A 57,076-nucleotide genomic window follows, 5' to 3' on the forward strand; every position below is an offset into this window, starting at 1 on the left:
GAGTCTTACGCGATGCCCGAAGACCACAGCCCACTCATCCGGACCGACATTCCCCATTCCGCGCGAATCTGGAACTACTGGATGGGCGGTAAGGACTACTACGAAATCGACAGGATCGCCGGCGACGCGGGCATCGAGGTCGATCCCGACATCACCACCATGGCCGTGCAGTCGCGGCAGTTCCTCATCCGCGCGGTCCGCTTCCTGGCCGGCGAGGTCGGCATCCGTCAGTTCCTCGACATCGGCACCGGCCTGCCGACCATGCAGAACACCCACGAGGTCGCGCAGAGCGTGGCGCCGGACTCGAAAATCGTTTACGTGGACAACGATCCGCTGGTGCTGACGCACGCGCGGGCGCTGCTGACCAGCACGACGCCGGAGGGCGTTACGACGTACGTGGATTGCGATTTCCACGACACCGAGCAGATCGTCGCCGACGCGCGCAACGTGCTCAACTTCAACAAGCCGATCGGCGTCATGTTCATGGGCGTGCTCGGCCACGCCAAGTCCTACGACGAGCTGCTGCGCATCGTCCACACGGTGCTCGACGCCGTCCCGTCGGGCAGCTACCTGGTGATGTGGGACGGCACCGACGACAGCAAGGAATACGTAACCCTCTGCGAGAACTACACCGGGACCGGTGGCGTTCCGTACGTGCCGCGGCCGCAGGCGCAGATCAAGGCCGTCTTCGACGGATTGGAGATGGTGGAGCCCGGCTTCACCTCCATCACCCAGTGGCGCGCCCAGAATGCCGAGGTCGGCGAGATCCGGCCCATTTCCGCGTACGGCGCCGTCGCACGGAAACCCTGACGCCACACAACGCGAATATCGACGCGTCCGCGAAAAGTCCGGCGGCACCGGAAATAGCGTGACGCGTCATCGAGAACGTGTGCCGCGCCGAATAATTCCTGACACGTCAGGAAAAGGATCGGGCACGTCTGGAAAGAGGCTGTGCCGCAACGGCGGCCGCCGATCGGTTCGGCGGCCGCCGTTTTACATACCTGGTGGTCGTTCGTGCAAATGTACTTGCATCTGCAAGGTACGCGGTTCTAAACTCGGGCAGTAGATAGCGGGGAGGCGCCAAGGGAGTTCGCGCCGGCGTCGCCAGACAATCGCCTCCCCATTGCCAGACGCGAGGGGCGGTCGACATGAGTCAGCCATTTCGAACTCCCCACCGGGACTTCCTTCTCGGAGGCACCGGTGTCGAGACCTTGCGGCCACGCGCCGTGAGCGAAGTGTCCACCGCCGATTGCGGCGCCGAACCCGGTGGCCTCACCTACCGCAGAGCGCGCGAGATCTTGCACGTCCACGAGGTGCACGGCCCGCAGTGCAGGCAATGGCTCGCGGCCGCGGCGTACCTGTCCGCCGGTCTCGACGACGAGTAGTCGCACCCCGATATTCTTCCGGCGCAGCTCTTTTCGCGCAGCGTTCACGCCTCGGGCGCGTCACCGTAGACGACCAGCCAGATGGCCCGCCCCAAGGACTCGGCAAGCGCGGCGTCGGTGACGACCGAGTTCGCGGCGAAGGCGGCGGTGATCGATCGCTCGACCATGGCGGTCAGCACCAACGCCGTCGCGGTCGAATCGACGGCCGGATCGATCCGGCCCGCGGCGCGATCCGCCTCGAGCCGAGTACGCACCACGTCCACGAAGGCCGCAACCCGACCGCTCCAGTACCGCCCAACATCCCGGTCGTAGGCGGCGACTTCGCTCAGCGCCAGCAGCAGATACCGATGTTCCCGGAAGCCCGCGATCATGCTGCCGATCGCGCCCACCACCCCCGCCCGGTGGTCGCCGTGGTCGCCGCGCCACCACGTCTCCGCCGCGTCGAACAGGTCCGCGGTGGCCAGCTCGGCCATTCTGATCAGTAGCCGACTCTTGTCCGGAAAGTAGCGGTAGAAGGTCGATCTCGCCGCGCCCGAGGCGGCCGCGATCTCGCGCACCGCGATCTCGGTGTAGGGCGTCCCGTCGGCGAGCAGTTCCTCGACGGCGCGCAGGACGCGCCGCTCGAACTCCGTTCGCCGGTCGTCGACCGGCTTGCGCGCGTGCTTCGGGGCTCTCGTCAGCGACGGCATCCGCCACCCGGGCGCCGCCGCGATCGTTCGCTGGAGGGATTCACGAATTCCATTCTGCCGTGCGGGCGTTGACACCGGGGCGCGCCGAGCCGCACCATCGATCGGACACTGTGTCCGAGACGTTGTGACCGAGGTGGTTCGAAAATGCCTGGCGCTCCTGCCATCCCGGTCGAGGACACCGAGGTCGTCGTGGTGGGCGCCCGCTGCGCCGGCTCGGCGACGGCCGCCGCGTTCGCACGGGCCGGCGTGCGGGTCGTGCTGTTGGAGGCCTCGCGATTTCCCTCGGACACGCTCTCCACGCACCTGTTGTGGCCCGGCGGTGTCGCGGAATTGGCCCGTCTCGGCGCGCTCGATCGCGTCACCGCCCTGGGCGCGCCGCCGCTGCGTACCGCCTACGCGGCGGGCGCGGGTCACACCATCCGCTCGCCGTTCGCGCCGGTCGACGGCATCGACTACGCGCTGTGCGTGCGCCGCACCGGGCTGGACGCCGCGCTCGCCGCCACCGCGGTGGAAGCGGGCGCGGACTTGCGTGAGGGTGCGCGTGTCGGCGAATTGCTCTGGCGCGGAGAACGATGCGCGGGTGTCAGGTACGCCGACGCCTCCGGTACCCGCGAACTGCGCGCCGCCCTCGTGGTCGGCGCCGACGGACGGCGCAGCACCGTGGCCCGGCTGGCAGGGGCGGCCCGTCCCCGGTTGTCCGCGCCGAGCGGCCGCGACTGCTACTTCGCCTACTGGCGCGACACCTCGGGCGGATGGCGCGAGGTGGCCGCGCAGTGGCGCGACGGACCCGATCTCGGCACCGCCTTTCCCTGCGACAACGGACTGCTGCTCGCCCTGGTGCAACCTCCGTCGAGCGCGGAACGTCCTGGTCGCAGCGGCGCCGAACGACGCTATCGCGAAGCGATCGAACGGATTCCGGGGCTGGCGGACCGGCTCGCGGGGTGCGAGCGGGTCGGGCGCGTCCGCTCCGCGACCGGATTGGTCTCCTACTTCCGCCGATCCAGCGGCCCGGGCTGGGCGTTGCCCGGCGACGCGGGACATTTCAAGGATCCGGTGACGGCTCAGGGCATTCGCGACGCGCTGCACTACGGCCGACGGCTCGGCGAACTCGCCGCCCCGATGCTGCACGACCCGGACCGGCTGGACGCGACGCTGCGCGCCTGGGAGTCCCAGCGCCTCGCCGACTGTCTCGACATCTATCAGTGGACCAACCGGCTGGCTCGCGCGGCGGCCATGAGTCCCTTGGAGATTCAGCTCTACCGCCGCGCCACGAGCGACCCGGAGCTGGCGCGGGCGGTCACCGCGATCTTCTCGCGAACGAGGGATCCGAAGGACGTCTTCACCCCCGCGCTCGCGGCCGCGCTCGCCCTCGGCGCGCTGCGCGACGCCTGGCCATCGGTCGGTCCGGTGCTGACCCATCTCCTGCACGAGGCACGCGACACCGCCGCCGACTGGTGGCAGTCGCGCGCGCACGACGCTCTCGCTCCCGCCACCGCCGCCTGCTCAGGAGATCGACATGCGTGACACACGACCGCCTTCCGGCCTTCCGCTCACTCGCCGCGAGGTACTGCGCGGCGCCGTGGCCGCGGGTGTCGGCCTTGCCGCGACCGCTTCGACAGCCACCGCCGCTCCGGGAACGAAGCGGACGCCCGCGCCAGGCCGATCGGTGGCGATCTTCGGCGGTGGCGTCGCAGGCTTGTCCGCGGCCCACGAGCTCGCCGAACGCGGATACCAGGTCACCGTGTACGAACCCGCGTTTCTCGGCGGCAAGGCGCGCAGCATGGGCGTGCCGGGCACGGGCAAGGGCGGACGCTTGGATCTGCCCGGCGAGCACGGCTTTCGCTTCTTTCCCGGCTGCTACCAGAACATCCCGGACACCATGCGGCGCATTCCGTTTCCCGGGAACCACGACGGCGTCGCGGGCAACCTGATCCGAGTGGAGGGCACGGTCGCCGGGTTTCGCGGGCGCCCACCGATTTTCGTACCCGTCGAGCTCGGGGCGATCGATCAGTTGACGCCGCAGCGCTTGCAGAACACGATCGTCGGCGCGTTCGGCTTCGTCCCCGAACTGCCGCCCTGGGAGCTGGCGTTCTTCGCCAAGCAGATGACCGTGTGGTTCACCTCCTGCGCCGAGCGGCGCTACGGGCAGTGGGAGTACGTCACCTGGGAACAGATCCTGCACGCGGAGGGCAAGTCGCCCGCCTATCGCGACTACCTGGTCAACGCGCTCACCCGGATCACCGTCGCCGCCAAACCGCACGTCAGCTCGGCGCGCACCATCGGAACGATCGGCGAGGCGCTGGTGCTTGCCGCGACAGGGGCGATTCCGCAATACGCCGCGGGCATCGACCGCATCCTGAACCGGCCGAGCAACGAGGCGTGGATCGATCCGTGGGTCGGCTATTTGCGCTCGCTCGGCGTCCGTTTCGTCATGAACCGGGGCGCGAGTGCGCTGGAACTGCGTGGCGGGCGCATTGTTTCGGCGACCGTACGCGGTGTGAACGGCGCCGCCGAGACCGTCACAGCGGACTGGTACGTCTGCGCCATGCCGGTGGAGCGTACCCTTCCGCTGCTCAGTGATCGGATCCTCGAGGCCGATCCGCGACTGGCGGGCATGCACCAGCTGCACACCGACTGGATGGTCGGCATCCAGTACTACCTCACCCGCCCGACCGAACTGCCGGAAGGCCATATCGCCGCGCTCGGTTCGCCGTGGGCGCTCACCGCGTTGCGCCAAGCGCCCATGTGGGTGGGCGATTTCGCCGCGCGCTACGGCGACGGCGCGGTGCGCGAATGCCTTTCGGTGGACATCTCCGACTGGGACTCCCCCGGCGTGCTCTACGGTCGACCGGCCAAGGAGTGCGGCCGCGAGGAGATCGCCGCGGAAGTGTGGGCGCAACTGAAGGAATGGCTCAACACCGCGACGGGCTGGCTGCGCGACGAGGACGTGCACTCCTGGCACCTCGATCCCGGAATCACCTGGCGCGGTGGCGCGATCGACAATGCGACACCTTTGCTGGTCAACACCGTCGGCTCCTACGACCACCGACCCGACGCGCACTGCGCCGTGCCCAATCTGTTCTTCGGCGGCGACCATGTGCGCAGCAACATCGATCTGGCGACCATGGAGGGCGCCAACGAATCCGGCCGCGCGGCGGCCAACGCCATCATGGACGCCGCCGACGACCCCGGTCCGCGCGCGCCGATCTTCCCGCTGGTCTCGCTGCCGATCTTCGATCAGGCCAAACGCATCGATGCCGAGCGCTACCGCGCGGGCCTGCCTCACGTGCTGGACGGCTGAGGGTCCTCACCGGCGACCCACACCGGGCATTCCGGCGAAGAAGATCTCGAACACCTTCGGCGGGTTCGTGTTCAGGCGGGCGCTGGTCGACGGGACGTATGGCGACCCCTCGGCGGTATCGGTCACGACGTAGTTCGCGTGCGCGCCCGGCATGCGCTGTTCGATGCCGGAACAGTCCGGACCGCCGGTCGCGTTGACCTTCGGCAGGTCCTCCGGATACTGGTACGGCTCCGAGGCAGGCAGGAAGTTGGCGTTGAACACCGCCCCCGGCACCATGCCGCCGAATATCGTCTCGGCCAACGGCATCACCGAGGCGATGCCGACGATCACACAGCGCAGCGCGGCGCGATACTCGTTCAGCAGCGCGCTCCCCGGGCGCAGCAGCCGGACCGCCGTCGCCAGTGGCTGCTCGCTCTCGGTGAGGACCGCGCGGGTGGTCTCAGCCAAACCCACCACGTTGAGCAGCATTTCGTCCAGGTCCGCGGCCCGGTCCACGATCGTCGCGCCGGTCACGGTCGCGTTGTCGATCGTGCGCAGCAACTCCCCCGCGCTGTCGGCGTAGAGGTCGGTGACCTCGGCGGTGGCGGCCATGTCGCGGCCGAGCTGAGGAAGACTCGGATTCAGTTGGCGCAGCGTGACATCCGCGCGTGCCAGCAGATCACCGAGCAGCTCGCCGCGACCCTGCAACGCGGCGCTCAGCGCGGCCAGCGTCGCGTTCAGCTGTCCCGGTTCGACTTTCGCGAGCACCGTGGCGAGCCGCTGGAACAGCGTGTTGAACTCGACGGTGACCGATTCCGCCCTGACCAGCGTCCCCGGCGTCAGCGAGCGCCGCGACGGTGCGGCGGGCGGCACGAAGTGCACGTACTTGGCGCCGAAGACCGTCGTCGAGCGAATGTCGACCATGGCGTTCTCCGGGACCATCCGCAGCAGCTCCGGATCCAGCTCCAGCCGCAGCCGCACCCGGTCGGCGTGCGGTTCCACGGCCGCGACGCGCCCGATCTCGACGCCGCGCATCCGCACCGCGGCGTCCGGATCGAGCACCAGACCCGAGCGTGGCGCGTCGACGAGCACCGTCGCGGTCGACTCGAAGCGGCCCGCGTACATCGACATGGCGAGCAGCGCCACCGCCACGATCACCGAAAGGAACGCCAGCCCGGCGAGTTTGAGCCGCACCATCGCCCAGGTGGCCAACAGGATCGGAAAGCGCCCCCGCGAGGACTGTTGCCGTGCGTCCACTCTTCACCCCTTCGAGAGGGCCCTGCGCGCGATCACGCGACCGCGAATCCCTTGCTCGCGTCCGGTCGACAGTAGTACTGTCCAGACACGTGTCCAGCATATGTCTGGACAGGTATCTGTGGAAGGATTTCCGATGACTCTGGTGAAACCACAGCGCGTCTCCGGCGGCGAGCACGAGCACGGACATCTCGAGGAGTTCCGCTCCGACCCGATCGCGCTGATGCGCCGGGTGCGCGCCGAGTGCGGTGACATCGGCGCCTTCGAACTCGCGGGCAAGCAGGTCATCCTGCTCTCCGGGGCGGAAGCCAACGAATTCTTCTTCCGAGCCGGCGACGAGGATCTCGACCAGGGCGCGGCCTATCCGTTCATGAAGCCGATCTTCGGCGAGGGGGTGGTCTTCGACGCCAGCCCGGAGCGCCGCAAGGAGATGCTGCACAACCAGGCGCTGCGCGCCGAGCACATGCGCGGACACGCGGCAACGATCGCCGCCGAGGTCGAGCGGATGCTGGCGCGCTGGGGCGACGAGGGCGAGGTCGATCTGCTCGACTTCTTCGCCGAGCTGACCATCTACACATCCTCGGCCTGCCTGATCGGCGTGAAGTTCCGCAATGAGCTCGACGGCAGATTCGCGCACCTCTATCACGAACTCGAGCGCGGCACCGACGCCTTGGCCTACGTGGACCCCTACGCGCCGATCGAGAGCTTCCGCCGCAGGGACGAGGCCCGCGTCGCGCTCGTCGAGCTGGTGCAGGGGATCATGGACAAGCGCGCCGCCCGTCCCGCCGCCGACCGCGGCGAACGCGACATGCTCGACGTGCTGGTCTCGGTGCCCGGCGAGAACGGCGCACCGCGCTTCAGCGCCAGCGAGATCACCGGCATCTTCATCTCGATGATGTTCGCCGGTCACCACACCACCTCCGGCACCGCGGCGTGGACGGTCATCGAACTGTTGCGCCACCCCGAACTGCTGGACAGCGTCGTCACCGAGCTCGACGAGCTGTACGCGGACGGCTCGCCGGTGAGTTTCAATGCGCTGCGCCAGATTCCGCGCCTCGAGGCGGTGCTGAAGGAGACACTGCGACTGCATCCGCCGCTGATCATCCTGATGCGCGTCGCCAGGGGGGATTTCGAGGTGTGCGGGTACCACATCGCCGACGGTGACCACGTGGCCGCCACACCCGCCATCTCCAACCGGCTGCCCGAGGACTTCCCCGATCCGGACGCCTTCGACCCCGGCCGCTATCTCGACCCGAACCAAGAGGACATCGTCAACCGCTGGACGTGGATCCCGTTCGGCGCGGGAAGGCACCGCTGTGTCGGGGCCGCGTTCGCGCTCATGCAGCTCAAGGCGATCTTCTCGATCCTGTTGCGGGACTGGGAGTTCGAGATGGCGCAGCCCTCGGACAGCTACCGCAACGACCACTCGAAGATGGTGGTGCAGCTGGAACAGCCCTGCCGGGTCCGCTACCGCAGGCGCCGTCCTCGACAGGGCAGTTGAAAGCCCGGGCCGTTCGGACCGGATCTCCGACGGACACGCTCGAACGGCCGCGACGGCGAGTCGCGGCCGTTCGAGTGCCGCCGTCTCAGTCGTAGCGGACCTGCCAGCTCTTGACGCCGTTGATCCAGCCCGACCGCAACCGCACCGGATCCGAGACCTGGCGCAGGTTCGGCATGGCGTCGGCGATCGCGTTGAACATGAGGTCGATCTCCAGCCGGGCCAGGTTCGCGCCGACGCAATAGTGCGCGCCCGTTCCGCCGAAGCCGACGTGCGGATTCGGATCGCGCAGGATGTCGAACGCGAACGGGTCGGTGAAGCCGTCTTCGTCGAAATTGGCCGAGCTGTAGAACAATCCGAGCCGTTGCCCGGCGCGGATGCGCTGCCCGCCGAGCACCACGTCCTCGGTGGCGGTGCGCTGGAAGGCCGTCACCGGAGTGGCCCATCGGACGATCTCGTCGGGCGCGGTCCGCGGCCGGCTCGCGCGATAGGTCTCCCACTGCTCCGGGTTGTCCACGAAGGCCTTCATGCCGTGCGTGATCGCGTTGCGCGTTGTCTCGTTGCCCGCGACCGCGAGCAGGATGACGAAGAAGCCGAATTCGTCGGAGGCCAGCGCCTCGCCGTCGACGTCGGCGTGCACCAGTTCGGAGACGATGTCGTGTACCGGGCACGCGCGGCGCTGCTCGGCCATGGTCCATGCGTAGCCGAGGATTTCGGCCGACGCGGTAGTCGGGTCGCCGTACTCGGGATCGTCGTAGTTGAGCATCTGGTTCGACCAGTCGAAGACCTTGCGCCGATCGTCCTGTGGCACACCGAGGAGTTCGGCGATCGCCTGCAACGGCAGCTCGCAGGCCACCTGCTGGACGAAATCGCCGCCGCCCGTTCGCTTGGCGGCGTGCACGATGCGCTCGGCGCGTTCGGTCAGCGCGGCGCGCAGGCTCTCGACCGCGCGCGGGGTGAATCCTTTGGAGACGATCCGGCGGATCTTGGAGTGTTTGGGCGGGTCCATGTTGACCAGCAGTGCGCCCGTGAGGTCCATCTGTTCCGCGGTGATGTCACCCGGCAGCCGGATGATGGCGCCTTTGCGCTGGGAGGAGTACAGCTCCGGATGGCGCGAGACCTCCTTGACGTCCGCCAGCTTGCTCACCACCCAGTAGCCGCCGTCGCGGAATCCGCCCGAGGTGTCGTCGGACTGGGCGTTCCACCACACCGGCGCGGTGCGGCGCAGCAGCGCGAATTCCTCGACGGGGCTGCGGTTCTGCCAGAGTGCGGGATCGGTGAAGTCGAAACCCGCGGGCAACGACGGTGCGGTCATGTCTACCTCCTGGAATGGAATGCCCTGCGGTACAGAGCGACCCGGTTCAGCCGGTCGCTCGTCGGCCGTCACACCACGGTGAGCGGCAGCGGTTTCCCGCGGTCGGTGAACGCGAAGTCCGCGCCGGTGCTGAATCGGGTGATGGCCACTTCGGCGGCCTCGCGGAACGGTTCGTCGGCGAGTCCGAAATCCACGGTCAGCGCACCGTCGTCGCCGTCGACGGCCGTGGCGAACCAGCGCGGGTTCACCGCCCGAGCCAGCGCGTCCAGCGGCGCGAGGTGCTCGGGGTCGAGCAGCGCGGGCCACGCGCCGTCGGAACTCGCGCCGCTGTCCTGTGGAATACGCAGGCGCACAGTGTCGTTCGCGCTGTCGATGGTGATGCCCGTGTAGGGCAACGGGTTCAGCGCCGGGTGCGCAGCCAGCACGGTGGCGAGGGCGTCCGCGTCGTCGCCGAGCCGCAGGCAGCGCCGGATGCGGTCCGCGGTGAGTCCGGCGACCCCGGTGAACTGTTTGCGCACGATCGCCGCCGCGGTCGGCCCGTCGGTCTTGGCCCGTACGGCGACCAGGAAGCCGAGGGTCAGCAGGTGGTGCTGGAGGCACACCTCCTCGGCCATCCGCACCAGCGCCGAGTGCGAGAAGTCCGCGAAACGCAGGTCGCTCAGCAGCGGTCCGGCGTAGTCGGATCGGCCGTCCTCCGTGGGATCGATGGGCGCCAATTCGGTTCGCGCGGCGGCGGACTCGGCGACCAAGGCCGCGTCGCGCGGCACCGGCGGCGGTTCGTTGGCCGGGTCGATGGTGACCCGCCAGGCGCAGACCGGCTTGCGGTCGGCGGGCCGCCGCGGCGGGCGGTGCACGGGGCGCACCTGCGCGTGCGGGTTCGTCGCCAGCGCGGTCGCGTCGAAGGTGGGGTCCTCGATGTCGTGGCACATCGACACCACGAAGTCCTCGCCCATCGGCTCGACATCGGCCAGCGCGCCGCAGTGGTCGAGCCAGAATTCGCCGTGCTCGTGGTCGTCCACCCGGAAGCGGAAGTCCATGAACTGCGGCGGCGCGCCGATGTCGAGCTGCAATCCCTTGAAGATCGTCGCCACGCCGTCGCCCGCGAAGCCGAACGCCCGCTGCATCCTGCGCGTGTAGACCGGGCTGGCCAGCCGCCACTCCTCGATGGCTACCTCCGCCATGCCGGTCCTGCCGAACGCGGCGATGGAGTGCGCCATGCCGGAACGGTCGATGAGGTGCCCGCACAACAGCAGTTCGGGCACCAGCGCGGCCAGCGTCGGCCGGTCGAACCGCGTGTAGCGGCTGGGTATCTCGCTCATCGCCGTCACCACAGCGAGGCGGGCGCTTCGCCGACCCCGTACCAGCCGGGCAGCGGCGTGCCGGAGGTCGAGCGGGCGATGCGCTGCTGCATACCGGGGGTCAGCGCGTTGTTCGTGATCATCTCCAGGAACAGCGCCGAGACGTTGCCGAAGTCGAAGAAGTCGCGCTGCCAGGACCATTGGAAGTCGCCGCCGTAGCGGAACCAGCTGCCGCCGATGCCCTCCGGGCTGTACGGGCGACCGTCGGGGCGTCGCGCGTCGGCGACCTGCTTCCAGAAGCCGATCACGGTGCCGCTGCGGTCGTCGACGACGAACTCCTGGTACGGGTAGGTCCAGCCCTCCAGGCCCGACATCTCCTGTCCCAGCGCGATATCCCGGATCTCGTCGCGCCCGACCGCCATGAATTCCTGGGTCGGGCCGTAGTTCCAGCCGTATGTCGCGTCCACGGTGTACATCTGCGCGAGCGGCTTCCAGTCGCCTTTCTCCTCGCAGCGCTGGTTCTCGACGATCCAGCGGCGGACCATCTCGTCGAGCTCGGCGCGGTCGTAAGCGGCCATCAGTGTGCACCTTTCGCGGCGTCGTCGGTCTCGCCGTCGTCGGCGAGAGAAAGAGCCCTTGTCGGGCAGTAGCGGATCGCGCCGGCGACCGCCTCGCGCAGTTCCGGGTCCGGGCTCGGCTCGAGAATCTCCACCTGGCCGCGTTTGGGCACGGCGAAGACGGTGGGCGCCTCGGACTGGCAGACGGCGTGGCCCTGGCACAGGTCGAGGTCGACGGAGATCTTCACGGCGCCCTCCCCTCGCCGGGCGCGGACACCCTGGCTGTCATCACACACCTCGATTTCGAGAACGGGTTCGCCAGGACCGTTTCGACGGATACAACCGTTGAGACAGATACCTGGACACGTGTCTGGACGGTACCACCGCGACCGGCGGCCAACAACGGTTTCCGAACAAGACGACCCGGCGCTGCCACCCGACCCACACGGAAGGTCCCGCCGCCGAAGACACGGTGAGCCCACCGCCGAATCGGATTTCCGCGTGACAGGACTGCCGTCGGGCGCCGGGACGCAGAGCAAGTCTCGGCGGGATCGGATCCCCCGTGACCGCCGACCGAGACAGTTGGCCGCACAAGATCACGACGTGTTGTCAAAACCGTTATCGCACAGCGATGTTCGCGCATCTGTACTTGCATCTGTAGCGAACACGGACCTACACTCGGCGCGAAAACAGAGGAGATTCACCGAGCCCGTGTCAGCGTTGCCACGAGGACTCCTCGCTACCGCCCGAAGGTCTTTCACATGGATCAGTCGCTACATCGTTCCCGCCGACTCGGCGTCGCCGATATCGCCGCCGTCTACGGCACCGAGGCTGTGCACCGACGAATCGCCCAGCTGCGCGCCTGCGGACAGCACTACGCCGCGGTGGCGATAGAACGCGAGATCCACAGTGCCGCAACGGAAGACGGGGCCGAATAGGCTCCGATTCCGGAGCGGACGACGGCACGGGCGGACGACTCGGCCGCCGCACAGGGGTCGGTCGGCGAAGGTATCGCTCCGGCGACGACAGGCTTCCCGTGCCCGCGAGCCCGAGAATCGAAACGTGCCCGCTTCACAGATCCGCCGACACTCTGCGGCGGGACGCGGCGACCCGGGGGGCTCACCCATCGGCGCGATCGCGTGCCGACCGTCTGATACACCGACGCTGCCGCGGGCCCGGTTCGCCCACGGGAGCGCCGATTCCGCGGAACTGCCCGTTCCGAAGCTTGCATTCGGAACTGTGCACAACGGTGCTGCGATGCAACGTATCTCACCGAACACTCGCCCTGCCCATAACCGTTTCGTATAGTGATGCAACGATTCGGGCGCAGTTCTATTTCGTCCGATGTGGCACTGGAGCACTACGTATGACCTTCACCGCGCTGGATCTGTCCGCCGACACGTCCGCCACGGCGCTCGAAATAGGCGGACAGCCGGCGTCGGTGCCACTGCAGAACACCGATGGCGTCGCCTCGCGCATGGTGGGGTACTTCGCGACCTGCGTCGCGCCGTGCCGCACGCTGCCCGGTGAGCAGATGCGCGGCGACGTCACCAAGGTGACGCGCTTCTGCCTCGCGCTCGCGGCCGAGATGTTCGACCGCCGGATGGTGCCCGACGACGCCCAGCTCGGCGAGGTCAGGGAGGCCGCGGCGCAATGGGCGCGCGAGGCGGTCCCGCTCGGCACCATCCTGCGCGCCTACCACGAAGGTCTCCGCATCGCCTTCGGCCTGGTCACCGAGGGCGCCAAGGCAGACGACGTGGACGAGGTGATCGTCGCGACCGATCTGATGCTCGAACTGCTCGAGGTCATCACGGCCGCGGTCTCCGACGCCTACGTCGACGAGCAGCATCTGGTCGCCCGCGAGCACCAGACCGCGGCGCAGACGCTGGCCTCCGCCCTGCTCAGCGGTCGCGGCAGTTCCGCACTCGCGAGGCAGGCGGGCATCCCCATCGCGGAGGCATACCAGGTGGTGGCGCTCTCGGTGCCGGAGCATCCGGACGAGCGCGACCCGCGGGTCGACGCGCGGGTCGCCGCACGGCGCAAGCTACGCCGGCTACAGTCCGCGCTGGCCAGCGCCTTCCGCTCGCGCGCGCTCGCTCTGCTGTCCACCAAGGGCGGCACGCTGCTGGTTCCGCTCGGCGAGGACGTCCCCGCGCTCACCGCCGAGGTGCTCGACACGCTCTCCGAGGGCGCCGAGGTGCCGCTCACCGCCACCGTCGTCGTCGGCGACACCGATCGCATCCCGGATTCCGCCGAGCAGGCCCACGAACTGTTGAACCTGGTCCGGGTCGGCGGCCGCGCGGCAGGGCTCTATCAGATGGCCGACCTGGCCGTGGAGTACCAGCTCACCCGCGGCGGACCGGCCGCCCGGCGGATCGCCACCATCCTGGACCCGCTCGACGCGCACCCCGAGCTGTTCGACACCATGCGCGCGTACCTGGGCAACGACATGAACCGGCAGCTCACCGCGCGCCAGCTGTACGTGCACCCCAACACCGTCGACTACCGCCTGCGCCGCATCGCGCAGCTGACCACCATCGACCTCGCCACCTCGGCGGGCATCTCGCAGGCGGCCATCGCCTTGCTGGCCAGGGACCTCGATCGCAGCGTGGCCCGGCGCTTATAGACGGGAAGTACGCCCGGTAAATCTCGCGGGCGCAACGATGCGGATTCGTGCTGGTCACCCGTTCCGGAACTTGCGATCCTGGAACCCCGTGAGTCTGGATGGTGAAAAGTATGCGAATCGCGGAGATCTTGCGCAGGAAAGGTAGCGACGTCGCCACGGTTCCGCCCGACACGACGGTGCGGAGCCTGCTGGCCACTTTGGCCGAGCACAATATCGGCGCGGTGGTGGTGTCCCCCGACGGCATGCGGATCGCGGGCATCGTCTCCGAGCGCGATGTGGTGCGCCGCCTGCACGAGCTCGGCGCGGACCTGCTGGACACGCCCGTCGCGGACATCATGACCGTCGAGGTCCGCACGTGCGTTCCCGACGACCACGTCGACAGTTTGCGCCGGGTCATGACGGACCACCGGATCCGGCATCTGCCTGTCGTGCGCGACGACCGGCTGATCGGCATCGTCAGCATCGGCGATGTGGTCAAGAGCGCGATCTCCGAGCTCGCGACCGAACGCCAGCACCTGGTCGACTATCTCCAGGGCCGGTACTGAACCCGCGCGTTACAGCGCGGTCAGGTCGCCGAGGTCGGCGGACAGCCACCGCTCGGGTCGCATGTACACCGCGACCTGCTCGCCGTACGCCTCGGCGGCTTTCAGGTAGGCGTCGACCTTGTCCGGCGGCAGATAGCGGGCGACCATCTCGCGGTGCAGTTCGTCGGTCATCGGCGTGACCCGGGTGACGGGCCCTTCCACGCTGACGTAGCGCACCGTCGGCTCGAGCCGCTGCACCATCAGGCTGAAGCGGCCCGCCTTCCTGATGCACCGCATCTTCTCCGACTCCGGGCCGGTCAGCACCCACGCCTCCGCGCCGGGCGCGTACTGGTACCAAATCGGCACGTTCAGCGGACCGCGATCCGGGCCCGCCGCGACGGCCAACGCCGCGATGTGCGGCTCCGCGAGAAATTGCTGACGCTCCTCTTGGCTCAGTGGCATGCGTTTCAGGCTAGCGCGTGAAAGACGTTGTCCACCTGAAACCTTCGATCACCCCGGGGAAAGTGCGTATCGTTGGGTGGTGTCCAGGGCATCGGCGTGAAGGGAGCGTCACGTTGCGGTCACCCGCGCCAGGCTCGCACTTCACCCGCTCCCCGGTCGTACGCCACTCCCCCGCTCACCGGTTCCCCGCTTCGTCACCGCCCCGCACCGACACCGTCCACGACGACACGATCCGCGCGCTGTTTCCCGCGCTGGCGGAATCGTCCGAGGTCTATCTGGACAGCGCGGCGACCACGCAGAAGCCGCTGCCCGTCATCGAGACGATTCACCGCTATCACTCCTCCCGCACCGCCAACGCCGGGCGCGGCGCCTACGCCTGGTCGACCGAACTGACCGCGCAATTGGCCGACGTGCGCGCCCGCGCCGCGGCGTTCCTCGGCGCCGAACATGCCGACGAGGTGGTCTTCACCGCTGGCGCCACCGCCGCGCTCAACGCGGTCGCCCTGTCCTGGGGCTTGGCCGAACTCGCCGACGGCGACGAAATCCTCTACAACCCGCGCGATCACGCCTCCGCCGTGCATCCCTGGCACCACCTGCGCCAAGTGCTCGCCCGGTTCGGCCGCCGCATCGAGCTGGTCCCCTACCGGACCACCGAACTCGGCGAGGCCGACACCGCCGACATCCTCGGCAAGCTCACCCCGCGCACCAGGCTGATCGTCACCAGCCACCTGCACCACGTCTTCGGCGCGGTGACCACGCTGGAAGAACTGCGCGGACGGATCGATCCGTCGGTCCTGCTGTGCTTCGACTGCAGTCAGAGCGGCGGGCACCTGCCGGTCGACGTCACCGAGCTCGGCGCCGATTTCGCGGTGTTCGCCGCGCACAAGATGCTCGGCGCACCCGGAGTCGGAATCCTGTACTGCCACCGGCGAATTCACGATCGGCTGCTACCCTTCCTGCCCGGCGGGAACTCGGGGGTTCGGCTCACCGAGTCGGGGCTGGTCGGCACGGCGATGCCCGACCTGCTCGAGGGCGGCACCCACAACATCCCCGGCATCCTGGCGCTCGGCAGCGCGCTGGACGTGCTCGAGTCCTTCGGCATCGAGGCCATCGCCGCGCACAACCGCGCGCTCACCCTGCGGCTGATCGAGGGATTGCGGGCGGCGCCGGGGCTGGAGTTCCTGCCCGGTCCCGCCCACGCGCCGTGCGCTACGGGCTACGGCATCGTCTCCTTCCGCATCGCCGGAATCAGCGCCGCCGACGTGGGTTTCGTGCTCGGCGAGCTGGGCTTCCTGGTGCGCACCGGCCTGCACTGCACGCCCTCGGCAGGCCAGGGCGACGACGACCTGGACTCGGTGCGGGTCAGCACGCACATCTACAACACCCTCGACGAGATCGACCGGTTCACCGCCTGCGTCACGACGATTGCCGAGGAGGTCACGTGAACACCGACACCCCGCGCTACGACCGCAGGGCGGCGTCCCGGGTCCTCGCCGGACTCGCCCAGCAAGGGCTGTTCGGCGACGTCCCGGTGCCGCCCGATCCGCGCCGCATCGAATTCACCTGTGCCGCACTGCGTCCGGAAGCCAACAGCCACCTCACCTATTCGCAGCGGCTGTACCTGGAGCGGTTCATGCGGCCCTGCCGCCCGAACCAGGTGACCACCGCGACCCACCGCATCGCGTGGACCGACAGCGACGGCATCCCCAACACCGGACACTACCGCGCCGACGGCCTCGGCCCGCTCGTGCCGATCGCGGTGCGCGAGACCGTCCTCGCGCTGTGGCACGCGCTGCGGGCCGATACCGCGCTGGTACGCCGCGTCGAGGAACTCGGCAGCCGGGAGCGCGCCGTGCTGGTTGGCACAACGACCGATCACGAACCACTGGAGATCTTCCGCGTCGGCATCGAGGCGACCGGCCGCGCGCTCGCCCAGCACGCGCTGCTCGCGCGCCAGACGCCGTATCGCGACCCGATCGAATTCGCCACGGGCATGCGGGATTCGGGCCTGTTCGCGGCGGTCGCGACGCGCTGGTTCTGGGAGTTGCAGGCCTCCACCTACCGGCGCGGGATGATCCCGGTGACGCTGGCGACCCAGCCCGACGGCACCGTGCGCTACACCGCCGAATCGGTGGCCACGCTGCGCGCCATGAAGGACGCCACCATCGCCGACGCGCACACCGTGATGCGGCGCGCGACCACGGTCGAGGGTCTGAGCGTCGAGGACGCGATCGCCAAGTACCACGAGGATCTCGACCTCATCTCCCGCCAGTACGCGCTGCTGCCGCCCGGCACCCGCCCGGCCTGCCTCGCCGCGATGCCGCATCAGCTCGACGGCGCGCACTACAGCCTGCTGCCCCTCGTGGTCGACCGTTTCGTCGCGGTGTTCACCGAAATCGTGGCGAGCTGCCGCCCAGTGGAGGTCGCCGCCGCGCTGGACGAGCGCACGGCCGACGATCCGGTGACGGCCGAGGACCGCGTCTTCTATGTACCGGATATGACCTGCAAGCACTGTGTCCGCACGATCACCGGCGTGCTGGAGTCGATGGGGCTCGTGGTCGCCGAGGTGGACCTGATCAGCAAGCGCGTGGTCGCCGAGTTCCGCAGCCCGCGCAATCGGGCGCGCGCCTTCGAGGCGCTGCGCGACGGCGGGTACAACCCGGTCGCCGAGAAGCCGGACCCGGTCGACGCCGAAATCAGCGCGCAGCCTTCGGAATCCGCGGTATGACGGCGCCGCTACCGGCGCTACCCGCGAAGATCCATCCGCTGGTTCGCGCCTTCCTCGACGCCCGCGACGCCTTGGACGAGACGCTGAGCCGATTCGGGTCTCCGGTGCATCTCGTCTTCCCCCAGGTCTTCGCGGAGAACCTGAGCGACTTGCGCGCCGTGCTGGACCGGCAGCTGCCCAGGTATCGAATCTGCTACGCGCACAAGGCCAATCAGTCCCGCGCCTTCGTACGCACGGCCGAGCACGCCGGCATCGCCGTCGACGTGGCCTCGCCGCAGGAACTGGCCAGCGCGATCGGCGCCGGATTCGGGCCGACGCGAATCGAGGTGACCGGCCCGAAGGGTGAGGCGTTCCTGCGCGATCTGATCGACCGCGGCGCGACGATCAACGTGGACAATCTCTGGGAGTTGGGCCGGATCACCGAACTCGCCGGTGATCGCGCCGAAGTGCCGGTGCTGCTTCGCGTCTCCGGCTTTCCGGGGTCGCCACTGAGTCGCTTCGGGGTGCCACTGAGCCACGTCGATCGCGCGCTCGATCTGCTCGGCGCCCAGCGCGGTCGAATCTCGTTCCTCGGCTTCGCTTTCCACATCGACAGTGGTGAGAACGCCGAACGGGTGCGCGCGATCGACGCCTGCTTGACGCTGGTCGAGCAGGCCTACGCGCACGGCTTGTCCCCCAGCGTGCTGGACTTGGGCGGCGGCCTGCGCCAGGTGTTCACCGCCGACGCCGACCGGTTCGACGGCTACGTCCGCGCGCTGCGCGAGTCACTTCTCGGCCGCGGCGAGCCGATGAGCTGGGGTGACAACACCTTCGGCTACCACGTCGAGGGCGGGGCGGTGCACGGCACTCCGGTGTTCCACAAGTACGCCAACACGATTCCGGCCACCGGGATGCTCGCCGACCTGCTGACCTCGCCCCTGGAACGGCAAGGCGGACGCACGGTAGCCCAGGTCGCAGCGGACAATCTGCTCGATCTCTGGCTCGAGCCGGGCAAGGCCCTCGTCGACCACGCCGGGGTGACGGTGGCGCGGGTCGTGTTCGTCAAGGAACTCGGGGACGGCACGCTGCTGGTGAACGTCGACCTCAGCCGCGACGCGGTGACGCCGGCCGATCAGGAGGTGATGGTCGATCCGATCGTGCTGCCCGGCGCGGCGCGCGACGGTGTCCCGCCCCAGTGGTCAGGCGACGGCGCGATCAACCCGCCGCGTTCGGCGGCCGACACTGCCCTCGCGCGCGAAACCGGGCCGGTGGGAGTGTTTTTCGCCGGACGACTGTGCCTCGAGCGCGACCTGATCACCAACCACAAGGTGTGGCTGGCGACTCGTCCGAAGTCGGGGGATCTGGTCGTCTTCCCGAACACCGCCGCCTACCACATGGACCTCTCGGCGGCCTCGGCCTCGATGCAGCCACCGCCGCCGAAACTGGCTGTGGCCCAGCGAGGGAGCGGTTTCGAAGTGTGTCGCGACATCGACTACGAACCGCACGTTCCGGCGGATCCGCTGTCGGCGCGACGGCCCGCGCCGGTGCCGCGGGAAGCCGAGGCGCTCTGATGCGCTACGACCACATCACCGAGCTGATCGGCAATACGCCGCTGCTGCGCCTCGATCCCGCGGTCCACGGGCTCGAGCACGTCGAGCTGTACGCGAAACTGGAGTCGTACAACCCGTTCGGCTCGGTCAAGGACCGGGTCGCCTGGGGCATGATCCGAGACGACCTGGATGCGATCACCGCCGCCGGGCAGACCCTGATCGAGGCGTCCAGCGGCAACACCGCCAAGGCGCTGCGGGTGCTCGGCGGACTCTCGGGCGTCGGGCTGCGCGCGGTGACCAATCGGATCAAGGTCGCCGAGGTGCGCGATCTGCTGCGACTGCTCGGCACCGACATCGTCGAGCTGCCAGGGCTTTCCGAGTGCCCTGACCCGACGACGCCGAACGACGTGTATTCGGTGATCGAGTCGACCATGGCGAAAGAGCCCGGCGCCTACCATCATCCGTCGCAGTACACCAACGAGAAGAACGTCGAGGCACACTGCCTGGGGACCGGACGCGAGATCCACGAAGACCTGGCGGCCGACGGCATCCCCCGGGTGGACTACCTCGTGGGAGGGCTCGGCACCACCGGGTCCACCAGGGGCGCGGCGACCTACCTGCGCAAGCACAATCCCGAATTGCGCACGATCGCCGTGGTTTCCGAGCGCTCGGACTTCATCCCCGGCATTCGCTCGGAGACCGAGATGTGGGACGTCGGGCTGTTCCAGCCGGACTTCTACGACCGCATCGTCACCGTGGCATCCGGCGACGCCGTCGACGCGACGCTGCGGCTGGCCACCGGATACGGCGTGCTGGCCGGGCCGACGAGCGGCGCGGCCTACGCGGCGGCCCTGGAAACCCTTGCCGGGCTTGACCTCTCGGCGCGCGACGCGAGCGATCCGGTGGTCGCGGTCCTCATCGTCTGCGATCGGCTCGAGCCCTACCTCTCCTACATCAAGAAGCGCAGGCCGGACCTGTTCGACCGGCCGGACCGGCGCAGGGAACCGACGGCCGCCGAACTCGATGCCACGCCACGGCTCTCGCCCGCCGAACTCGCGGAACTGGACCGCACCGGACGTCCCACCATCGTCGACACCCGGGGCGCGATGGCCTATCGCATCGGGCACGTCCCCGGGGCGGTGAACATCCGCGACGATCAGCTCGAGGACATGCTCGGCCAAGGGGTCCCGTTCCCCCGCTCGCGGCCGGTGGTGTTCGTGTGCCCGGTCGGCGAGGTCTCGCTGCGCTTCGCCGCGCTCGCCCGGCACGCCGGATACGACGCGGCGAGCCTGGAGGGCGGCATCGTGCGCTGGCGCGACGCGGGGATGACGCTGGAAAGCGGGGCCTGAACGGCCGATGTCCGGTAGGCATTACTGTGAATCGGTGCAGACAGGCCAGGAATCAGACGACGCCGGTCCCCGCATCTGGGGTGGGACGACGCTCACCGAGCGCAGGGAGGCACGCCGCGCCGCGCTGCTCGAGGCCGCGCTGGATCTGATCGGCGAGGCGGGGGCCGCGGGCGTCACGATGCGCGCGGTGTGCCGCCGCGCCAATCTCACCGACCGCTATTTCTACGAGAGTTTCAGCAGCCGCGACGAACTGCTCGACGTGCTGTACCGGCAGGTCGCCGACGAGTTCCTGGAGCCGATGACCGCGTTCGCCTCGGCCGACGACCCGTCGAGGGACCGGGCGCTGGCGGAAGTCCTGGTGGACAAGGTGCTGGAAGATCCGCGCAAGTCGCGCCTGTTTCTGGTCGAGCCGTACTCCAGCACCGGTCTCGGCCAGACCACCATCGCCGTGATGCCCGCCTTCACCCGGCTGATCCAGGACCACCTGTTCGCCCACATCGCGGACCCGGTCCGGCGCAGGCTGGCCGCGGTGAGCATGGCCAGCGGCAATGCCGGCATGTTCTCCGCATGGCTGAACGGGTCACTGCGCGCGTCCCGCGAACAGATCGTGGACCACTGCGTCGCCACCATCACGGCCTACCGCTCGATCTACCACTCCTGACCCGAGAAGTGCCACGGCCCGCGCGCCTCGCCCGAGGCGGCGGGCCGTTGCCATGTCCGGGAAATCCGCGCCAGACAATTGACGGCAGGTGCCTTCACTTCTAAATTGATGGCACACGCCCTCAGATGAAAGGCAGCGCGGCCATGCCCCTGTTCAATCCGAAGACCGACACCTTCGCGGAATTCGACCCGACGACCCGGCGGCTGCTGGCCTCGCTGGTCGACTTCTTCGAGAGCAAGGGCAAGCAGGCGCTCACCGCCGACGCGCACCGCGGCGAGTGGTACGACGACTGGATGGAGTACCTGGCCGAGTCCCGGATCCTCGCCTACATGGCGACCCCGAAGGCGCACGCGGGCGGCGATCCGGACAAGCGCTGGGACACCGCGTTCATCTCCAAGTTCAACGAGATCACCGGGTTCTACGGCGCGCAGTACTGGTACGCGTGGGGCGTGTCGACCCTCGGCCTCGCCACCATCTGGCAGAGCGCCAACGGCAAGGCGCACGCGCGCGCCGCCGAGGAGCTCGACCGCGGCGGGATCGTGGCGTTCGGCCTGTCCGAGAAGGACCACGGCGCCGACATCTACTCCACCGACATGCTGCTCACCCCCGACGGCGCGGGCGGATTCATCGCCAACGGCAGCAAGTACTACATCGGCAACGGCAATGTCGCGCGGCTGGTGCCGACCATCGGCAGGCGCACCGACGTCGAGGGCCCGGACGCCTACGTCTGGTTCCTCGCCGACAGCGGTCACCCCAACTACACCCTGGTCAAGAACGTCATTCACGGGCAGAACTACGTCAGCGCCTACGATCTGGCGGACTACCCGGTCACCGCCGACGACGTGCTGCACACCGGCCGCAAGGCCTTCGACGTCGCGCTGGCCGCGGTGAACTGCGGCAAGTTCAACATCGGCATGGTCACCCTCGGCATCGTGCAGCACTGCTTCTACGAGACCGTCGATCAGGCGGCGAACAAGATCCTGTTCGGACATCCGGTCACCGACTTCGGTCAGGTGCGACAGATCTTGTCCGACAACTACATTCGCATCACGGCCATGAAGCTCTACCACGAGCGCGCCATCGACTACATGCGCGAATCGTCCCCGGCGGACCGGCGTTTCGTCATGTTCAACTCGATCGGCAAGATGAAGGTGACGCGCGAGGGTGAGCGCGCCTTCCGTGAACTGTCGGATGTCATCTCCGCCAAGGGTTTCGAGAAGGACACCTACTTCGCGATGGCGCGCGGCCTTATCGACTCCATGCCGCGGCTGGAGGGCACCGCCCACGTCAACATGGCGCTCACCCTGAAATTCATGCCGAGCTTCCTCTACAACGCCGCCGACCTGCCGCCGGTACAGGTGCGCCGCGACCCCGGCGACGACGAGGCGCTGTTCCGCCAGCCCGGCGCCGCGGGTCTCGGCAAGGTGCGCTTCGCCGACTGGCGGCCCGCGTTCGCCGACTACCGGCACCTGCCGAACGTCGCGCTGTTCCTGGAGCAGGCGGAGCGGTTCGTCCAATTCCCGGTGCAGGCGCCCGCCACCGACGAACAGCTGACCGATCTGGACTACCAGCTGGCGGTCGGCGAGTTGTTCACGCTGCTGCCCTACGGCCAGCTGATCCTGGAGCAGGCGAAGATCGCGGGCACACCCGACGATCATGTCGACGCCATCTTCGAATTGTTCGTCCGCGACTTCTCGGCGTACGCCCTCGGGGTGTTCGGCAAGGCGTCTTCGACTGCCGCGCAACAGGAATGGGCGCTCAGCGTGCTGCGCAAGCCGATCGGCGACGCCGCGCGGGCCAATCGGGTCTACACGGAGGTGCTCGCTCACGCGGGCGCGTACCGGATGAACCCGTAATCCGCGGTGCGCGGCCTGGACACCGCGGGCACGCCGTGGTGTTCGGCCGCGACCGGCGGAGCTGGACCGGTCAGGACGACTCGCGCTCGACGAGTTGGGCCAGCCGGTCGAGATCCCCTTGCAGCGCGCGGGACCGATCGCGGTGCGCGGGCAGGAACCGGTAGATCATCCGGTCGAACCACACCGGAAGGGCGAGAACGCGATACGTCTGCCGGATTCGGGTGCCGTCCGGCGTGGGGCGCAGCAGGAACCGCCACTCGGTGTGATCGCCGAAGATGCCACCGTGGGTGACCCAGACCAGCTCCTTGGGCGCGTCGGCCACCGTGACGGTACAGATGCGCCGCCACCGCAGGAAGCCCGACTTGCTGCGGCCACGGAAGCGGGCGCCGACCTCGACGCGGGTGCTGTCACCGACCCAGTCGGCGCCGCGGCATTCGTGGCTCCATTCGCCGACGCGAGTGATATCGGTGAGCACCGCCCACACCGCCTCCGGCCGCTCGGCGCAGAACGCCTCGTGGCTGCCGCCCAATGGCGTACGCAGCGGGGAGAATTCATCGGTGTGCCAGCGCCGGAACGCGGCCTTGCGGTACCGCTTGATCATGACGCGCAGCATGAGCCAGCGCGGGACGGCGGGGACCAGCTCGCCGATCGCGGCGGCATCACCGGGTGAGGCGCCGTCCACGAGGAACAAACCCTCGTCGAACAGCTCGATCGGGCCGAGGGGTTTGACGTTGTACTCGTCGGCCCAGTGCCGCCACTCGCCTTCGGTCATCGTGGCCGAGACCACCGGCATCATCTCGCGCTCTTCGCGTTCCAGGTGCGGCAACAGCACGGCCTCCAGGTGGTCGAGCGCCGCGAGCACATCGGCGCGAGCCTCGGCGCTCACCCGATAAACCGACGCCGCGCGGACCAGCCGGTCGATGGCGGGCTCGATGGCGCGGTGGTCGGCGTTCATCCGGTCGAGAAGCCGCGCCGCCGCCGGGTCGCGGTCGCGGACCACCGGGTAGAGATGCTCGTCTTCGGACTCGTGGTGATGGTGCAGGAAGCGCATGATCCAGAGCAGATGTTCCGCGATCGCGACCCGCTGCTCGTCGTACGGATAGGGCCAGGCGCTCAAGGCGTTCCTGGCTCTGCGCAGATCACGGCGCATCGCCGAATTCACGATTCCCATCACGCGGGTGTCGGCGGGCCGTTCCAGGTCTGCGGAGGAAGCCATGTCGATTACTCCTCGGCGAGGTCGAGCAGCCGAATCACGGTGTCGGCCGCCCAGTTTCGATACTTGTCCGGCGTCCACGCCGATTCCTCGGTGAGCGCGAGGTAGACCTCGCCCCCGAGGACGGCGCGCAGCGAGTCGGCCTCGGCGTCGGTGACGGGTCGACCCGTCACCGCCTCGAGCCCCGCCCGCATCGACGTCCAGCGATTCGCGCGGTCGCGGGCCGCGAGCGCGGCCAGTTCCGCATCGGCGGCGGCAGCCTGCACCAGCACCCGGTGCAATGCCGCCGATCTCCGGTTCACGGTCTCGAGCAGGCCGGCCAGCTTGGCGGCGCGCTCGCGGACGACGCCCGCCGCGATGGCGTGGAATTCCGGCCGTTCGAGCAGGGGCACCGGCTCGTCGTCCCCGACCACGGCCACGTCGAGCACCACTTTCAGGATCTCGCGTTTGTTGCCGACACTGCTGTACACCGTCTCCACCGCGCAACCAGCGCGACCGGCGATGTCACGCATCGAGGTGCCCGCCCACCCGCGCGCCACGAACAGCTCGGCGGCCGCGGCGAGCACCGCCGCCCTCGTCTCGTCGGCCTTCGCCTGGCGCAGGGTGGAACGGTATCGCCGAGTGCTCGTGGCCATACTCCATTGTCGAACAGGCCTGTATTCAACACAATACTGTTCCAGCGAATTATCGATGCGCTTTCGAACAACGAGGCGGATAATGCGAGCTAAAGTGGCCGGGTAGCGACGGCGGCGAGGAGCGGGTGTTGGTGTCCATCGGGAAATTGGTGTCGTTCGACAGCTCTCGGGGGTTCGGGTTCATTCGACCGGAAGACGGTGGACCGGATGTGTTCGTGCACGTGAACGACATCGGACTGGACGAGGACGAATTGCGCCAGGGGCGGGTCTTCGAATTCGACGTCACCGAGGGCGACCGTGGCCCCAAGGCGGTCAATCTCAGCGCGGTCGGCGGTGCGGCCGCCGCGCCGTCCCGGCACAAGAAGGACAGATCGTCGACCGGTCAGCTCACCGCCGCCGAGCACAAGCGCCTGATCACCGAACTGCTGCTGGACGCGAGCCCCGCGCTCACCGCTGGCGAGATCCTCACCATTCGCGACCGCCTCACCGCCTTCGCCGACCAACACGGCTGGCTGGACTGAGTCGCGCCGGCCGGTAGCCATATTCCTCGAACTCCGACGACGACCAGCTGACGGCGTCTGCCAGAGAATTGCGGGTGAACAGCACGCGCCCGGGCGCCGAAGTTCGTCTGCTTGTCGTACCCGGTGTCTACGATCGACCGGGACGAACCGGTTCGAACCGATGAATTCGCGTCGGCAACGACGTCAGCACGGGTGAGGACCGAACCCGAGGAGGAACGCGTGGACCTACCGGTGATGCCACCCGTCCGGCCGATGCTGGCCAAGACCGCGCCGTCGGTGCCGCGCGAGCCGGGCCTGAGCTTCGAACCCAAATGGGACGGATTCCGTTGCGTGGTGTTCCGCGACGGTGACGAAGTCGAACTCGGTTCCCGCAACGACCGTCCGCTGACCCGGTATTTCCCCGAGGTCGCGGAACTGCTGAAACAGGCGCTGCCCGACAAATGCGTGGTGGACGGCGAGATCGTGGTGGTCACCGAGCACGGCCTGGATTTCGACACCCTGCAGAATCGGCTGCATCCGGCCGCGTCGCGGGTGAACAAGCTGGCGGTGGAGACGCCCGCGAGTTTCGTCGCCTTCGATCTGCTCGCGCTCGGCGACAAGGACCTCACCGGCGAACCGTTCGCCGAACGCAGGCGGCTGCTGGAGACGATCCTGGACACCGCCCTGGCTCGCGTCCACCTGACGCCGCTGACCCGCGACCCGGACGTGGCCGAGGACTGGTTCACCCGGTTCGAGGGCGCCGGCTTCGACGGGGTCATGGTCAAGGCCGACTCCCTGGCGTACCAGCAGGACAAGCGGGTGATGCTGAAGGTCAAGCACGAACGCACGGCCGACTGCGTGGTGGCGGGCTTCCGCTGGCACAAGGACGGCCAGGGCGTCGGTTCGCTGCTGCTCGGCCTGTTCGACGACGAAGGCCACCTGCACCACGTCGGGGTGGCGAGCAGTTTCACGGCGGCCAAACGCAAATCGCTCGTCGAGGAGCTGAAACCGTTGCGGGAGAACGCTTTGGCGAACCATCCGTGGCGGGACTGGGCCGACGCCGCCGCGCAGGCCAAGGCGGAGGGCAAGATGCCGGGCGGGGTGAGCCGCTGGACCGGCGGCAAGGACCTGTCCTGGGAGGCGCTGCGGCCGGAGCTGGTGGCCGAGGTTCGCTACGAGCACGTGCAGTCCGGCCGGCTGCGCCACGGCGGCAGGCTGGTGCGTTTCCGTTCCGATCGCACACCGGAATCGTGTACCTACGCCCAGCTGGACGAGGTGGCGCCCGCCGAGCTGAGCGCCATCTTCACCGAGGCGTCGCGATGACGACGTCGGTGGACATCGAGGTCGACGGCAGAACCGTCACCATCAGCAATCCCGACAAGGTGTACTTCACCAAACGCGGCGAGACCAAGCTCGATCTGGTGCGTTACTACCAGGCGGTGGCCGAGCCGTTCCTCGGCGTGGTGCGCGACCGGCCGCTGCTGCTGGAGCGTTATCCCGATGGGGCGTCGGGCAAGTCGTGGTTCCAGAAGCGGGTGCCCAAGTCGGCGCCGGACTGGCTGCACACCGTGGAGGTGTCGACGCCGAACGGCACCACCAGCGACGCGCTCGTCGCGCACGACCTGGCGCACATTCTGTGGGCGGTGAACCAGGGGTGCCTCGGTTTCCACGTCTGGCCCAACCATGTCGGCGATCTGCGTATCGCCGACGAATTACGGATCGATCTCGACCCCTCCCCCGGCACAAGTTTCGACGACCTGAAGCACGCCGCCGTGCTCACCAGGGATCTGTTCACCGAACTCGGCATCGAATGCCGGATCAAGACCTCCGGCTCGCGCGGACTGCACATTTACGTCGCGCTGCGGGAGAAATGGGACGGATATCAGGTGCGCGCGGCCGCGGTCGCGCTGGCCAGGGAGCTGGAGCGCAGACACCCAGACCTGATCACCGCGCAATGGTGGAAAGAGGAACGCGGCCAACGCGTTTTCATCGACTTCAACCAGAACGCACCGCACAAAACGGTATTCGGCGCCTGGTGCGTGCGCCCGAAAGTGGGTGCGCAGGTCTCGACGCCGATCTCCTGGGACGACCTCGGCACCGTCGCCCCGGACGAACTCACCATCGCGACCGTCCCAGCCCGCCTCGCCGAACGCGGCGACCCCTGGGCCGACCGCGCACCCCAATCCATCGAACCCCTGCTCGAAATGTCCGAGCGCGACATGGCCGCGGGCCTCATGGACGCCCCCTGGCCCCCGCAATACCCGAAAATGCCCAACGAGCCGCCCCGAGTCCAACCGAGCCGCGCGAAGAAGGCCGAATAGCGACCTATTCCGTCCACAGGACCCAGGCGGGGGTGCGGGATTGGGTTTCGCACACCAGCGCGCGGTTGTCGGACGTGCGGCCGGTTTTGGCGACGGAGGAGTCGCATTTGGCGCCCGCCTCGTAGACGCCGGTGCCGACGTTGTACGGACCCGACCACTGGTAGCCGTCGTCGGCAGCGGAATCGGCCAGGCACAGTAGCGTTCCGCCGTCGGACGCGGCGCCGATCAGCCCGGCTTGGACCGCGGTGCAGGCCTCGCCCTTGCGCACCACGGGCACCGTGGAGGTCGGGGGCGCGGTGGTCGGCGGCGGGGCCGCCGGAGTCGGCGCCGAGGTGGTGGCGACCGTCGTGACCTGGGCGGTCGTGGTCGCCGTTGCCTGGTTAGCGCGGGAAACCGTGTCCGGCAACATGTTTCCGGAGAGTACGAAGAACCCGGCCACCGCCGCGACCTCGGCCGCGCCGAGTAGCAGCGCGAAGCACGCCATCACGCGTCCGCGCGGATGACTGAAAGCGATGAACCCGAAGACGATCGCGACGGGAAACAACGCGAGCAACGCGGCGACCAGCGCGACGATCGCGTACGGATTGACGATCGGCCGCGGCTCGTACGGGTACGGATCCTCCGGTTCCCGCTCGTCCGGCCAAGCCTCCGGCCAGCGCTCGCGCTCTTGCCACTGTTGCGTGCGTGCCATCCAGGTCCCTCTCGCATTCACCCATCGCGCGGAAACCCGGGCTGTCCGGCCCCGCCCGATACGCAGACAGAATACGGAGGAAATGGCGCAATAAGACCGAATTGTCCGATCGGATTTACTTGTCCCGGACTTTCGGCCGCTGATTGCCCCGCGGGGCGAAATGCTCAGCGATAACTCCCGGCGCCCGAGCCGACCGATAGGCCGGCTCCGGCGCCCACGTCGATGGCGTGGTGAACAGGGTGGATCTCAGATGCACCAGACGACGCTGCCGAGCGGGAAGCAGAGGATGACGGAACCTCCCGCGGGCGTGACTTCCGCGGCGGAAACCGGAGCTGGTTGCGCCGGAGCCGGATTCGCCGAAGCGGCGGGCGCTGCGAGGAAGCACAGTGGCAGGGCCATGGCGGTCGCGGCGGCGGTCTTGATCATTGTGCTGGACATTGTGCAATCCCTTGATTCGATCGAGTAATTCACAAAGGCCCCGCATCGGCCGCTCGTAGGTATTCGGCCGGTAGGGCGCTGGATCCCTCTCTGTGCCCGGACGCCGACCATCCGTCCGTCACCGGGAGTGTCGACTCGACAGTCACGCGACCAGATCAGCGCCCCGACAGGCAACGGGCCGGCGCCGAATCATCAGGCATCCGCCTTTCGCGGCACCCACCAAACGAGCCGAACTCCGCGGATGTCGACCGCAGCGCGAACGCTCCTTCGATCACTGCTGGAAAGGCGTCCAGATCAGCTTACTCCTGGCAATCAAGCCCCTCCGCCAAAATTGGGGTAGCCGTACCGAACCGGAGGGCGGATCAGCGCCGCCGGTCGACCTTCGGCATCGTCTCGGTGACCAGCGTCAGCAGCAGATCGGCGAGCAGCTCGTGCACCTGTTCCCTGGTGAGATTGCCGCGGGTGATCCACTCCCGGCCCGCCACCTTGACCAGCCCGCCGTAGGCCCGCACCATCGCCCGCAATTCGGCGCTGTGGGTGGAATCGGCAAGACCGACCATCACCAGCGTGCGCTCGGCGGCGGCGTCGTCGGCCTCGTCGAGGATCTGCTGCACCTCGGGGTCGTCGCCGACACCCTCGTGGCTGGTGACCTTCACCCAGGTGCTGCCGTGCTCGCCGATGGTGTCCAGCAGCCAGTGCACGCTGGCGTCGACACGCTCACGATCGGTCCCCGCGGGCACCACCATGGCGTCGAGCTTGGGCAGCGTGACCATCCGGCGCACCACCGCGAGATACAGATCCCGCTTGTTGCCGAAGTAGTGGTTGATCAGCCCGCGGGCCACCCCGGCACGCTGTGCGAGTTCCGCGGTGGACACCGCCGCGTACGGACGTTCGCCGAACATGTCGATCGCGCACGCGAGGATCTGCGCGCGCCGCTCGTCGGGTTCGAGCCTGCGGCGGCGCGGCGATTCCTCGGCGGCGCTTTTCGGCCCCGCCGAATCCGCGCCGCCGCTTCGGGTTTCAGAGAGACCGCGCAATGAGATCCTTCATCACTTCGTTGCTGCCCGCCAGGATGCGCAGGACGCGGGCGCCGGTGTAGAGCTGGGAAATCGGATACTCCGTCATGTAGCCGTAGCCGCCGAACAGTTGCAGGCAGCGATCGACCACGATACCGAGTTGGTCGGTGATCCAGTATTTCGACATGGCCGCGGTCGGGATGTCGAGGTCGCCGCGCAGATGCTTGACGATCGCGTCGTCGAGGAAGGTGCGGCACACCCTGGCCAGCGTCGCGCACTCGGCCAGTTCGAACTTGGTGTTCTGCATCGCGAACAGCGGCTTGCCGAACGCCTCGCGGCCCTTGGTGTAGTCGACGGTCAACTCGACCGCCTTCTCAATCATGGCGGTGGCGAGGATCGCGGTGACGAGCCGCTCCTGCGCAAGCAGCTGCATCATCTGGTAGAAGCCCTGGCCCTCGGCCTCGCCGAGCAGGTTGGTGGCGGGCACCCGGAGTCCGTCGAAGAACAGCTCGGCGGTGTCCTGAGCCTTGCCGCCGATCTTGTTCAGGATGCGGCCGCGGGTGAAGCCAGGGGTGTCGTCGCCGACCTCGGCGAAGATGAGCGAGACGCCCGCCGCGCCCTTCGTCGGGTCCGTCTTCGCGGCGATGATGATGCCGTCGCAGAGCCAGCCGTTGGTGATGAAGATCTTCGAGCCGGTGATGACGTACTCGTCGCCTTCGCGCACCGCGCGGGTCTTGATGTTCTGCAGGTCCGATCCGGTGCTCGGTTCGGTCATGCCGATGGAGAGCACCATCTCGCCGCTGGCCGCCTTGGGCAGCACCCGCCGCTTGAGTTCCTCGGAACCGAACTCCATGAGGTACGGGGCGATGATCGAGCTGTGCACCGCCATGCCGAGCGAGCCGTCGCCAGCGAAGGCCTGCTCCTCGATGATCGCCGCCTCGTGCGCGAAAGTGCCACCGCCGCCGCCGTATTCGGCGGGAATGGCGGTGCACAGCAGGCCGAGTTCGCCCGCCCGGTTGTACAGGTTGCGGTCGGGGTGGCCCTGCGCGACGAACTTCTCCTCGTGCGGGACGACTTCCTTCTCGAAGAACGTCCGTGCGAGGTCGCGTACGGCTTCTACTTCGTCGTCACTCCACGCGGCGCGTGCCATGGTTCGATCCTTTGCTCGCCTCGGACCGGCCTCGGCGCCGGTCCGTCGTCATCAGGTTCCAGCACTATTGGCGGATTGTCAACAACTGTGGTCACCGGAGGGCGCACGGCAGATCACCATTGCTTCGACCGCCGTCGTACTGCCACTATCGGTGGAACGTACCGCCAGTACGTTCGGGTGCCGCGCGCCCGCCAGTGACGGACAGCGACCGAGGCGAGCAGATGACCGAATCGTCCGACAGGATCGGATCGGGCGGAACCCACCGCCCGCGACGCGAGCGCACGGCACGCGGCGCCGACGGTGAACTCGCGGTCTTCGAGTGGGGCGACCCGCGCGGCGTTCCGCTTGTCCTGATGCACGGACTCAGCGACACCCATCTGGTCTGGCGCGAGGTCGCCGTGTTGCTCGCCGACGACTTCCGTGTCGTCGCCTACGACGCCCGCGGGCACGGCGAGTCCGAAACACCCTCCGGCCCGGGCGCTTTCCGGCTCGACAGACTGGCCGACGATCTCTACGCGGTGCTCGACGCCGTCAGCCCGAACCAGCCCGCGCACGTCTGCGGACACGGGTGGGGCGCGATCCAGGGGTGGGAGGCGGTCTGCGATCCGCGCGCCAACACCAGGATCGCCTCGTTCACCGCCATCTCCGGACCCAATCTCGATCACCTCGGCGTCCAGCTGCGCGAGCTGGCCGTCCGGCCGCACCGGATCCAGCGGCTGCTGGCCGACCGCAAATTCTGGCGGCACGGCGCGGGCTCGGCGCGCACCGCGGCCGTCCGCGTCACCTATCCGCCGCGGATGCGCACCTGGCTGATCGAACTCCTCGGCGGCATCCCCGCCGCGTACGCGCCGATCGCGCCGACGTGGCGTTCGGACCTGATCGCGGGCACGCGCATCGCGCACGCCAACCTGGCGCCCCGCCTGCTGCGCCCGCGCCCCCGGCCGACCCCGGTGCCGGTGCAGATGGTGGTCGACACCACCGACGTGCTGGTGCCGCCGTTCCTCTACTACGGCAGCGCCCGGTGGGTGGACCGGCTGTGGCGCTGTTCGATCCCCGCCGACCATTGGCTGCCGAGCACCGAACCGCTACTGGTCGCCGAGGCGCTCGGCAATTTCGTCGAAGACCTGACCGCGGCCGACACCAGCCTGCCCCGCGGCTGAGTTCGTCTCAGGCCTCGTGTCCCGGAGACAAATCGAGGACCGCGGCGAGGCGCAGCGCGGGACGCGCCGAATCGGCGGCGCGCCCCGCGGTCGGTTCCAGGACGACGCCGACGTGATCGCCGAAGTCGTACCTGGCCACGATGCGGCCCGTGAACCAGTGCGTCGCCGCGCTCAGGATCGGCAGCCCGTGCGGCCCCTCGGTCCACGCGCAGCGGGCGAATTTGTCCGTGCTGTCGCCTGTTTCGGCGCCGAACAACCGCGCGAGTTCCCGGTCCTGCTCGGTCAGCAGGTGCACGGCGAGGTGGTCGGCGTCCGCGGCGACACGGAAGGTGTGGTTGTTCTCGGACAACCCGACCACGAAGCGCGGCGGGTCGATGCTCAGCTGCGTGCCGAAGCCGACGAGACATCCCGCGCGGGTTCCGCACGCGACCGTGGTGACCACCCAGATCGGATAGTCCGCCGCGGCGAGTACCGCGTCGAAAGCGTCGCGCACCTCCGAGTCGTTCGGCACAGCTGACCTCTCCTTCGCTCACGCATCGGCCGCGGGCGCCGCCGAGGGGGTGCTCCGGCCTCGACGACACCGTAGCGCGCCCGGTCACCACCGATCGGGATCGCGCGGCTCGTCGCCGCCCTTGGCGACCTCGTCGCCGAACAGGGTCATCTCGCGCTCGTCGTCGCCGCGCGCCGACGACGGGTCGGCGATGGGCTCGCGAACCGGACGCGCTTCGTCGTGCTTCGTCGGCACGGCCACCGTCTCTTCGTCCTCGACCACGTACTTGCGCACGCGCGCGGGGCCCGCTGTCTCATTGTCGCCGCCGATGTTCAGCCGCTCCTCGGAACGGATCGGCTCGACGTCCTCGGTCCGCCCCATGCCGGTCCGCCTGTCGCGATCGATCGCCCGGTCCGCGGCCGTCGGCTGGTTGCCCATCTGGTTCTCGCCGTAGGGCCTGCCGTAGGTCTTCCACGCCGAGAGGGCCGGGTCGATGTGGTAGTGGTCGAACAGTTCTCGCTCGCTGCGCTGGCTGATGTTGCCGTCCTCTTCCAGGTACGGCGCGGACTTGACCTCGTCCTTGCCGACTCGCACCTGCAGCGCCGAGCGATCGCGCCGGTGTTCGGCGCCCGCCAGCGGAACCAGCGAGTCGTGTCCGAACAAGCCCGTGGAGACGGCGATCCAGGTCGGGAAGCCGCTCGCGTTGTCCACGTAGATCTTCTTGACCCTGCCGACCTTGTCCCCGTCGCGGTCGTAGACGGTGCTGCCGAGTACCGAATCCAGCAAGTTGGTCATGGTCTCCTCCTCGATCCTTCCTCCGGACGATCGCGGCGACCAGCCGAGCGAACGATTAGCAGGACACCGCGGACCTGCATGATCATCAGTTACACAGCGGCAACTACCCGCTCCCTTCCTGCACAAACAGCGGCCGGTCGAGCCTCGGAATCCGAGTCCCGAGCAGCCGGACCGCGACCCGCCATCGGCGTTTGCGACAATGGTGGCTTCGATTGCCCAGCTCACGAAGGACCCCCGCAGACCCGATGGCCGACAGCAGTATCGATCCCGACGAGCTCGCCACCTGTCTTCGGGTACTCGACCAGGCCGGACAGCTGGACAAGGAACACCCCGACTCGATCGCGGTGCAGCGCGCCGTCGGGCACATGTTCAAGAAGCTCAAGCAGCGCCGCCGCGTCGAGGCGCGCGACAAGGTCTCGACCGCGGATCGCGCGGTGGTCGCCGCCACCGCCACCGGCTCGCCGAATCGTATCGACGACGAGACCGCGGGCATCCCCTTGACCTCCACGGCCAGGGGCGCGAGCGCGGGCACCTTGATGCGCGCGCGGCCCTGCTACATCTGCAAACAGCGCTACACCCGCGTCGACGCCTTCTACCACCAGCTGTGCCCTGAGTGCGCCGAGAGCAGCCACGCCAAGCGCGACGCGCGCACCGATCTGTCCGGCCGCCGCGCGCTGCTCACCGGCGGCCGCGCCAAGATCGGCATGTACATCGCGCTGCGGCTGCTGCGCGACGGCGCGCACACCACCATCACCACCCGTTTCCCCAACGACGCCATCCGCCGCTTCGCCGCTATGGACGACAGCGCCGACTGGCTGCACCGGCTGCGCATCGTCGGCATCGACCTGCGCGATCCGGCGCAGGTGGTGGCGCTCGCCGACGACGTCGCCGCGCAGGGTCCGCTGGACATCCTGATCAACAACGCGGCCCAGACCGTGCGCCGCTCCCCCGGCGCCTACAGCGCGCTGGTGGAGGCCGAGTCCGGTCCGCTGCCCGCGGGCGCGCTGCCCGACGTAGTGAGCTTCGGCAAGACCATGCAGGCGCACCCGACCGCGCTCACCGCCTCGCTGGCGCCCACGCTCACCGCCGCGGACGTCGCGGAGCTCGCCTTGGTCGCGGGATCCGCCACCCCGGAACGGATTTCGCGCGGCGTGGCGATCGACGCGGGCGGGCTGGTGCCCGATCTGGCGCACACCAACAGCTGGGTGCAGACCGTCGGCGAGGTCGATCCCACCGAGCTGCTCGAAGTGCAGCTGTGCAATTCGGTGGCGCCGTTCATCCTGGTGTCGCGCCTGCGCCCGGCGATGGCGGCCGCGTCGGCGCGCCGCAAGTACATCGTGAACGTCTCCGCCATGGAGGGTCAGTTCAGCCGCGGGTACAAGGGCCCGGGACATCCGCACACCAATATGGCCAAGGCGGCGCTGAACATGCTGACCCGCACCAGCGCCAAGGAGATGTTCGAGTCGGACTCGATCCTGATGACGGCCGTGGACACCGGCTGGATCACCGACGAGCGCCCGCACTACACCAAGATCCGCCTGGCCGAGGAAGGCTTCCACGCGCCGCTCGACCTGGTGGACGGCGCCGCCCGCGTCTACGACCCGATCGTGCGGGGCGAGGACGGCGTCGACCTCTACGGCTGCTTCCTCAAGGACTATCAGCCCTCGCCGTGGTGAGCCTCCTTCACCGTGCCGGGTCGATCGCGCAGAATCGCGGGTGACACCGGCTACCACGATCGGAGGGCGCATGGCGGATCAGGGTGGAGCGCGGCGCACCGGACTCGGGGCTCTGCTGCGCGACAAGGCGCCGTTCCTGCGCTGGTCGACGATCCGTTTCGCGCTCGGCGGACGATCCGTGCTGCGCACCGGGCAGGTCGGCGACGGCCGCGAGGAGGCCGTCCGGCAGCACGTGCTGCACACCGCGACGGCGGGCGACCCGGACAGTGTGCTCGCCGCTTTCGACGATTTCGCGCGCAACCGCAGCATCCTGATGAACGTCGGCGACGAGAAGGGCTTGCTGTTGGACGCCGCGGTGGTGCGGGCGAAGCCGCTGCTCGCGCTGGAGCTCGGCGCCTACTGCGGATACAGCGCGGTGCGGACGGGACGGCTGCTGCCGCCGAAAGGGCGGCTCGTCTCGGTGGAGGCCAGTGCCGCCAACGCGGCGATCGCGACCGAGGTGATCGCGCACGCCGGACTCGGCGATCGGGTCGAGGTGGTGGTCGGCAAGATCGGCGACGGCGGCACGACCATGCGCACGCTCGCCGTCGATCACGGATTCGCTTCGGGCGCGCTCGATTTCGTCTTCCTCGACCACCTGAAGACCGCGTATCTGCCCGACCTGCTCGCGCTGCTCGAGGTGCACTGGCTGCATCCGGGCAGCCTCGTCGTCGCCGACAACGTGAAGATCCCCGGCGCGCCGGACTACCTGCGCTACATGCGCGAGAACCAGGGTCTGTCCTGGCGCACCGTGGAGCACCGCACGCACGTCGAATACCAATCGCTGCTGCACGATCTCGTCCTCGAGTCGGAATACCTCGGCTGATCGGTTTCCGCTCGGTCCTACGGTATTCGGTGCCACCGAGTTCGATTCGCGTGCGTGCGTTTCCGGACGGTTCAGCCGCGATCGCGCAGGTGCCGGGTGACGAATTCCGCCAGCGCGCCGACGTGTTCGTCGAGGTAGAAGTGGCCGCCGGGGAAGGTCGCGCGCTCGAACCCGCCCGAAGTGAACGCCCGCCATTCGTCGGCCTGCTCCGGCGTGGTGGTCGGGTCCTCGGTGCCGACCAGCGCGGCGAGATCGCAGGCCAGCGGCGCGCTCTTCCGGTGCGCGTAGGTCTCCACGGCTCGATAGTCGCTGCGCACCGCGGGCAGCACCAGGTCGGCGAGGCCGGGTTCGGTGCGCAGCAGCGCGATCGGCGCTGGGTCGGCCGCGAGGCGCTCCAGGTCCGCGATGAGCGCCTCGTCGGACTCCAGATGCAAGCGGGCGGGTTCGGCGAAAGACGGTGTGGGACGGCCCGAGACGAACAGCGCGGTCAGTTCCTGTCCACCGTCCTCTAGCCTGCGGGCGGTCTCGTAGGCGAGGGTGGCGCCCATGCTGTGCCCGAACAGCGCGAGACCGGACCGAGGACCGCGTGCCAGCAACTCCCCGGCGATCAGGTCGGCCAGCGCGTGCAGATCCGGGACCGCCTGCTCGGCAAGTCGATCTTGTCGACCCGGATATTGCACGGCCAGTACCGCCACGCCGGAACCGATTTCGCGGGCCAGCTCACGGTAGGCGGTTGCCGAACCGCCGCCCGGCGGGAAACACACCAGGTAATGACGCGGCGCCGGTTCGGTGCGCAGCACGCGCAGCCAGTCGGTGGCGGTGATCGTCTCGTCCACGTCGGTCTCCTTCTCCTCCGGTGCGGCTAGTCTCGATCTGGTGAACGCGCACGCACGGCTGGTCCACGACTACGAAGCCGGAATCGGAGTCCCCGCTTCCGAAATTACGCACTCCCCCGATCCTGGCAGCAATCTCGCTGCGACACTGCCGGTATGGTCACTGGCCGCGGGATCGGTGGCCGCCGTGGCTGCCGCGGCCAACCGGTTGCGCGACGCGCACGGGCTGGCTCCGGTGCCGCACCGGATCGATCCGGAACGGATCACCGCCGCGTTCTCGAGCGACAGCCTGCTGCGGGCGAACGGCCGCCCGGTATCGATGTTCGCCGATCTGTCCGGATTCTTCCCCACCTTCGACGGGTGGGTGCGCACCCACGCCAACTACCCCCACCACCGAACCCGCCTGCTCGCCGCGCTCGGCCTACCGGAGGACGCGCCCCTCGATCTCGCGGTCGCCCACATCGCCATGAGCCGCGCCTCCGACATCGAGGACAACGCCGCGGCGGCGGGAGCGATCGCGGTGCAGGTGCGCACCGAGGACGAGTGGGCCGCGAGTCCGCAGGCGCATGCCGCCGCGTCCGGCCCGGTGGTCGCCATGGAACCGCGCCAGGATCGAGCGGGCGCGCAGTTCCGTTCCGACGCAACGCCGTTCCAGCCCTTGCGCGGCGTGCGCGTGCTCGACATGACGCGGGTGATCGCCGGGCCGGTCGCCACGAGGACGCTGGCGCTGCTGGGGGCCGAGGTGCTGCGGGTGGATCCGCCGTGGTTGCCCGAGATCCCGTGGCAGTACGCCGACACCTGCCAGGGCAAGCACTCCGCGGTCGTCGACTTGCGCGCCCAGTCGGCGGTGTTTCACGATCTGCTCGCCTCGGCCGACGTGCTCGTCAGCGGGTATCGTCCCGGCGCGCTCGAGCACGCGGGGCTCATCACGGCCGTGCGCCCCGGCCTGGTGCACGGCCGGGTCAGCGCGTGGGGCGAGTCCGGTCCGTGGGGCGCGCGCCGCGGCTTCGACAGCATCGTGCAGGCCGCCACCGGCATCTCCATCCTGGAGGGCGCGCCCTCGGTGCCCGGCGCACTGCCCGCGCAGGCACTCGACCACGCCTCCGGTTATCTGCTGGCCGCGGGCGTGATCGACGCGCTGGCCGCCCGCACCTACGACGGCATCGGCCGCGACGTACGAGTCTCCTTGGCGCGCACGGCCTCCTGGCTGCTCACCCACCCGGCCCGCACCCTCCAGCACAGCCCCGCAACGGCCCCCAACCCCGAACTGACCGTGCGCCACGGCGCCCTCGTGACGGCCGCGCCAGCCCTGGCGGAGTACCCGGATTACGCCTGGCCCGCCCCGCAATTCGGCGCGGGCTCGCCCGCTTGGCCGGTCCGTACCCGGTAGGGCGCTGCGTCCTTCGCGCGGTGGTGGGCGCTACCGCGTGGAGGGTGAGCAGCGACGGGTGTCGGCCGAATGGTGTGAGCGCCCGGATGGCAACGGCCCGCGCTCCGCTGGCAGCGCCAGACGCGGTGAGCCACCCCCAGGTTGGGCCGCGCAAGTGCGGTGCGCGCCGCCGCAGAACTACTTCGGGTCCACGGCTCCGAGATCCGGCGTTGTGACCGCCGGCGGACTCTAAGCCGCGTCGGCGGGCACTCCACGTCTCGGACGAACCTGAGCATGCGGGCGAGACCCGTCGAGCGGCGATGTGCAGGTCGCACCTGGAGTGGACTTCGGCCTGCAATGCCGTGGCGGCGTTGCGGGCCGAAGATCCGTGGGTGCGCACCGGCTTGCGCGGCGTCCTGTCAGTCGTCGCGGGCGAAGTCCGCGAGCAGGGTCGGGACCGCAGCGTCGAAGCCCGCGATGTCGAGCATTCCGGCGTCCGACGGGTCCGCGATGCTGAAGTTGGTGGCGGTCATGCCGACCACGACCAGCTTCGCGTGCGGGTTGACCTCGCGGCGGTAGCGCTGCAAGGCCTGGTGCGGGTGGATGCGGCCCGCCCAGGTCTCGGAGTCGGTGAAGATCGAGAACACGTCCACCTCGAGTCCCTGCTCCAGCGCGTAGGTCATCGGCAGGGAGCAGTCGGTGCCGCCGAACGGCAGCGCGGACACGGCGCGCACCGCGTCGTCCAGCCGCTGGCGCGGGCTGATCGCGAGCGGTGTCAGTTCCGCCTGGCCGGCCCACGCACCGCTCGCGGACGTGAAACCGACGATGGAGTGCGCGTTTTCGGTACTGGCGGTCACCAATGCCAGGGCGGCACTGGCCTCCCGTGCCGTCAGCGGTGTTCCGCCGATCTGCACGGCCATGGACCCGGACACGTCGAGGGCGAGCAGGTGCCGCTTGCCGGTCGGTCGCACCGCCTCGAACGCCGCGTAGAACGCGGCGTCCAGCGCGTCCACGATCGGCGCTGACGGCTCCCACCGGCCATCGCCGCGCACGGATCGGCCCGCGGCGTAGGTGCGCAGCGCGACGAGGACGTTCACCGGGTGCACCCGCGCCTTGCGCAGGCGCGCCGGATCGGCGAGCTGACGCGCGACCGCGGCGGCCCGCTCCCCCAGCGGGGCGAGCAACCCCAGCCGGGTCAGTCGCGGCAGCTGGCGCATCAGCGCCGTCTGCGGAATCCCGTTGTCCAGCAGCGCCTCCCACACGGCGGGCCGGTCGAGCGCGGCGTCGGGCAGCATCTCCCAGGACAACCGGTACGCACGCACCAGATCGGGGATCTCGCCGACAGGCGCCGCCTGCGCCCGGTGGTAGCCCTCGACGAGCCGCAGCCCGTCCAGGGACGCTTCGCGACCACAGATCCAGTCGAACAGGCGCTTGCGGTCCGCCTCTGCGGTGTCCGGGTGCGCGAGCCGCAGCAGGTCGCGGTGCGTCCACCCTTCCCGCTGGCGGTACTTCACCACCTGGAAGGCGAGATCGTCGACGGTCTTCTCGACGTACCAGTGCGCGACGGCGCGGCGCAGCCCACGGCCCCAGCCGCGGAACTGCTCGACGTAGCGCGCGAACAGGAACAGGTGGGTTCCGGTGCGCGCCACCAACGGCAGCGCGTCGAGCGCGGTCCGGCGGCCGTCGACATCGCCGAGCGAGGCCGCGGCGGCGAGCGCGAACAGCGCGGGGTTCTGCCTGGGCGCGCGGCCCGCCGTGGAGATCGCGACGACCTCGGCGACCAGCTCGGCGGTACGGTCGCGCGCGAAATCCAGGACGACCTCGGCGTTCTCCTTGGTCAGCTCCGCGGCGCGCGCGTAGTAGGTGCCGCCGTCGGTGCCCAGCGTCAGGAACCGGCGCAGCCGTACCTCGGGGGTGACCTCGAAGCCGAAGCCGCCCGCGTTGTTGCGCACCTGTCGTGCGTCCGCCCGCTCCGTCTGCGGCGTGGAGCGGGTGTTGATCCCGGCCAGCGCGTCCATGTTTCCTCGTTTCCGGCCTCGCGAGAGGCGTGTCGGGAACGGGGCACGGACGAGTCGTGCGCCAACAGGCTTCCGCCGCCCCCGTTCGACGAGACGCGAAGAACGGTCGTGGTGTGCCGACCGGACCACGCCCCATGCGGAGCGCGTCAGGAGTTGAACCCGATAAACCAGATAACCGATCGACTCCGGCCCGTTCTTCGCGTCCTGGCAATCCGGCGGGGCGGTCGTGGTGTGCCGACCGATAGTAGTGCTCTACCTGATTGAGCTACGGCAACATGCGCTGCCGGCGGGATTCGAACCCGCAACCGCTCCAGTGGAAGTGGTAACCGACCGACTCCGGCCCGCCCCTTCGGATTGCCAACGCACCGAACTGTAGGACCCCGGCCCGACCGCACGCCACCGAATTAAATCTCCGCACACACCGCCCAGCGACGCACGCGGTCGATCCGCGAAAAATCCTTTGCACTCGGCCGGGTATCGGCGATGAAATGTGAGTTCACACGTCGTCTGCACTCACATGACAGCCATCGACATCGGCACGCCGGAAGGAACTCGCACCGTGGACATCGTCGACGAGAGCGTGCACGACGGGGCCCCCGCGCTCGCCGGACGGACCGAGTGGGTCGGGCTCCTCGTGCTCGCGCTCGCCTGCCTCGTCTACGCGATGGACCTCACGGTGCTGCACCTCGCGGTCCCGATGATCAGCGCAGACCTGCATCCGACCAGCTCGCAGCTGCTCTGGATCATCGACGTCTACGGCTTCATGGTGGCCGGTCTGCTGATCACCATGGGGACCCTCGGCGACCGGATCGGCCGCCGCCGCATGCTGATGATCGGCGCGGCGTCGTTCGCGGTGGCCTCGGTGGTGGCGGCGTTCGCGCCCACCGCCGAGGCGCTGATCGTCTGCCGCGCGCTGCTCGGCATCGCGGGCGCCACGCTCGCGCCGTCCACGCTGTCGTTGATCTTCAACATGTTCCGCGATCCCCGGCAGCGTTCGGTGGCGGTGGGCGTGTGGGTCGGCGCGTTCTCGGCGGGCGGCGCGGTCGGGCCGATCTTCGGCGGCGTGCTGCTGGAGAACTTCTGGTGGGGATCGGTGTTCCTGCTCGCGGTGCCCGTCATGGTGCTGCTGCTGGTGCTCGGCCCCAAGGTGCTTCCGGAGTTCCGCGATCCCGAGGCCGGGCGGCTCGATCCGATCAGCGCCGCGCTGTGCGTGGGCACCATGATCGCGGTGGTGTTCGGCATGAAGAAGATCGCCCAGGACGGTGTCGGCGCGGCAGCGCTCGCGGGCCTGATCGGTGGCGCGGCGCTCGGCGTGCTGTTCGTGCGGCGTCAGCTCACCAGCGCCGACCCGATGCTGGACCTGCGGCTGTTCCGGTTGAGCCGGTTCCGCGTCGCGTTGCTGATCAACGTCGTCGGCATCTTCGTCGCGTTCGGCTACTTCCTGTTCGTCGCGCAGTACTTCCAACTGGTGCTCGCGATGTCACCGATGGCGACCGGTCTGGTGATGGTGCCCTCCGGTCTCGGGTTCATCGTCGGATCGCAGCTGGCGCCGCGGCTGGTTCAGCTGGTGCGGCCCGCCTACCTGATCGGCGGCGGGCTGGCCATGGCCGGTGTCGGGCTGCTGATGATGACGCAGCTGACCGCGTCCGACGGCTACGGTCTGGCACTGGCGGCTTCGGTGATCTCCGCGCTGGGATTGGCGCCGGTCTTCGGCATCACCACCGAACTCATCGTCGGCGCCGCACCGCCCGAGCAGGCGGGCGCCGCCTCGGGCGTCTCCGAAACCGGCGCGGAATTCGGCGGCGCGCTGGGCATCTCGATCTTGGGCAGCATCAGCATCGCGATCTACCGCGGCGACCTGTCGTCCTCGCTGCCCGCCGGGCTCTCCGAGGCCGACGCCGGGTCCGTCCGCGACACCTTGGGTGCGGCGGTGCAGGTGTCGACCCAGGTGCCGATGGATCTCGGCGAATCCGTGCTCGCGGCGGCGCGCGAAGCATTCCTGCACGGTGTGCACATCACCGCGGGCATCGCCGGCGTCGCCGCACTGGCCGTCGCGGTGGTGTCGGTGCGGAGGCTGCGCGATATCCCCGCGGGCCCGCTGACCCACGAGGACTGACTCGACTGCCGACACTCGAGATCCGAGCGGGCATATCGTCCGAGCAGGCAGATCGATGGAACAACCGCCGCGACCAACCAGTGGCGTCGACGCATGAATCTCGCAGACATCGCATCCCTGCGCGGCGTGCACAACAGCATCCCGAGAAGCCACGGCGGTCATTGCGGGGCAACTTGGCGCACACCCGAGCGCGAGCGATCGACGCGAGCGAAACAGCGGCTCCGAGCCGAAACCTCTATCGAGCCGCGGTCTCGGGCCCGTCCGCCAGCGCCGCGAACGCGGTCGACAGGGTGGCGCCGCTCGGCAACGCGCCGTCGTTGATCAACCAGAGCATCGAAAGCCCCTGGGTGAGCGCGAAGTAGAGTTCGCCGATCGCTTCGGCCTGCGGCTGGGTCAAGTGCGGGTGGGCTTCGCGCAGAGTGGCGGCGAGGTCGGCGGTCGCCTCGACAACGCTCTCGGCCATGAACCGCTGCGATTCCGGCGAGCGCGCCATGCGCAGCAGATTCTCCAAGCTGGCCAGCATGCCTTCGCGGTTGGCCGCGAAGACCGCGGACAGTCCGTCGATCATCGAGGCGAAGGCTTCGGACATCGGACGTCCCTCGGTCGCCTCGATCAGCTCACCCATCCTGTCGCCGATGCCGGTGCCGAGCGCCTCGGCAAGCGCCTCGGTGATCAACCGGTCCTTGGAACCGAAGTGGTAGCCGATCGCGGCCAGGCTGACCCCGGCCGCGTTCGCGATGTCGCGGGCGGTGGTCTTGGCGACGCCGCGCTCCATGATCGCCTTGCGAGCTCCGGCCAAGAGATCTTCACGGTTTCCCATGCGGGCCAGAATACGGCATGTCTCAGACGTACGTCCTAGACGTCCGTTCAACCACCGCCGGTTGCCCGAGCGTCGCCGTGCCCCCTTCGGCCGCACCCGGGACACTGGCCGGAGCGCGCCCGGCGGAGTCGATTACTGTCGAATCGTGCGGCAGAAGATGATCGTGGACGTCGATACCGGAATCGACGATTCGCTGGCCCTGCTGTACCTGCTCGCCTCCCCCGAGGCGCGAATCCTCGGTATCGCGGCGACCGCGGGCAATGTGCCCGCCGCCCAGGTCGCGGCCAACAATCTCGCGTGGCTGGATGTGTGCCGGGCGCCGGAGATCGAGGTCGCCCTCGGCGCGGCCGAGCCGCTGGCCATCCCCTTGCGCACCACCGAGGACACGCACGGCCCGCAGGGCATCGGCTACGCCGAACTGCCCGAGACCCGGCGCACGTGTTCCGACCGCACGGCCGCGCAGATGTGGGTGGCGCTGGCCCGCGAACATCCCGGCGAGATCATCGGCCTGTGCACCGGTCCGCTCACCAATCTCGCGCTGGCGCTGCGGATCGAACCCGAGCTGCCGCGACTGCTGCGCCGAGTGGTGATCATGGGCGGCGCGTTCAACCATCCGGGCAACACCACGCCGACCAACGAGTGGAACGTGCACGTCGATCCCGAGGCGGCCAAGGAGGTGTTCGACGCCTTCTCCGCCGCACCGCCGGACCGCCGACCGGTGGTGTGCGCCCTCGACATCACCGAGACCATCGAGATGCATCCGAAGCACCTGGCCCTGCTCGCCGAGCGCGCGCTCAGCCACCCTCCGGAGACGGTGTCGGAGGACGACGTGCCGGGCACCCGATCGGTGGCCTCGAATCCCGTTGTGCGCCACGTGTCCGACGCCGTGCGGTTCTATTTCGAGTTCCACCGCGCCTACGACCAGGGCTATCTCGCGCACATGCACGACCCCTTCGCCGCGGCGGTGGCACTCGACCCGTCCCTGGCGCGCACCAGGCCCGCGACCGTCGACGTCGAGCTGACCGGCACCTTGACGCGGGCGACGACGGTGGCCGATTGGGCGGGCATGTGGGGGCGGGAACCCAACGCGGACATCGTCGTCGACACCGATCCCGAGCTGTTCTTCGATCGGCTCATCGCCCGGGTCGGCGATTTCGCGAAGAATCTCTATCCCTTGCCCACGAAGGATCTTCGGTGATCGACGACGACAATTCCTACCTCGCCGACTTCCGCGCGCGCCTCGGCCTGCCCGGAATCATCGACGTGCACACCCATTTCATGCCGGAACGGGTGCTGAGCAAGGTGTGGTCGTACTTCGATTCGGTGGGCCCGCTGACCGGCCGCAGCTGGCCGATCGCCTATCGCGAGGACGAGCAGGTGCGACTGAAGACGCTGCGCGACTTCGGTGTTCGCGCGTTCACCTCGCTCGTGTACCCGCACAAGCCGGAGATGGCCGCGTGGTTGAACGACTGGACCGCCGAGTTCGCAGCCCGCACCCCCGAATGCCTGCACACCGCCACCTTCTACCCCGAGCCGGGTGCGGCGGACTACGTCGCGACCGCGCTCGAACGCGGCGCGCGAGTCTTCAAGGTGCACATCCAGGTCGGCGATTTCCCGCCCGGTGATCCGCTGCTCACCCCGGTCTGGGGACTGCTGGAGGACGCGGGCGTTCCCGCGCTGATCCATTGCGGGTCCGGTCCCGCTCCCGGCCGATTCACCGGCCCCGAGCCGATCGCCGAACTGCTGCGACGCTTCCCGCGCCTGAAGCTGATCGTCGCGCACATGGGCACCCCCGAGTACGCGCAGTTCCTCGATCTGGCGGAGCGGCACGACGGCGTCTACCTCGACACCACGATGGTGTGGACCGATTTCAGCGAGGCGGACGCTCCGTTCCCCGTCGCCGAGTACGGCCGGGTGCGCGAATACGGCGAGCGCATCCTGTTCGGCAGCGATTTCCCGAACATCCCCTACAGCTACGGCCACGCCATCCAAGCCCTGGAGCGCCTGGAACTCGGTGACGATTGGGTGGGGCAGGTCTGCTATCGCAATGCGGTCGATCTCTTCTCGCTGAGCTGATTCGACGTCGCTGCGCAACCTACTGCGTTTCAGCGGGTCTCGCGGCGGGAGAGTCCGCTGGCGCGCAGCACTCGGCGGTCCACGGCCGCGCGGATGGCCTCGTCGGTGCCGATGATGCGCACGTGTTTGCGTGCCCTGGTGATCGCGGTGTAGAGCAACTCCCTGGTGAGCAGCGTGGATTCGGGTTCGGGCAGCACGACGGAGACGGTGTCGTACTGGCTGCCCTGGCTGCGGTGGATGGTCATGGCGAAAACCGTGACCACCGAGGGGAATTGGGTGGGGTGCACCAGGTACGGCTCGCTGCCGCGCTGGAGGGCCGCGCGCAACGATCCGTCGGGCATGCGGACGATGACGCCGGTGTCGCCGTTGTAGATGCGCGCCTCGTGGTCGTTGGCGGTGACCAGCAGCGGCTGTCCCGGATACCAAGCGGCGTAGTGCGTGTCGGGCCCCGCGCCGGAGGCCGCCGCCCAGTCCGCGGCCATCCGGTCCCAGCGCTCCACGCCGAACGGGCCCTGCCGGTGCGCGCACAGCAGCCGGTGCGATTCCAGCGCGAGCAGCGCACCGGCGGCGTCGCCGTCGACGGCGGCGTCGGTGACCGCCCGCGCAGCCCGCCCCACGTCCCCGCGCACGGGCGCGGTGTCCTCCGGCGCGCACAGCGACAGCTCGGGACCACCCGCGCGCAGCAACTCCAGCGCCGCGTCGGCGTCGCCCGCGCGCACCGCGACGGCCAGATCGGCGATCCGACCGCCGAAACGCCGCCCCCTGGTGAGCCGGACGATGCCGCCGCGCAGCCGCGTCCGCTCCAGCGGCGTGAGCGCCTCCGCGTCGTGGCCCGGCCCGTGCGCGCCTTCGCCGATGATCTCGTCGAGCACCGGATTCGGTTCCCCGGCAACGGGTCCGGCGACCAGATCGGCGAGCACCGCGCCCGCGTCCACCGAGGCGAGCTGGTCGGGGTCGCCCACCAGGACCAGGCGGGTGTCGGGGCGCAGCGCGGCGAGCAGGCTGCTCATCATGGTCAGCGACACCATGGAGGTCTCGTCGACCACGATGACGTCGTAAGGCAGGCGGTTGAACTCGTGGTACTTGAATCGGGTGCGACGCCCGCGCTGCCAACCGAGCAGGCGGTGCAATGTAGCGGCCGTCAGCTCCGGCAAGCCCAAGTCGCCCGCCTGTTCGCGGACCGCTTCCTGTAGGCGCGCGGCCGCTTTGCCGGTCGGCGCGGCGAGCGCGATACGCAGCGCGGCGGCCTTGGGGTTCGCCCTGCGGTGCGCCTCGAGCAGCGCGAGAACGCGGGCGATGGTGTGGGTCTTCCCGGTGCCTGGCCCGCCCGCCACCACGGTGGTCCAGTGCGTGGCGGCCAGCGCGGCGGCTAGGCGCTGCCGGTCGGGCCCCTCGCCGAGCGGGCTGTCGAAGAGCCGGTCCAGTTCCCGCCGCACGACGGGGACGTCGATCTTGGGGTGGGTCGCCGCGCGTTCGGTGAGCACCCGCCGGATCGTCTGCTCCTGCTGGTAGTAACGGTCCAGGTAGAGCAGCGGGCCGGTGTCGTCGCCGCGTTGCGGCGGCACCAGCCGCAGCGGACACAGCGGACCCGCGGGCCCGCCGCAGACCAGCGGGCTGACCTTCAGCGCTGCCGTCACCGCCGCGATGTCCGGCCACGGCAGCGTCGCCGGGTCGACGCCCGCCCCCGCGTCCCAGTCCTCGTCCGCGTCGACGCCGATCTCCCGCATCCGATTCAGCTCCAGGCACACCGAGCCCGAGCGCACCGCCCGCACGGCCAAGGCCGCCGCGAACAGCACCTCCTCGGAGTCCTCGCGCCCCAACCGCCCGAGCCGCAACGCGACGTGCACGTCGGCGGCGGACAATACACCGGCCTCGTTGAAGACCCGTAACAGCCCAGTGCCGCGCTGCGCCAATTGAATCGACGTCACCGGCCCTCCCCCGCGAGCAGATCCGACAGGGCGATGATCAGCGCGACGGGTGGCGTCCAGTCGAAAACGCCTCGCCCGTGCGGTGTCTCGGGTCCGACCATGCCGCGGACGAACAGGTACCGGCAGCCGCCGAGGTGGCGGGAAGGGTCGTAGCCTGGCAGTCGCCAGCGCAGATACCGGTGCAGCGCAACGGAATACAGCAGCGCTTGCAGCGGATAGTGCGAGCGCAGCATCTCGGCGGCCATCCGCTCCCTTGTGTAGTGGTCGACGGTCAGATCGCCGGTGCCGAGGCGGTTGGTCTTGTAGTCGACGACGACGAAACGCGGTGCGCCGCTGGGATCGGCGACGCGCAGCACGGCGTCGATGCTGCCGGTGAGGTAGCCGCGCAGCTGGATGTCTTCCAGGTTCGCCAGCAGGTCGGCGTAGCACGCCAGATCGTCGTCGGGCGGCAGGTGCTCGCGCAGCAGATCCGCGATGCCGCGCAGCGTCGCCGCCCGCGCGGCCGGGGTGTCACCACCGGCCAGCGGCAGCTCGAATTCCAGCTCGGCAAGCTGGTCACGGCGGGAAAGGTCGGCGAGACAACCGAATCCGAGCGGCGTGCGCAGCACGGCGAGCAGCGCAGCGCCGAGCACGGCGGGATCGATGTCCGCCATCAACTCCTCGACAGCGGTGCGGCAGCGGGTGTGCACTTCGGTGTCGAGATCCGCCACGCCGGTGTCGATCCGCTCGAGCACGCCGTGCACCAGGGTGCCGAACTCCGCGCCGTAGGGCAGCGCGTTCATCAGGGAAGGTGCGGCGACAAAGGCCGGTTCGGTGGTGTCGGGGGGCGGCGCGGACGGCTCGTCCTCCGGCCCGCGCTCGTCCTCCGGTTCGGTGTCCGCGGCGATCTCGTGCGCGCCCGCGGTGAGCGCGGAATACGAGGTGCGCCGCCACTGCTGGTCCATGACGCGGTCGAAGCGCGCGGCCGCGAGGTCGCCGCCGGGCTGTTCGGTGCGCACCCTGCGCGGCTCGACGTCCTCGGCCGGTTCCACCGCGGTCACCGAGATCGCCTCCGGCGCGGCGGCCGCCCACGCCGCCAGCATCGGCACCGCCTGCTGGTCGGCGGGCACCGCGGCCCGGCCGCGCACCGTCTCGCCGCCGTCAGGGCGGCCGAGGATCATCCGATGCAGTGGCGCCGCGGCAGTGGTGATCGCAGGCGCCCACCAGGCAACGACCTGGCACATCGCGCGGGTCAGCGCGACGTAGAGCAACCGCAGTTCCTCACCCGCCTCCTCGGCCTCGCTGCGCAGCTTGCGCTCGGCGTAGCCCACGGCCTCCTGGCCACCCACGTCGAGTACGCGCGCGCCGTCGTCGTCGTGGAACAGCAGGGTGGCGGGGTACGGGTTCTTGGCACTGTCCCACGCGAAAGGCAGGTAGACGATGGGGAATTCGAGGCCCTTGCTGGCGTGCACCGTGGCGATCTGCACGGCCGCCGCGTCGCGGTCGAGCCTGCGGGAGCGGTCGGCGACGGCGCTCGCGGCGGGGTCGCGCACCTGATCGGCCAGCCAGCGGGTCAGCGCGGTCAGGCCGAGCCCCTCGGCGAGCGCGACCTTATCGAGCAGCTGGGCGATGTGCCTGAGGTCGGTGAGCTGGCGTTCGCCGTTCTCGATCGAGAGCAGCCGCGGCGCGAGACCGGTTTCGGCGGAAAGCTTTTCGTAGACCGCGGCGAATCCGGCGCGGGCGAAAAGCCGGGCCGCCTCGCGCAGCTGCGCGCTCACCCGTCCGACGAGATCGGCGCCGCCGCTGTCGATGTCGGCCGCCGTGCAACCGAGGATCGGTGTACACGCGGCCAAACGGACGCGGTCGGATCGGTGCGGCTGTTCCAGCGCGCGCAGCACCCACAGCCAGTCGGTGGCGCTCGGCGTGCCGAAAACGCTGGTGCCGCCCGCGAGCACCGAGGCGACGCCAACCCGGTCCAGCGCCGCACGGACCACATCGATCTGGGAGCGCGTGCGCACCAGCACGGCGATGTCGCCCGGCCCGACCGGACGGCGGACGACGCCGTCGATGTCGGTGTCCGGCACCGATTCTCGCGCCTGCTCGGCCGAGTCCGCGTTCGCCTTCGACCCGGGAACCGTCAGTCGCACACCGGATTCCAGCAGGCGCACGATGTCGGCGGCGAGGTCGTCGGCGACCTTGGCGCGCTGGCGGCCCACGGACGGGAAGCCGGACTTGTTCAGCGGGCCCGCCCCCGTGCGCGGCAGGCACCGGACCCGCATCGGGGTGACGAACTCGGCGGGCCCGGACAGGCGCGACCACGGTCGCGTCGCGGCGACCGGGTAGACGGTGATCTCGGGGTGGCCAAGCGCGGCGCCGCCCTGCACGCGCTCGAGCGCGGCGAGCAGTCCGGCGTCGCTGCGCCAGTTGGTGGTGAGCTCGCTGCGCCGGTCGGCGTGCGCGACCGCGTCCAGGTAGCTGAGCACTTCCGCGCCGCGGAAGGCGTAGATGGCCTGCTTGGGATCACCGACCAGTACGAGGGTGGTCTCGCCGTGGAAGGAGCGGCGCAGGATGTCCCACTGGAGCGGATCGGTGTCCTGGAACTCGTCGACCAGCGCCACGCGGTAGCGGTCCCGGATGCGGGCGCAGGCGCGCGGGCCGTGGTCGGGATCGGCGAGCACGTCGTGCAGCAGCACCAGCAGGTCGTCGAAATCACGCAGTCCCGCAAGGCGTTTGCGGCGCTCGGTCTCGGCGCGCACCGCCTCGGCGAAGGCCACCCGCTCCCCCGCGGTTCCGTCGCCGCGCGGTACCAGCCGGGCGTGCCGGTCGCGGACCGCGGCCAGCGCGAGGCTGTGCGCCTCCTTCAGCGCGAACGGCGGCGTGGCGCGGGCGTAGCGGTGCAGGTAGAGGTCGTCGGCCACCGTGCAGGTCAGCTCGTCGACCGATTCCACGAGGCGCGAACCCGGGTCGTGTTCGCCCGCGAGCCCCAGCTCGTCGAGCATGCGCTGACAGAAGCTGTGCGTGGTGGCGATGGTGCCCGCGTCGAAATCCGAGAGCGCGGTGAGGAGTCTGGCTCGCCTGCGCCGCACCTCCGTGGCGTCGGCGTCCGCAAGGTGCCGGACCAGGTCGTCGGCGTGCGCCCGCGCCGCCTCCGGGTCGGCCAGCGCGGCCGCGACCGTCACGAACCGGTCGCGGGCGCGTTCGCGCAGCTCCTGGGTCGCGGCCCGGCTGAAGGTCACCAGCAGCAGCTGGCCGATCTCGACACCCGCCTCGGCCACGTAGCGCACCGCGAGCCCGACGATGGCGTGCGTCTTGCCGGTGCCCGCGCTGGCCTCGAGCACCGTGGTGCCGGTCGGCAGCGGGCCGAACGGGTCGAAAGACGCGATCGCGGAGGGCGCGAGGATGTCGTCCTGAACGGTCATGCCGCGCACCGCCTTTCGCCCCGTCCCAGAACTGCCTCGAACTGGGCGCCGAACAGCCGCCCGTAAAAATCGCACCACGCCAGCGCGGAAACAGGCGCAGACACGCCGGGACGGACTCCGAACCTGTACGGAGATGGCATCGAGATCACGGCTGCCCCTGGCTTTCCGCGCCGAGCAGCGGCGCCCACAGGCGACGGGCCAGCGCGCCGAACCGGGTGCTCTCTCCCGGCTCACCCGCCGGGGCGGGAGCTTCCATCAGGTGCTCCAACCGCGGCGCCGAGCCCCACACGTAGCGCAGGTGGCGATCGGTGTGATCACCGAAAGCGCCGGGACCGTTGGGACCGCCGTTGAATTCGCGTTCGGCCGCGGCGAAGGCCTCCTCCGCGGTCGACCCACGGAAGCGGCGTTCGGCGTAGGCCGCGGTCGCGGCGGGGGCGACGGGCAGCGGTTCGGTGAGACCCGCGTCGCGCAGCTTCACGAGCTCGCGCAGGATCGCCACCGCGGCGGGCGCGTCCGGCGCGGTGAGCACGGAACGCCATGCGGGACGGCCGAATTGGCCGCGCCCGGTGGTCACCGCGCGCCAGGAGCGGTCCTCGGTCGCTGCGAGCGCGAGCAGCGCGACCCACGCGGCGATGCGGTGTTTGGGCGCCAGGCGCGAGAAAGTGGTGCGCACCAACGTTTCTCCGCGCACTTCCGGCACCGTGCCGGTGAGCATGCGACCGTTGCCGAGATCGATGGCGACGTCGACGGCTCTCGCCTGGCCCTCGTAGTCCGGCAGCGAGGCGCGCACCAACTTGTCCACGGTGTGCTCGATCTCGTCGAGCACCGCGCCGCCGAGCCCGAACGGCGGCAGGGTGCCGCGCCGCCACTCCGCGGCGCGCAGCCCATTGGGGTCGGCACCGGTGAGCCGCGCGGTCAGCATGCGTTCGCCCAGTTCCCATTTCGCGAGGCCGTCGAGTTCGATGGGCAGCCGGTCGGCGATGTCCTCCTCGTGTTCGGGCACCCGCAGCCCGAGCCGCTGCCACAGAAAGGCGCGCACCGGATGTTCGGCGAACGACATCAGGTCGGCGAGCGCCACGTCCGACGGTTCCGGCGCGGGCAGCGGTTCCGGCAGGAACGACGGCCGGGGCTGGGGCGCTCGGCCCGCGGCCAGCGCACCCGCCAGCGCGACCGTGTCGAAGCTGAACGGGCGTTCGGCGTGAAAGTTGCGGCGGTCGAAGCCTTGCAGCGGGTGGCGGGTGAGCACGGCGTCCATACCGGCCGCGCCGACGTGGGCGCGCAGCACGTCGAGCAGTTCGGCGACCGGGATCGCCGGCGGGCGGTGCGCGCCGCTGACCGGGTCGGCGCCGGTGTGGAACAGCAGCAGCTTCTCCCGCGCCGCGAGCACCGCGTCCAGCAGCAACTGCCGATCCTCGCTGCGCGGATCGCGTTCGCCGAGCAGGGGATCGCGCGCGAGCACGTCGTCACCGTCCACGCCGCCCGCGCGCGGAAAGACGTCGTCGTCGAGCCCGAGCAAGACCACCACGCGGTGCGGCACCGACCGCATCGGGACCATGGTGCAGACGGTGAGCTCGCCGGTGCGGAAGTTGGCGCGGGTGGGCTGGGCGGCCAGCCTGCTCGACAGCAGCACCGCCACGTCGGCGAGTCGCAGCGGCACCGCGCCCGCGTGTTCGGTGGCCGCGGCGATCTCCCTGCGCGCCTCGGTGCGCACCCAGGCTTGACTGTCGGGGACGTCGGTGAGCAGATCCAGCGCCCGGCCGAGCACACCGGCCCACTCGTGCGCAGGACGAGGACCGCGCAGGTCGCGCAGGCAGACCGCGAGACGATCGATGAACTCCGCGAACCGGCCTGCGAGATCGACGTCGTTGCTGTCCACGTCGTCCAGCGGAAGCGCGAGATCCAGCCAGTCGTCGGCGGATTCGTCGGCGGTGACACCGAGCAGGATGCGGTCGACCGCGCCGTTCAGCGTGTTCTGGGCGAAGTCGGCCAGCCCGAACGCCTGCCGCTGGCGCTGCCCGATTCCCCAGCGAGCACCGGATTCGGCGGCCCAGCCGCGCAGTCGCTCGATCGCGTCGTCGTCGAATCCGCAACGGCGCCGGACGGTTTCGGACGCGGCGAGGTCGAGCACCTGGGTGACGGTGACGCGCCCGTCGGCCAGCTCCAGCAACACGCCGATCACCGCGAGCAGCGGATTGGTCACATCGCGGCCGCGGTCGGCCAGGCGCACCCGCAGCGTGTGCGCGGGATGGGCTGCGTCCGTGACGGTTTCGCCGGAGCCCGCGCGCGAGCCGAACGCCGCGCGCACCAGCGGCGCGTACGCCTCGACCTCCGGGCACATGATCAGCACGTCGCGCGGTTCCAGCGTCGGATCGTCCGCGAACAGCCCGAGCAGGCATTCGCGAAGGACCTCCACCTGCCTGGCCGGTCCGTGGCAGGCGTGCACCCGCACGCTGTCGTCGGCCGGAATGTGCTCGGCGGGCGGCCACACATCGTCGCGGATGTGCGCTTGCAACGCGGCCAGCAGGGTGGTCGGCGCCTGCCGTTCACCGCGCCCCCACGCTGCCGAGACCCCTACCGGCGCACGGTCGTTCGTCGCCGGAACCGAGCCCCCCATCGGCGCACGGTCGCCCGGCGCCGGAACCGGGACACCCGTCGGCGCGCAGTCGTTCGGCGCCGGACCACCGACCGGCGCCTTCGCCGCCGGAAGCGATCCTCCCGACCGCGCGGCCACGTACGGCTCCGCTGCCGAGGCGCCCGCCCGCACATCACGCACCCCATCCGACAGCCATGTATCCGACCCGGCCGCGGCGGGCCCGGACAACCGCTGCTGTAACTCGCGCACATCCCGCGCCAGACCGGCGAGCAACGGATGACGCACCGCCCCACCGGACGCGTCGGCGGCACGGGACACCGCGGGCGGCAGTTGCGCGATCGCCGACCACATGACCGGGCTCGGGTGCGCGAGCCACAGGTGCACGTCCCTGCTGTGCCCGAGCGCCGCGAGCACCGCGAGCTGATCGGCGGGCAACCGGGTCACCCCGAACAGCGAAAGTCGTTGCGGCAGTTCGAGAAGGTCGGGTTCGGCGCGCAGTCTCGCGCAGGCCGCGTCCAATCGTTCGGCGGGACTCGGCACGCCGATCTCGGCGCGCAACCGCCGCCACAGCGTCGGCTGCCACCGCAGATCGTCCGGCACCGGACGGCCCGCGCCATCGGTGTCGGCGCCCGCCGCCCACTCGGTGATCAGCGCCGGTCGCTGGGCGCCGTAGCCGTCGAACAGCGCGGCCAGGTGCGCCGCGGTGGCGTAGCGCCTGCCGATCCGGTGGTCGCGACCGGACGGGTCGGCGCCGCCGAGGTGGCGGGCGAGCACCGCGCACCACGGTTCGCCGAGCGCGGCGTCGATCACCCGCAGCAGCGTCCACACCGTGCGCTGCGGCGACCACGGGTCGTCGTCCTGGGCCACACCGGCACTCGCCGCGAGCGCCTCGGCGACCAGCGCCGCGGGGGTCGGGAACAGGATGTTCGCCGCGACACCGTCGCTGCCGCCCGCCGAAACGCCGAGCACCGAGGACAACCGCTGCGTCAGCCAACGCTCCACGCCTTTGGCGGGCACCGCGACGACCTCCGCCGCGAACGGATCCGGCTGCGGCGTCGCCAACAACTCGGCCAGCGCGTCCGCCAGGGCGTCGGCGCGCTCGGCCCGGTGGATGTGCAGCGGCATTGCACGTTTATACGCCAGCGACCGTCGCGCAACCGCGCCGCCCCGCCCGTCGGCGAGTGAATTGAGCCACAGGCGAACGGAATCCTCGGCCGTGTCACGCCGAATCCGTCGGAGCCTTGTGCCAGAGTGCTGCACCGGGGAGGAACGGGAGAGCTGCATCGAAAGGCTGGTTCGCGTTCATGGATGCGATGGTGATTCCCCTATTGCCGAGAGGCGGGTTCACGGTCCGCCGGGTCGGTGACCGATGGGAACTTGTCAACTCGCGCCACTACGGCCGCGCCGTCGTCCTGCACACCTGGCCGCGCGAGCGCCACACCGAGGCGTTCGAGCACTGCTATCGACTCAACGGACGCACCGTCGAGGAACTGCGCGCCGCCTTCACCTGAATCGCGGTGCGACGAAACTCGCTGCGGTACAAGCGCGCAACGGTCGCTGTAACACACCTTCCCGCCGAGCTCAAGACGTGCGTCCTCGGCGCGGATGTGCGATCGTGGTCCCTCGTGCGTTACCCCATGGCCGCCACCCGGACAGTTCCCCGCGTGGCCGCATCCGCCTGTGTCCTGGCCGCCGCGGCGATCCTGATCCCGAGCGCGCCCACCCTGCTGCCCGGTACCGCCGCGCCACGCGCCTCCGCCGCGTGCCTTGCCGGCTTCGATTGCGACATGAGCAGTCGCATCGCCGCGGTCGACGCCTACCTGAAGACGCGCCCCGGCGTCACGGGCTACGTCGTGCGCGACCGGGTGACCGGCGGGGTGTACGCGAACGAGCACGCGGAGAACTCCGTGTGGACGGCCTCCACCATCAAACTCGCGATCGCCGCGGATCTGCTGAACCGCGCCCGCGTCGGCGCCATCGCGCTCTCGCCGGAGGACCGCCAGCAGATGGAGGCGATGCTCGCCACCTCCAACGACGCCGCCGCCGACCTGCTCTGGAACAAGTACGCGGGCTTCGACCGGATGGCGTACAACAACGCCTTCCGCGCCAACGGCATGGTCTCGCTCGTCCCGCAGCCAACCACCACCGCACTCTTTCCCGACTGGTCGTTCCAGAAGTGCACCGCCGCCGACCTGGACCGGCTGATGGATCACGTGCTCACCGCGATGCACCCCGACGACCGCAACTATCTGCTCGACCGGATGCGCTCGGTCGACTACAACCAGCACTGGGGCGTCTGGGGCGCGGGCGCTCGCATGCGGCCGGGTCTCAAGAACGGCTGGTCGGCCGAGCAGGGCGGCTGGGTGGTCAACTCGGTCGGCTTCGCGGGCCCCGACGAGCGGTACACGCTGGCGATCATGAGCTCGCTCGGTGACGCGGGCGGCTACCAGGAGGGCGCCGAGACCGACACCAAGGTCGCGGAGATGCTGCTCGCCGGTCGCTGACCCGCGATCACGCGCGGCGGCGCAGCAGCATGGGGGCGCCGTCGCGCGGGAACGGAATCGTGGTGAATCCCCACGGCATTCGATAGTCGTCGGGGATCTCCCACTCGTAGTCGCGCACCATCGCCGAGATCAGGGTCTTCACCTCGAAGGTGCCGAAGTGCATGCCGATGCACTTGTGCGCGCCCGCGCCGAAGGGCAGGAACGCCAGCCGGTGCGAGTGGTCCTCGCGGCGCGGTTCGGCGAAGCGCAGCGGATCGAACACCTCGGGCCTCGTCCACAGCTCGGGCAGCAGGTGGTTGACCTGATAGGCCAGGTCGACCGCGGTGCCCGCGGGAATGTAGTGGCCGAGGATCTCGGTGTCGCGCACGGCGCGGCGCACCAGACCCGGCACCGGCGGCATCAGCCGCAGCGACTCCTTGACCACGAGGTCCAGATCGCGCAGGCGGTCAAGGTCCGCGATGGTCGTTGCGGCGTCGCCGGTTTCGGCGTCCGCCGCGAGCACCTCGGCGCGCACCCTGCGCTGCCACTCCGGATGTTTGCCGAGGTAGTAGGCGACGGCGGTGGCGGTGGTCGTCGTGGTGTCGTGGGCGGCCATGATCAGGAAGATCATGTGGTTCACCACGTCGGCGTCGGAGAACACCGCGCCGTCCTCGCTGCGGGCGTGGCACAGGCCGGAGAAGAAGTCCGGGTCCCGCGAGCGCCGCTTGGCGGGCAGCATCTCGGTGAAGTACTGCTCGAGCACCCGCCTGCCGTGCAGGCCCGCGCGCCAGCGCCCGCCGGGAATCGGGTGGCGCACGATCGACAGACCGGCGTGCGTGCAGTCGACGAAGGCGTCGATCAGGTCGCGCCGTCGCGCGCCGACGTCGACCGCCATGAAGGTCTCCCCCGCGATCTCGAGCGTGAGCTCTTTGACGGTCGGGTACAGCCGCACGGTGGTCCGGTCCCGGCCGGGCGGCACCCAGCGCGCCACCGCCGCCCGCGCGACCGGTGTCAGCGCGGCCAGATGCGCGGCGAGGCGGTCCCTGGTGAAGGCCTGCTGCATGATCCTGCGGTGGTACATGTGCTCGTCGAATTCGAGCAGCAGCAGCCCACGGCGGAAGAACGGGCCGATGAAGTAGTCCCAGCCCTGGCCGAAATCGCGGCGGCGGCTGCCGAGCACCTCGTCGATCGCCTCGGGTCCGGACACCAGCACCCGGTCGATGCCGAGCGAGCTGTTCAGCGCCACCGGGCCGTAGCGGCGGTGGCGGTCCACCATCTCGGCGGGCCCCCAGCGCATGTAGTGCAGCGCGCGGCCGAGGTAGGGCAGCCCGATATCGCCGTGCACCGGAACGGTCGCGCTGCCGCGCGGCGGAGCGGCAAGCACCCGGTGGCGTTCGGGCAGCCTGCGCAGCACGCGATCGATGACGCTCGCCTGGGGAATGTCGATGAGATCCGCGTTCTCCGATGCGGCGCGCACGCTG

48 protein-coding genes and 1 tRNA gene (1 of these 49 only partly in view) are annotated in these 57,076 nt (G+C 69.7%); 26 read left to right on the plus strand and 23 right to left on the minus strand.

Annotated elements, in window-relative coordinates:
• The first annotated feature begins 12 nt into the window (after window positions 1-12).
• Together NAM01S_RS01780 and NAM01S_RS01785 are read left to right on the plus strand one after the other, a co-directional pair.
• The gene (locus NAM01S_RS01780) at window positions 13-810 is read left to right on the plus strand and encodes an SAM-dependent methyltransferase (protein WP_067778220.1); all 798 of its coding nucleotides are present in this window, start codon (window positions 13-15) and stop codon (window positions 808-810) included.
• Window positions 811-1,148: 338 nt separating this feature from the next.
• Complete coding sequence (locus NAM01S_RS01785) at window positions 1,149-1,385, plus strand: hypothetical protein (protein WP_067778221.1); 237 nt, start codon at window positions 1,149-1,151, stop codon at window positions 1,383-1,385.
• Window positions 1,386-1,429: 44 nt separating this feature from the next.
• On the opposite strand, the gene NAM01S_RS01790 is transcribed toward NAM01S_RS01785, so the two are convergent.
• Window positions 1,430-2,074 carry a TetR/AcrR family transcriptional regulator gene (locus NAM01S_RS01790; protein WP_067778222.1) on the minus strand — a complete coding sequence of 215 codons (645 nt, stop codon included), beginning with the start codon at window positions 2,072-2,074 and terminating at the stop codon, window positions 1,430-1,432.
• A 144-nt stretch (window positions 2,075-2,218) separates the two neighbouring features.
• Between NAM01S_RS01790 and NAM01S_RS01795 the strand changes: the two genes are divergently transcribed.
• Both NAM01S_RS01795 and NAM01S_RS01800 read left to right on the plus strand, forming a co-directional pair.
• Window positions 2,219-3,598, plus strand: coding sequence for an NAD(P)/FAD-dependent oxidoreductase (locus NAM01S_RS01795; RefSeq protein ID WP_067778223.1), 1,380 nt, complete (start codon window positions 2,219-2,221; stop codon window positions 3,596-3,598).
• On the plus strand, window positions 3,591-5,375 hold the full coding sequence (locus NAM01S_RS01800; protein ID WP_067778224.1) for a hydroxysqualene dehydroxylase: 1,785 nt from the start codon (window positions 3,591-3,593) through the stop codon (window positions 5,373-5,375). The genes NAM01S_RS01795 and NAM01S_RS01800 overlap by 8 nt, the downstream gene beginning before the upstream one ends.
• Before the next feature lie 6 nt (window positions 5,376-5,381).
• Here the strand turns inward: NAM01S_RS01800 and NAM01S_RS01805 are convergent, their stop codons facing one another.
• On the minus strand, window positions 5,382-6,551 hold the full coding sequence (locus NAM01S_RS01805) for an MCE family protein (protein WP_067778225.1): 1,170 nt from the start codon (window positions 6,549-6,551) through the stop codon (window positions 5,382-5,384).
• A 193-nt stretch (window positions 6,552-6,744) separates the two neighbouring features.
• Here NAM01S_RS01805 and cyp51 point away from each other — a divergent pair, with 193 nt between their 5' ends.
• Window positions 6,745-8,109: a lanosterol 14-alpha demethylase gene (gene cyp51 / locus NAM01S_RS01810; RefSeq protein ID WP_067778226.1), complete on the plus strand. Its 1,365-nt coding sequence runs from the start codon at window positions 6,745-6,747 to the stop codon at window positions 8,107-8,109.
• 85 nt (window positions 8,110-8,194) lie between these two features.
• Here the strand turns inward: cyp51 and NAM01S_RS01815 are convergent, their stop codons facing one another.
• From NAM01S_RS01815 to NAM01S_RS01830, 4 genes are all read right to left on the minus strand, one after another.
• Window positions 8,195-9,421, minus strand: a complete 1,227-nt coding sequence (locus NAM01S_RS01815; RefSeq protein ID WP_067778227.1) for a cytochrome P450 — start codon at window positions 9,419-9,421, stop codon at window positions 8,195-8,197.
• A gap of 68 nt (window positions 9,422-9,489) precedes the next feature.
• On the minus strand, window positions 9,490-10,740 hold the full coding sequence (locus tag NAM01S_RS01820; protein WP_067778371.1) for a hypothetical protein: 1,251 nt from the start codon (window positions 10,738-10,740) through the stop codon (window positions 9,490-9,492).
• Between the two features lie 5 nt (window positions 10,741-10,745).
• Window positions 10,746-11,297: a Cif family virulence factor gene (locus NAM01S_RS01825; protein WP_067778228.1), complete on the minus strand. Its 552-nt coding sequence runs from the start codon at window positions 11,295-11,297 to the stop codon at window positions 10,746-10,748.
• Window positions 11,297-11,524 (minus strand): ferredoxin, encoded by a 228-nt coding sequence (locus NAM01S_RS01830; protein ID WP_067778229.1) that lies wholly within the window; start codon window positions 11,522-11,524, stop codon window positions 11,297-11,299. The genes NAM01S_RS01825 and NAM01S_RS01830 overlap by 1 nt, the downstream gene beginning before the upstream one ends.
• A 513-nt stretch (window positions 11,525-12,037) precedes the next feature.
• Here NAM01S_RS01830 and NAM01S_RS34665 point away from each other — a divergent pair.
• From NAM01S_RS34665 to NAM01S_RS01840, 3 genes are all read left to right on the plus strand, one after another.
• On the plus strand, window positions 12,038-12,214 hold the full coding sequence (locus NAM01S_RS34665) for a hypothetical protein (protein WP_157107540.1): 177 nt from the start codon (window positions 12,038-12,040) through the stop codon (window positions 12,212-12,214).
• Between the two features lie 428 nt (window positions 12,215-12,642).
• Complete coding sequence (locus NAM01S_RS01835) at window positions 12,643-13,902, plus strand: PucR family transcriptional regulator (protein ID WP_084482271.1); 1,260 nt, start codon at window positions 12,643-12,645, stop codon at window positions 13,900-13,902.
• A 110-nt stretch (window positions 13,903-14,012) separates the two neighbouring features.
• A complete protein-coding gene (locus tag NAM01S_RS01840; RefSeq protein WP_067778230.1) occupies window positions 14,013-14,447 on the plus strand; it encodes a CBS domain-containing protein in 435 nt (144 codons plus the stop codon).
• Between the two features lie 9 nt (window positions 14,448-14,456).
• On the opposite strand, the gene NAM01S_RS01845 is transcribed toward NAM01S_RS01840, so the two are convergent.
• Entirely contained in the window at window positions 14,457-14,888 is a 432-nt protein-coding gene (locus tag NAM01S_RS01845) for a pyridoxamine 5'-phosphate oxidase family protein (RefSeq protein ID WP_067778231.1), read from the minus strand.
• Window positions 14,889-15,001: 113 nt separating this feature from the next.
• Here NAM01S_RS01845 and NAM01S_RS01850 point away from each other — a divergent pair, with 113 nt between their 5' ends.
• From NAM01S_RS01850 to NAM01S_RS01875, 6 genes are all read left to right on the plus strand, one after another.
• Window positions 15,002-16,333, plus strand: coding sequence for an aminotransferase class V-fold PLP-dependent enzyme (locus NAM01S_RS01850; RefSeq protein ID WP_084482273.1), 1,332 nt, complete (start codon window positions 15,002-15,004; stop codon window positions 16,331-16,333).
• Window positions 16,330-17,616 (plus strand): heavy-metal-associated domain-containing protein, encoded by a 1,287-nt coding sequence (locus tag NAM01S_RS01855; RefSeq protein ID WP_067778232.1) that lies wholly within the window; start codon window positions 16,330-16,332, stop codon window positions 17,614-17,616. The genes NAM01S_RS01850 and NAM01S_RS01855 overlap by 4 nt, the downstream gene beginning before the upstream one ends.
• Window positions 17,613-19,166: a type III PLP-dependent enzyme domain-containing protein gene (locus NAM01S_RS01860; RefSeq protein ID WP_067778233.1), complete on the plus strand. Its 1,554-nt coding sequence runs from the start codon at window positions 17,613-17,615 to the stop codon at window positions 19,164-19,166. The genes NAM01S_RS01855 and NAM01S_RS01860 overlap by 4 nt, the downstream gene beginning before the upstream one ends.
• A complete protein-coding gene (locus tag NAM01S_RS01865) occupies window positions 19,166-20,494 on the plus strand; it encodes a pyridoxal-phosphate dependent enzyme (RefSeq protein ID WP_067778234.1) in 1,329 nt (442 codons plus the stop codon). Before NAM01S_RS01860 ends, NAM01S_RS01865 begins: the two co-directional genes overlap by 1 nt.
• Window positions 20,495-20,528: 34 nt before the next feature.
• Window positions 20,529-21,155, plus strand: a complete 627-nt coding sequence (locus tag NAM01S_RS01870) for a TetR/AcrR family transcriptional regulator (RefSeq protein ID WP_067778235.1) — start codon at window positions 20,529-20,531, stop codon at window positions 21,153-21,155.
• 143 nt (window positions 21,156-21,298) lie between these two features.
• Window positions 21,299-23,011 carry an acyl-CoA dehydrogenase family protein gene (locus NAM01S_RS01875; protein ID WP_084482342.1) on the plus strand — a complete coding sequence of 571 codons (1,713 nt, stop codon included), beginning with the start codon at window positions 21,299-21,301 and terminating at the stop codon, window positions 23,009-23,011.
• Between the two features lie 70 nt (window positions 23,012-23,081).
• Here the strand turns inward: NAM01S_RS01875 and NAM01S_RS01880 are convergent, their stop codons facing one another.
• Together NAM01S_RS01880 and NAM01S_RS01885 are read right to left on the minus strand one after the other, a co-directional pair.
• Window positions 23,082-24,227, minus strand: a complete 1,146-nt coding sequence (locus tag NAM01S_RS01880) for a hemerythrin domain-containing protein (protein WP_067778237.1) — start codon at window positions 24,225-24,227, stop codon at window positions 23,082-23,084.
• Window positions 24,228-24,232: 5 nt separating this feature from the next.
• Window positions 24,233-24,859 carry a TetR/AcrR family transcriptional regulator gene (locus tag NAM01S_RS01885; protein ID WP_084482275.1) on the minus strand — a complete coding sequence of 209 codons (627 nt, stop codon included), beginning with the start codon at window positions 24,857-24,859 and terminating at the stop codon, window positions 24,233-24,235.
• A gap of 125 nt (window positions 24,860-24,984) precedes the next feature.
• Here NAM01S_RS01885 and NAM01S_RS01890 point away from each other — a divergent pair, with 125 nt between their 5' ends.
• From NAM01S_RS01890 to ligD, 3 genes are all read left to right on the plus strand, one after another.
• A complete protein-coding gene (locus tag NAM01S_RS01890; protein ID WP_067778238.1) occupies window positions 24,985-25,380 on the plus strand; it encodes a cold-shock protein in 396 nt (131 codons plus the stop codon).
• A gap of 219 nt (window positions 25,381-25,599) precedes the next feature.
• Window positions 25,600-26,682, plus strand: a complete 1,083-nt coding sequence (locus NAM01S_RS01895; protein ID WP_218018314.1) for an ATP-dependent DNA ligase — start codon at window positions 25,600-25,602, stop codon at window positions 26,680-26,682.
• Window positions 26,679-27,680 (plus strand): non-homologous end-joining DNA ligase, encoded by a 1,002-nt coding sequence (gene ligD / locus NAM01S_RS01900; RefSeq protein WP_067778239.1) that lies wholly within the window; start codon window positions 26,679-26,681, stop codon window positions 27,678-27,680. Before NAM01S_RS01895 ends, ligD begins: the two co-directional genes overlap by 4 nt.
• A gap of 4 nt (window positions 27,681-27,684) precedes the next feature.
• Here the strand turns inward: ligD and NAM01S_RS01905 are convergent, their stop codons facing one another.
• The 4 genes from NAM01S_RS01905 to NAM01S_RS01920 form a co-directional block, all read right to left on the minus strand.
• Entirely contained in the window at window positions 27,685-28,371 is a 687-nt protein-coding gene (locus NAM01S_RS01905; protein WP_067778240.1) for a hypothetical protein, read from the minus strand.
• A gap of 246 nt (window positions 28,372-28,617) precedes the next feature.
• Complete coding sequence (locus NAM01S_RS34670; protein WP_143861307.1) at window positions 28,618-28,809, minus strand: hypothetical protein; 192 nt, start codon at window positions 28,807-28,809, stop codon at window positions 28,618-28,620.
• A 362-nt stretch (window positions 28,810-29,171) separates the two neighbouring features.
• A complete protein-coding gene (locus NAM01S_RS01915; RefSeq protein WP_067778242.1) occupies window positions 29,172-29,846 on the minus strand; it encodes a TetR/AcrR family transcriptional regulator in 675 nt (224 codons plus the stop codon).
• Window positions 29,830-30,975, minus strand: a complete 1,146-nt coding sequence (locus NAM01S_RS01920; RefSeq protein ID WP_067778243.1) for an acyl-CoA dehydrogenase family protein — start codon at window positions 30,973-30,975, stop codon at window positions 29,830-29,832. Before NAM01S_RS01920 ends, NAM01S_RS01915 begins: the two co-directional genes overlap by 17 nt.
• Window positions 30,976-31,196: 221 nt before the next feature.
• Here NAM01S_RS01920 and NAM01S_RS01925 point away from each other — a divergent pair, with 221 nt between their 5' ends.
• Window positions 31,197-32,135, plus strand: coding sequence for an alpha/beta fold hydrolase (locus tag NAM01S_RS01925; RefSeq protein WP_067778381.1), 939 nt, complete (start codon window positions 31,197-31,199; stop codon window positions 32,133-32,135).
• Window positions 32,136-32,142: 7 nt separating this feature from the next.
• Here NAM01S_RS01925 and NAM01S_RS01930 read toward each other — a convergent pair whose 3' ends face one another.
• On the minus strand, window positions 32,143-32,646 hold the full coding sequence (locus tag NAM01S_RS01930; RefSeq protein ID WP_245909834.1) for a flavin reductase family protein: 504 nt from the start codon (window positions 32,644-32,646) through the stop codon (window positions 32,143-32,145).
• 84 nt (window positions 32,647-32,730) lie between these two features.
• A complete protein-coding gene (locus NAM01S_RS01935; protein WP_067778244.1) occupies window positions 32,731-33,420 on the minus strand; it encodes a PRC and DUF2382 domain-containing protein in 690 nt (229 codons plus the stop codon).
• Between the two features lie 245 nt (window positions 33,421-33,665).
• Here NAM01S_RS01935 and NAM01S_RS01940 point away from each other — a divergent pair, with 245 nt between their 5' ends.
• Both NAM01S_RS01940 and NAM01S_RS01945 read left to right on the plus strand, forming a co-directional pair.
• Window positions 33,666-35,096: an SDR family oxidoreductase gene (locus NAM01S_RS01940; protein WP_067778245.1), complete on the plus strand. Its 1,431-nt coding sequence runs from the start codon at window positions 33,666-33,668 to the stop codon at window positions 35,094-35,096.
• A 70-nt stretch (window positions 35,097-35,166) separates the two neighbouring features.
• Window positions 35,167-35,961 (plus strand): O-methyltransferase, encoded by a 795-nt coding sequence (locus NAM01S_RS01945; protein WP_067778246.1) that lies wholly within the window; start codon window positions 35,167-35,169, stop codon window positions 35,959-35,961.
• 71 nt (window positions 35,962-36,032) lie between these two features.
• On the opposite strand, the gene NAM01S_RS01950 is transcribed toward NAM01S_RS01945, so the two are convergent.
• A complete protein-coding gene (locus NAM01S_RS01950) occupies window positions 36,033-36,797 on the minus strand; it encodes a thioesterase II family protein (protein WP_067778247.1) in 765 nt (254 codons plus the stop codon).
• Between the two features lie 40 nt (window positions 36,798-36,837).
• Between NAM01S_RS01950 and NAM01S_RS01955 the strand changes: the two genes are divergently transcribed.
• Complete coding sequence (locus NAM01S_RS01955) at window positions 36,838-38,184, plus strand: CoA transferase (protein WP_084482277.1); 1,347 nt, start codon at window positions 36,838-36,840, stop codon at window positions 38,182-38,184.
• A gap of 398 nt (window positions 38,185-38,582) precedes the next feature.
• On the opposite strand, the gene NAM01S_RS01960 is transcribed toward NAM01S_RS01955, so the two are convergent.
• Window positions 38,583-40,181: a TROVE domain-containing protein gene (locus tag NAM01S_RS01960; RefSeq protein WP_067778248.1), complete on the minus strand. Its 1,599-nt coding sequence runs from the start codon at window positions 40,179-40,181 to the stop codon at window positions 38,583-38,585.
• A 281-nt stretch (window positions 40,182-40,462) separates the two neighbouring features.
• A tRNA-Gly gene (locus NAM01S_RS34675) sits at window positions 40,463-40,522 on the minus strand.
• Window positions 40,523-40,698: 176 nt separating this feature from the next.
• Between NAM01S_RS34675 and NAM01S_RS01965 the strand changes: the two genes are divergently transcribed.
• Entirely contained in the window at window positions 40,699-42,297 is a 1,599-nt protein-coding gene (locus NAM01S_RS01965) for an MFS transporter (protein ID WP_084482279.1), read from the plus strand.
• A 235-nt stretch (window positions 42,298-42,532) separates the two neighbouring features.
• Here NAM01S_RS01965 and NAM01S_RS01970 read toward each other — a convergent pair whose 3' ends face one another.
• A complete protein-coding gene (locus NAM01S_RS01970) occupies window positions 42,533-43,117 on the minus strand; it encodes a TetR/AcrR family transcriptional regulator (RefSeq protein WP_067778249.1) in 585 nt (194 codons plus the stop codon).
• A gap of 157 nt (window positions 43,118-43,274) precedes the next feature.
• Between NAM01S_RS01970 and NAM01S_RS01975 the strand changes: the two genes are divergently transcribed.
• A complete protein-coding gene (locus NAM01S_RS01975) occupies window positions 43,275-44,315 on the plus strand; it encodes a nucleoside hydrolase (RefSeq protein WP_169810794.1) in 1,041 nt (346 codons plus the stop codon).
• A complete protein-coding gene (locus NAM01S_RS01980; RefSeq protein ID WP_084482281.1) occupies window positions 44,312-45,193 on the plus strand; it encodes an amidohydrolase family protein in 882 nt (293 codons plus the stop codon). Before NAM01S_RS01975 ends, NAM01S_RS01980 begins: the two co-directional genes overlap by 4 nt.
• A 29-nt stretch (window positions 45,194-45,222) precedes the next feature.
• On the opposite strand, the gene recD is transcribed toward NAM01S_RS01980, so the two are convergent.
• The 3 genes from recD to recC all read right to left on the minus strand — a co-directional run bounded on the left by recD (window position 45,223) and on the right by recC (window position 54,237).
• Window positions 45,223-47,121, minus strand: a complete 1,899-nt coding sequence (gene recD / locus NAM01S_RS01985) for an exodeoxyribonuclease V subunit alpha (RefSeq protein ID WP_067778250.1) — start codon at window positions 47,119-47,121, stop codon at window positions 45,223-45,225.
• Window positions 47,118-50,519 carry a UvrD-helicase domain-containing protein gene (locus tag NAM01S_RS01990; protein ID WP_067778394.1) on the minus strand — a complete coding sequence of 1,134 codons (3,402 nt, stop codon included), beginning with the start codon at window positions 50,517-50,519 and terminating at the stop codon, window positions 47,118-47,120. The genes recD and NAM01S_RS01990 overlap by 4 nt, the downstream gene beginning before the upstream one ends.
• A 145-nt stretch (window positions 50,520-50,664) precedes the next feature.
• Complete coding sequence (gene recC / locus NAM01S_RS01995; protein ID WP_067778251.1) at window positions 50,665-54,237, minus strand: exodeoxyribonuclease V subunit gamma; 3,573 nt, start codon at window positions 54,235-54,237, stop codon at window positions 50,665-50,667.
• 188 nt (window positions 54,238-54,425) lie between these two features.
• On the opposite strand from recC, the gene NAM01S_RS02000 reads away from it, so the two are divergent.
• Together NAM01S_RS02000 and NAM01S_RS02005 are read left to right on the plus strand one after the other, a co-directional pair.
• The gene (locus NAM01S_RS02000; protein ID WP_245909832.1) at window positions 54,426-54,623 is read left to right on the plus strand and encodes a hypothetical protein; all 198 of its coding nucleotides are present in this window, start codon (window positions 54,426-54,428) and stop codon (window positions 54,621-54,623) included.
• Window positions 54,624-54,776: 153 nt separating this feature from the next.
• On the plus strand, window positions 54,777-55,616 hold the full coding sequence (locus NAM01S_RS02005; RefSeq protein ID WP_372507983.1) for a serine hydrolase: 840 nt from the start codon (window positions 54,777-54,779) through the stop codon (window positions 55,614-55,616).
• Window positions 55,617-55,623: 7 nt separating this feature from the next.
• Here the strand turns inward: NAM01S_RS02005 and NAM01S_RS02010 are convergent, their stop codons facing one another.
• Window positions 55,624-57,076: the 3' portion of a cytochrome P450 gene (locus NAM01S_RS02010; protein ID WP_067778253.1), read on the minus strand. Its footprint extends 35 nt past the window's final position; the window shows 1,453 of its 1,488 coding nt (coding positions 36-1,488); its start codon lies beyond the right edge, outside the window; the stop codon is at window positions 55,624-55,626.

The sequence above is a fragment of the Nocardia amikacinitolerans NBRC 108937 genome (assembly GCF_001612615.1).
GTDB classification, from domain to species: Bacteria; Actinomycetota; Actinomycetes; order Mycobacteriales; family Mycobacteriaceae; genus Nocardia; species Nocardia amikacinitolerans.

Excerpts from the sequence above, each read along its gene's own strand:
- NAM01S_RS01815 (WP_067778227.1), bottom strand. The coding sequence starts at position 9,421 with ATGACCGCACCGTCGTTGCCCGCGGGTTTCGACTTCACCGATCCCGCA.
- NAM01S_RS01805 (WP_067778225.1), bottom strand. The coding sequence starts at position 6,551 with ATGGTGCGGCTCAAACTCGCCGGGCTGGCGTTCCTTTCGGTGATCGTG.
- NAM01S_RS01845 (WP_067778231.1), bottom strand. The coding sequence starts at position 14,888 with ATGCCACTGAGCCAAGAGGAGCGTCAGCAATTTCTCGCGGAGCCGCAC.
- NAM01S_RS01835 (WP_084482271.1), top strand. The coding sequence starts at position 12,643 with ATGACCTTCACCGCGCTGGATCTGTCCGCCGACACGTCCGCCACGGCG.
- recC (WP_067778251.1), bottom strand. The coding sequence starts at position 54,237 with ATGCCGCTGCACATCCACCGGGCCGAGCGCGCCGACGCCCTGGCGGAC.
- NAM01S_RS34670 (WP_143861307.1), bottom strand. The coding sequence starts at position 28,809 with ATGTCCAGCACAATGATCAAGACCGCCGCCGCGACCGCCATGGCCCTG.
- NAM01S_RS01780 (WP_067778220.1), top strand. The coding sequence starts at position 13 with ATGCCCGAAGACCACAGCCCACTCATCCGGACCGACATTCCCCATTCC.
- NAM01S_RS01785 (WP_067778221.1), top strand. The coding sequence starts at position 1,149 with ATGAGTCAGCCATTTCGAACTCCCCACCGGGACTTCCTTCTCGGAGGC.
- NAM01S_RS01885 (WP_084482275.1), bottom strand. The coding sequence starts at position 24,859 with ATGGCCACGAGCACTCGGCGATACCGTTCCACCCTGCGCCAGGCGAAG.
- NAM01S_RS01990 (WP_067778394.1), bottom strand. The coding sequence starts at position 50,519 with ATGACCGTTCAGGACGACATCCTCGCGCCCTCCGCGATCGCGTCTTTC.
- NAM01S_RS01970 (WP_067778249.1), bottom strand. The coding sequence starts at position 43,117 with ATGGGAAACCGTGAAGATCTCTTGGCCGGAGCTCGCAAGGCGATCATG.
- NAM01S_RS01975 (WP_169810794.1), top strand. The coding sequence starts at position 43,275 with ATGATCGTGGACGTCGATACCGGAATCGACGATTCGCTGGCCCTGCTG.
- NAM01S_RS01790 (WP_067778222.1), bottom strand. The coding sequence starts at position 2,074 with ATGCCGTCGCTGACGAGAGCCCCGAAGCACGCGCGCAAGCCGGTCGAC.
- NAM01S_RS01820 (WP_067778371.1), bottom strand. The coding sequence starts at position 10,740 with ATGAGCGAGATACCCAGCCGCTACACGCGGTTCGACCGGCCGACGCTG.
- NAM01S_RS02000 (WP_245909832.1), top strand. The coding sequence starts at position 54,426 with ATGGTGATTCCCCTATTGCCGAGAGGCGGGTTCACGGTCCGCCGGGTC.
- NAM01S_RS01800 (WP_067778224.1), top strand. The coding sequence starts at position 3,591 with ATGCGTGACACACGACCGCCTTCCGGCCTTCCGCTCACTCGCCGCGAG.
- NAM01S_RS34665 (WP_157107540.1), top strand. The coding sequence starts at position 12,038 with ATGGATCAGTCGCTACATCGTTCCCGCCGACTCGGCGTCGCCGATATC.
- NAM01S_RS01860 (WP_067778233.1), top strand. The coding sequence starts at position 17,613 with ATGACGGCGCCGCTACCGGCGCTACCCGCGAAGATCCATCCGCTGGTT.
- NAM01S_RS01940 (WP_067778245.1), top strand. The coding sequence starts at position 33,666 with ATGGCCGACAGCAGTATCGATCCCGACGAGCTCGCCACCTGTCTTCGG.
- NAM01S_RS01840 (WP_067778230.1), top strand. The coding sequence starts at position 14,013 with ATGCGAATCGCGGAGATCTTGCGCAGGAAAGGTAGCGACGTCGCCACG.
- NAM01S_RS01965 (WP_084482279.1), top strand. The coding sequence starts at position 40,699 with ATGACAGCCATCGACATCGGCACGCCGGAAGGAACTCGCACCGTGGAC.
- NAM01S_RS01960 (WP_067778248.1), bottom strand. The coding sequence starts at position 40,181 with ATGGACGCGCTGGCCGGGATCAACACCCGCTCCACGCCGCAGACGGAG.
- NAM01S_RS01880 (WP_067778237.1), bottom strand. The coding sequence starts at position 24,227 with ATGGCTTCCTCCGCAGACCTGGAACGGCCCGCCGACACCCGCGTGATG.
- NAM01S_RS01920 (WP_067778243.1), bottom strand. The coding sequence starts at position 30,975 with ATGGCACGCGCCGCGTGGAGTGACGACGAAGTAGAAGCCGTACGCGAC.
- NAM01S_RS01795 (WP_067778223.1), top strand. The coding sequence starts at position 2,219 with ATGCCTGGCGCTCCTGCCATCCCGGTCGAGGACACCGAGGTCGTCGTG.
- NAM01S_RS01865 (WP_067778234.1), top strand. The coding sequence starts at position 19,166 with ATGCGCTACGACCACATCACCGAGCTGATCGGCAATACGCCGCTGCTG.
- cyp51 (WP_067778226.1), top strand. The coding sequence starts at position 6,745 with ATGACTCTGGTGAAACCACAGCGCGTCTCCGGCGGCGAGCACGAGCAC.
- NAM01S_RS01875 (WP_084482342.1), top strand. The coding sequence starts at position 21,299 with ATGCCCCTGTTCAATCCGAAGACCGACACCTTCGCGGAATTCGACCCG.
- NAM01S_RS01905 (WP_067778240.1), bottom strand. The coding sequence starts at position 28,371 with ATGGCACGCACGCAACAGTGGCAAGAGCGCGAGCGCTGGCCGGAGGCT.
- NAM01S_RS01935 (WP_067778244.1), bottom strand. The coding sequence starts at position 33,420 with ATGACCAACTTGCTGGATTCGGTACTCGGCAGCACCGTCTACGACCGC.
- ligD (WP_067778239.1), top strand. The coding sequence starts at position 26,679 with ATGACGACGTCGGTGGACATCGAGGTCGACGGCAGAACCGTCACCATC.
- NAM01S_RS01945 (WP_067778246.1), top strand. The coding sequence starts at position 35,167 with ATGGCGGATCAGGGTGGAGCGCGGCGCACCGGACTCGGGGCTCTGCTG.
- NAM01S_RS01925 (WP_067778381.1), top strand. The coding sequence starts at position 31,197 with ATGACCGAATCGTCCGACAGGATCGGATCGGGCGGAACCCACCGCCCG.
- NAM01S_RS01825 (WP_067778228.1), bottom strand. The coding sequence starts at position 11,297 with ATGGCCGCTTACGACCGCGCCGAGCTCGACGAGATGGTCCGCCGCTGG.